At 66.9% G+C, this 55,540-nt stretch carries 54 protein-coding genes (1 of these 54 cut by a window edge); 20 read left to right on the forward strand and 34 right to left on the reverse strand.

The genetic code is table 11. From position 1 onward, the window contains the following. Positions 1-352: 352 nt before the first annotated feature. The 4 genes from ACFPOB_RS30465 (at position 353) to ACFPOB_RS30480 (ending at position 6,423) form a co-directional block, all read left to right on the forward strand. Positions 353-1,354, forward strand: coding sequence for a YcjF family protein (locus ACFPOB_RS30465; protein ID WP_377801889.1), 1,002 nt, complete (start codon positions 353-355; stop codon positions 1,352-1,354). A 188-nt stretch (positions 1,355-1,542) separates the two neighbouring features. Next, positions 1,543-2,961: a flagellar hook protein FlgE gene (locus ACFPOB_RS30470; protein WP_377801890.1), complete on the forward strand. Its 1,419-nt coding sequence runs from the start codon at positions 1,543-1,545 to the stop codon at positions 2,959-2,961. A gap of 67 nt (positions 2,962-3,028) precedes the next feature. Continuing rightward, the gene (gene flgK, locus ACFPOB_RS30475) at positions 3,029-4,894 is read left to right on the forward strand and encodes a flagellar hook-associated protein FlgK (RefSeq protein WP_377801891.1); all 1,866 of its coding nucleotides are present in this window, start codon (positions 3,029-3,031) and stop codon (positions 4,892-4,894) included. A gap of 11 nt (positions 4,895-4,905) precedes the next feature. Continuing rightward, positions 4,906-6,423 carry a flagellar biosynthesis protein FlgL gene (locus tag ACFPOB_RS30480; RefSeq protein WP_377801892.1) on the forward strand — a complete coding sequence of 506 codons (1,518 nt, stop codon included), beginning with the start codon at positions 4,906-4,908 and terminating at the stop codon, positions 6,421-6,423. 85 nt (positions 6,424-6,508) lie between these two features. Here the strand turns inward: ACFPOB_RS30480 and flaF are convergent, their stop codons facing one another. From flaF to ACFPOB_RS30525, 9 genes are all read right to left on the reverse strand, one after another. After that, positions 6,509-6,880: a flagellar biosynthesis regulator FlaF gene (flaF, locus tag ACFPOB_RS30485; protein ID WP_377801893.1), complete on the reverse strand. Its 372-nt coding sequence runs from the start codon at positions 6,878-6,880 to the stop codon at positions 6,509-6,511. Further along, the gene (gene flbT, locus ACFPOB_RS30490) at positions 6,864-7,256 is read right to left on the reverse strand and encodes a flagellar biosynthesis repressor FlbT (RefSeq protein ID WP_377801894.1); all 393 of its coding nucleotides are present in this window, start codon (positions 7,254-7,256) and stop codon (positions 6,864-6,866) included. The genes flaF and flbT overlap by 17 nt, the downstream gene beginning before the upstream one ends. 34 nt (positions 7,257-7,290) lie before the next feature. Then, on the reverse strand, positions 7,291-8,631 hold the full coding sequence (locus ACFPOB_RS30495; RefSeq protein ID WP_377801895.1) for a flagellin N-terminal helical domain-containing protein: 1,341 nt from the start codon (positions 8,629-8,631) through the stop codon (positions 7,291-7,293). 190 nt (positions 8,632-8,821) lie between these two features. After that, complete coding sequence (locus ACFPOB_RS30500; RefSeq protein ID WP_377801896.1) at positions 8,822-10,147, reverse strand: flagellin N-terminal helical domain-containing protein; 1,326 nt, start codon at positions 10,145-10,147, stop codon at positions 8,822-8,824. Positions 10,148-10,434: 287 nt separating this feature from the next. Next, positions 10,435-11,760, reverse strand: coding sequence for a flagellin N-terminal helical domain-containing protein (locus ACFPOB_RS30505; RefSeq protein WP_377801897.1), 1,326 nt, complete (start codon positions 11,758-11,760; stop codon positions 10,435-10,437). Between the two features lie 259 nt (positions 11,761-12,019). Further along, positions 12,020-12,490, reverse strand: coding sequence for a hypothetical protein (locus ACFPOB_RS30510; RefSeq protein ID WP_377801898.1), 471 nt, complete (start codon positions 12,488-12,490; stop codon positions 12,020-12,022). Between the two features lie 244 nt (positions 12,491-12,734). Next, positions 12,735-13,223 carry a hypothetical protein gene (locus ACFPOB_RS30515; RefSeq protein ID WP_377801899.1) on the reverse strand — a complete coding sequence of 163 codons (489 nt, stop codon included), beginning with the start codon at positions 13,221-13,223 and terminating at the stop codon, positions 12,735-12,737. Then, positions 13,216-13,566, reverse strand: a complete 351-nt coding sequence (locus ACFPOB_RS30520; RefSeq protein ID WP_377801900.1) for a rod-binding protein — start codon at positions 13,564-13,566, stop codon at positions 13,216-13,218. The genes ACFPOB_RS30515 and ACFPOB_RS30520 overlap by 8 nt, the downstream gene beginning before the upstream one ends. Continuing rightward, the gene (locus ACFPOB_RS30525; protein ID WP_377801955.1) at positions 13,566-14,747 is read right to left on the reverse strand and encodes a flagellar basal body P-ring protein FlgI; all 1,182 of its coding nucleotides are present in this window, start codon (positions 14,745-14,747) and stop codon (positions 13,566-13,568) included. The genes ACFPOB_RS30520 and ACFPOB_RS30525 overlap by 1 nt, the downstream gene beginning before the upstream one ends. Before the next feature lie 325 nt (positions 14,748-15,072). Between ACFPOB_RS30525 and ACFPOB_RS30530 the strand changes: the two genes are divergently transcribed. Further along, the gene (locus ACFPOB_RS30530) at positions 15,073-15,480 is read left to right on the forward strand and encodes a flagellar assembly protein FliX (protein ID WP_092162407.1); all 408 of its coding nucleotides are present in this window, start codon (positions 15,073-15,075) and stop codon (positions 15,478-15,480) included. Between the two features lie 121 nt (positions 15,481-15,601). Here ACFPOB_RS30530 and ACFPOB_RS30535 read toward each other — a convergent pair whose 3' ends face one another. Then, positions 15,602-16,078 (reverse strand): hypothetical protein, encoded by a 477-nt coding sequence (locus ACFPOB_RS30535; protein ID WP_377801901.1) that lies wholly within the window; start codon positions 16,076-16,078, stop codon positions 15,602-15,604. A gap of 218 nt (positions 16,079-16,296) precedes the next feature. Between ACFPOB_RS30535 and ACFPOB_RS30540 the strand changes: the two genes are divergently transcribed. The 3 genes from ACFPOB_RS30540 to ACFPOB_RS30550 all read left to right on the forward strand — a co-directional run bounded on the left by ACFPOB_RS30540 (position 16,297) and on the right by ACFPOB_RS30550 (position 18,727). Then, complete coding sequence (locus tag ACFPOB_RS30540; RefSeq protein WP_377801902.1) at positions 16,297-17,511, forward strand: NADP-dependent isocitrate dehydrogenase; 1,215 nt, start codon at positions 16,297-16,299, stop codon at positions 17,509-17,511. 241 nt (positions 17,512-17,752) lie between these two features. Next, on the forward strand, positions 17,753-18,229 hold the full coding sequence (locus ACFPOB_RS30545; RefSeq protein ID WP_377801903.1) for a hypothetical protein: 477 nt from the start codon (positions 17,753-17,755) through the stop codon (positions 18,227-18,229). A gap of 36 nt (positions 18,230-18,265) precedes the next feature. Beyond that, complete coding sequence (locus ACFPOB_RS30550) at positions 18,266-18,727, forward strand: GFA family protein (RefSeq protein WP_377801904.1); 462 nt, start codon at positions 18,266-18,268, stop codon at positions 18,725-18,727. A 3-nt stretch (positions 18,728-18,730) separates the two neighbouring features. On the opposite strand, the gene ACFPOB_RS30555 is transcribed toward ACFPOB_RS30550, so the two are convergent. The 4 genes from ACFPOB_RS30555 to recA form a co-directional block, all read right to left on the reverse strand. Next, the gene (locus ACFPOB_RS30555) at positions 18,731-19,360 is read right to left on the reverse strand and encodes a hypothetical protein (protein WP_377801905.1); all 630 of its coding nucleotides are present in this window, start codon (positions 19,358-19,360) and stop codon (positions 18,731-18,733) included. Further along, positions 19,360-20,517, reverse strand: coding sequence for a cyclic nucleotide-gated ion channel (locus ACFPOB_RS30560; protein ID WP_377801906.1), 1,158 nt, complete (start codon positions 20,515-20,517; stop codon positions 19,360-19,362). The genes ACFPOB_RS30555 and ACFPOB_RS30560 overlap by 1 nt, the downstream gene beginning before the upstream one ends. A 6-nt stretch (positions 20,518-20,523) precedes the next feature. Then, positions 20,524-23,175: an alanine--tRNA ligase gene (gene alaS / locus ACFPOB_RS30565; protein ID WP_377801907.1), complete on the reverse strand. Its 2,652-nt coding sequence runs from the start codon at positions 23,173-23,175 to the stop codon at positions 20,524-20,526. Positions 23,176-23,371: 196 nt separating this feature from the next. Further along, positions 23,372-24,457 carry a recombinase RecA gene (gene recA / locus ACFPOB_RS30570; protein WP_092162383.1) on the reverse strand — a complete coding sequence of 362 codons (1,086 nt, stop codon included), beginning with the start codon at positions 24,455-24,457 and terminating at the stop codon, positions 23,372-23,374. A 167-nt stretch (positions 24,458-24,624) separates the two neighbouring features. Here recA and ACFPOB_RS30575 point away from each other — a divergent pair, with 167 nt between their 5' ends. Then, positions 24,625-25,143, forward strand: a complete 519-nt coding sequence (locus tag ACFPOB_RS30575) for a hypothetical protein (protein ID WP_377801908.1) — start codon at positions 24,625-24,627, stop codon at positions 25,141-25,143. 16 nt (positions 25,144-25,159) lie between these two features. Here ACFPOB_RS30575 and ACFPOB_RS30580 read toward each other — a convergent pair whose 3' ends face one another. Both ACFPOB_RS30580 and ACFPOB_RS30585 read right to left on the reverse strand, forming a co-directional pair. Continuing rightward, positions 25,160-25,723 (reverse strand): hypothetical protein, encoded by a 564-nt coding sequence (locus ACFPOB_RS30580; RefSeq protein ID WP_377801959.1) that lies wholly within the window; start codon positions 25,721-25,723, stop codon positions 25,160-25,162. Beyond that, positions 25,656-26,243: a TetR/AcrR family transcriptional regulator gene (locus tag ACFPOB_RS30585; protein WP_377801909.1), complete on the reverse strand. Its 588-nt coding sequence runs from the start codon at positions 26,241-26,243 to the stop codon at positions 25,656-25,658. Before ACFPOB_RS30585 ends, ACFPOB_RS30580 begins: the two co-directional genes overlap by 68 nt. Positions 26,244-26,329: 86 nt before the next feature. Between ACFPOB_RS30585 and ACFPOB_RS30590 the strand changes: the two genes are divergently transcribed. After that, positions 26,330-27,151: a crotonase/enoyl-CoA hydratase family protein gene (locus ACFPOB_RS30590; RefSeq protein ID WP_377801910.1), complete on the forward strand. Its 822-nt coding sequence runs from the start codon at positions 26,330-26,332 to the stop codon at positions 27,149-27,151. A 10-nt stretch (positions 27,152-27,161) separates the two neighbouring features. After that, a complete protein-coding gene (locus ACFPOB_RS30595; protein ID WP_377801911.1) occupies positions 27,162-27,581 on the forward strand; it encodes a DUF1330 domain-containing protein in 420 nt (139 codons plus the stop codon). A gap of 11 nt (positions 27,582-27,592) precedes the next feature. On the opposite strand, the gene ACFPOB_RS30600 is transcribed toward ACFPOB_RS30595, so the two are convergent. From ACFPOB_RS30600 to flgB, 10 genes are all read right to left on the reverse strand, one after another. Beyond that, on the reverse strand, positions 27,593-28,066 hold the full coding sequence (locus ACFPOB_RS30600) for an ester cyclase (protein ID WP_377801912.1): 474 nt from the start codon (positions 28,064-28,066) through the stop codon (positions 27,593-27,595). 309 nt (positions 28,067-28,375) lie between these two features. Next, a complete protein-coding gene (locus tag ACFPOB_RS30605) occupies positions 28,376-31,498 on the reverse strand; it encodes an efflux RND transporter permease subunit (protein WP_377801913.1) in 3,123 nt (1,040 codons plus the stop codon). 9 nt (positions 31,499-31,507) lie between these two features. Then, the gene (locus ACFPOB_RS30610; RefSeq protein ID WP_377801914.1) at positions 31,508-32,653 is read right to left on the reverse strand and encodes an efflux RND transporter periplasmic adaptor subunit; all 1,146 of its coding nucleotides are present in this window, start codon (positions 32,651-32,653) and stop codon (positions 31,508-31,510) included. Between the two features lie 119 nt (positions 32,654-32,772). Continuing rightward, positions 32,773-35,277 (reverse strand): cell cycle histidine kinase CckA, encoded by a 2,505-nt coding sequence (gene cckA / locus ACFPOB_RS30615; protein WP_377801915.1) that lies wholly within the window; start codon positions 35,275-35,277, stop codon positions 32,773-32,775. An 83-nt stretch (positions 35,278-35,360) separates the two neighbouring features. Continuing rightward, positions 35,361-36,428: a flagellar biosynthesis protein FlhB gene (flhB, locus tag ACFPOB_RS30620; RefSeq protein WP_377801916.1), complete on the reverse strand. Its 1,068-nt coding sequence runs from the start codon at positions 36,426-36,428 to the stop codon at positions 35,361-35,363. 12 nt (positions 36,429-36,440) lie between these two features. Further along, positions 36,441-37,199: a flagellar biosynthetic protein FliR gene (fliR, locus tag ACFPOB_RS30625; RefSeq protein ID WP_377801917.1), complete on the reverse strand. Its 759-nt coding sequence runs from the start codon at positions 37,197-37,199 to the stop codon at positions 36,441-36,443. Positions 37,200-37,276: 77 nt separating this feature from the next. Beyond that, positions 37,277-37,543, reverse strand: coding sequence for a flagellar biosynthesis protein FliQ (fliQ, locus tag ACFPOB_RS30630; RefSeq protein WP_092162364.1), 267 nt, complete (start codon positions 37,541-37,543; stop codon positions 37,277-37,279). 40 nt (positions 37,544-37,583) lie between these two features. After that, positions 37,584-37,916, reverse strand: a complete 333-nt coding sequence (locus ACFPOB_RS30635) for a flagellar hook-basal body complex protein FliE (RefSeq protein WP_377801918.1) — start codon at positions 37,914-37,916, stop codon at positions 37,584-37,586. Between the two features lie 29 nt (positions 37,917-37,945). Beyond that, positions 37,946-38,356, reverse strand: coding sequence for a flagellar basal body rod protein FlgC (gene flgC / locus ACFPOB_RS30640; protein WP_377801919.1), 411 nt, complete (start codon positions 38,354-38,356; stop codon positions 37,946-37,948). 11 nt (positions 38,357-38,367) lie between these two features. After that, entirely contained in the window at positions 38,368-38,754 is a 387-nt protein-coding gene (gene flgB / locus ACFPOB_RS30645) for a flagellar basal body rod protein FlgB (RefSeq protein WP_377801920.1), read from the reverse strand. A 219-nt stretch (positions 38,755-38,973) separates the two neighbouring features. On the opposite strand from flgB, the gene ACFPOB_RS30650 reads away from it, so the two are divergent. Together ACFPOB_RS30650 and fliP are read left to right on the forward strand one after the other, a co-directional pair. Continuing rightward, positions 38,974-40,347 carry a hypothetical protein gene (locus tag ACFPOB_RS30650; protein ID WP_377801921.1) on the forward strand — a complete coding sequence of 458 codons (1,374 nt, stop codon included), beginning with the start codon at positions 38,974-38,976 and terminating at the stop codon, positions 40,345-40,347. Positions 40,348-40,465: 118 nt separating this feature from the next. Then, on the forward strand, positions 40,466-41,224 hold the full coding sequence (fliP, locus tag ACFPOB_RS30655; protein WP_377801922.1) for a flagellar type III secretion system pore protein FliP: 759 nt from the start codon (positions 40,466-40,468) through the stop codon (positions 41,222-41,224). A gap of 119 nt (positions 41,225-41,343) precedes the next feature. On the opposite strand, the gene ACFPOB_RS30660 is transcribed toward fliP, so the two are convergent. Together ACFPOB_RS30660 and ACFPOB_RS30665 are read right to left on the reverse strand one after the other, a co-directional pair. After that, complete coding sequence (locus ACFPOB_RS30660; RefSeq protein WP_377801923.1) at positions 41,344-44,745, reverse strand: hypothetical protein; 3,402 nt, start codon at positions 44,743-44,745, stop codon at positions 41,344-41,346. A gap of 105 nt (positions 44,746-44,850) precedes the next feature. After that, complete coding sequence (locus ACFPOB_RS30665) at positions 44,851-45,759, reverse strand: LysR family transcriptional regulator (protein WP_377801924.1); 909 nt, start codon at positions 45,757-45,759, stop codon at positions 44,851-44,853. Positions 45,760-45,988: 229 nt separating this feature from the next. On the opposite strand from ACFPOB_RS30665, the gene ACFPOB_RS30670 reads away from it, so the two are divergent. The 3 genes from ACFPOB_RS30670 (at position 45,989) to ACFPOB_RS30680 (ending at position 47,662) form a co-directional block, all read left to right on the forward strand. After that, complete coding sequence (locus tag ACFPOB_RS30670) at positions 45,989-46,183, forward strand: hypothetical protein (RefSeq protein ID WP_377801925.1); 195 nt, start codon at positions 45,989-45,991, stop codon at positions 46,181-46,183. Beyond that, positions 46,165-46,638 carry a hypothetical protein gene (locus ACFPOB_RS30675; protein ID WP_465248459.1) on the forward strand — a complete coding sequence of 158 codons (474 nt, stop codon included), beginning with the start codon at positions 46,165-46,167 and terminating at the stop codon, positions 46,636-46,638. The genes ACFPOB_RS30670 and ACFPOB_RS30675 overlap by 19 nt, the downstream gene beginning before the upstream one ends. A gap of 61 nt (positions 46,639-46,699) precedes the next feature. Further along, on the forward strand, positions 46,700-47,662 hold the full coding sequence (locus tag ACFPOB_RS30680) for a tripartite tricarboxylate transporter substrate binding protein (RefSeq protein ID WP_377801927.1): 963 nt from the start codon (positions 46,700-46,702) through the stop codon (positions 47,660-47,662). Positions 47,663-47,671: 9 nt separating this feature from the next. Here the strand turns inward: ACFPOB_RS30680 and ACFPOB_RS30685 are convergent, their stop codons facing one another. From ACFPOB_RS30685 to fliL, 4 genes are read right to left on the reverse strand one after another with little or no spacing between them, the layout of a single operon-like run. Further along, positions 47,672-48,478 carry a MotE family protein gene (locus ACFPOB_RS30685; protein ID WP_377801928.1) on the reverse strand — a complete coding sequence of 269 codons (807 nt, stop codon included), beginning with the start codon at positions 48,476-48,478 and terminating at the stop codon, positions 47,672-47,674. Continuing rightward, positions 48,475-48,924, reverse strand: a complete 450-nt coding sequence (locus ACFPOB_RS30690) for a DUF6468 domain-containing protein (protein WP_377801929.1) — start codon at positions 48,922-48,924, stop codon at positions 48,475-48,477. Before ACFPOB_RS30690 ends, ACFPOB_RS30685 begins: the two co-directional genes overlap by 4 nt. A 17-nt stretch (positions 48,925-48,941) precedes the next feature. Next, entirely contained in the window at positions 48,942-50,066 is a 1,125-nt protein-coding gene (fliM, locus tag ACFPOB_RS30695; RefSeq protein WP_377801930.1) for a flagellar motor switch protein FliM, read from the reverse strand. A gap of 30 nt (positions 50,067-50,096) precedes the next feature. Then, positions 50,097-50,609 (reverse strand): flagellar basal body-associated protein FliL, encoded by a 513-nt coding sequence (gene fliL / locus ACFPOB_RS30700; protein WP_377801931.1) that lies wholly within the window; start codon positions 50,607-50,609, stop codon positions 50,097-50,099. A gap of 288 nt (positions 50,610-50,897) precedes the next feature. On the opposite strand from fliL, the gene flgF reads away from it, so the two are divergent. The 4 genes from flgF to flgH are packed head-to-tail and all read left to right on the forward strand — an operon-like array spanning position 50,898 to position 54,273. Then, positions 50,898-51,641 carry a flagellar basal-body rod protein FlgF gene (flgF, locus tag ACFPOB_RS30705; protein ID WP_092162331.1) on the forward strand — a complete coding sequence of 248 codons (744 nt, stop codon included), beginning with the start codon at positions 50,898-50,900 and terminating at the stop codon, positions 51,639-51,641. A gap of 20 nt (positions 51,642-51,661) precedes the next feature. After that, a complete protein-coding gene (flgG, locus tag ACFPOB_RS30710; protein WP_377801932.1) occupies positions 51,662-52,450 on the forward strand; it encodes a flagellar basal-body rod protein FlgG in 789 nt (262 codons plus the stop codon). 15 nt (positions 52,451-52,465) lie between these two features. Next, positions 52,466-53,497 carry a flagellar basal body P-ring formation chaperone FlgA gene (gene flgA, locus ACFPOB_RS30715; RefSeq protein ID WP_377801933.1) on the forward strand — a complete coding sequence of 344 codons (1,032 nt, stop codon included), beginning with the start codon at positions 52,466-52,468 and terminating at the stop codon, positions 53,495-53,497. 11 nt (positions 53,498-53,508) lie between these two features. Beyond that, positions 53,509-54,273 (forward strand): flagellar basal body L-ring protein FlgH, encoded by a 765-nt coding sequence (gene flgH / locus ACFPOB_RS30720; RefSeq protein WP_377801956.1) that lies wholly within the window; start codon positions 53,509-53,511, stop codon positions 54,271-54,273. A 281-nt stretch (positions 54,274-54,554) separates the two neighbouring features. On the opposite strand, the gene ACFPOB_RS30725 is transcribed toward flgH, so the two are convergent. Then, positions 54,555-55,529 carry a hypothetical protein gene (locus tag ACFPOB_RS30725; protein WP_377801934.1) on the reverse strand — a complete coding sequence of 325 codons (975 nt, stop codon included), beginning with the start codon at positions 55,527-55,529 and terminating at the stop codon, positions 54,555-54,557. Then, positions 55,526-55,540, reverse strand: the final stretch of a protein-coding gene (dksA, locus tag ACFPOB_RS30730) for an RNA polymerase-binding protein DksA (RefSeq protein WP_092162318.1). Its footprint extends 408 nt past the window's final position; the window shows 15 of its 423 coding nt (coding positions 409-423); its start codon lies beyond the right edge, outside the window — the gene reads right to left on this strand; its stop codon occupies positions 55,526-55,528. Before dksA ends, ACFPOB_RS30725 begins: the two co-directional genes overlap by 4 nt.

Genomic DNA, 55,540 nt, shown 5'->3' on the forward strand with positions numbered 1-55,540 from the left:
CCAAGCTCACCCACGGGCTTGATGTCCCTCAGGGCTGTCGGTCTTCCGCCTGCCACCGCAACCGCTGGTATAGCAGATGAGGCAAGATGAGAGTTACAAGAGGTATGCAGGCTCTGGCAGCAAGGCGAGGCGCCGACTTACTCCCTCCCCCCCTGTGGGGGAGGGCTGGGGAGGGGGGTATGCCACCCTCCATTCTTCGTCGCTTTGTCAGGCCGGAAAAGCAGGGCGATCAGCCGCACGGCTGGCTACCCCCCTCTCTAACTCTCTCCCACAAGGGGGGAGAGGACCTGTCGCGGCTCCCACAGTTCAGCTTGTCCGGCGGAAACGTCGCATTTCCGGCGAGAGCCCTCTCATGAGCAAGGCACCGCGCGCCATCCGCCTCGATCCCCAGGATGGCTCCTCCGACGACACCATCTTCGGCGGGCGCGGCGATGTCGCGGTCGTGCCCGAGGTCGAGCCGATCGAGCCGGAAGCCGCTCCAGCGCCGCTACCGAGGCGCCGCCGTTTCAGCTGGGGCAGCCTGTTCGTGGCGGCGCTGTCCGGCCTGCTCGCGCTCTCCGTCGCGGTCTGGGCCGAGCAGACGATCCGCTGGCTGCTCGCCCTCAATCCGGCCGTCGGCATTGCGGCGCTGGTCTGCGCCGGCGTCGCCACGTTGGCGTTGCTGATCATGCTGCTGCGGGTGCTGCGCGACATCCTGCGCGAGCGGCGGGTCGAGGCGTTGCGCGAGCGCGCCGTGGCCGCCCTGGCCGAAAGTGATCTCGCCGAGGCACGCAATGTCGCCTCCGATCTCGACAAGCTCTATGCCGGCCGGCCGGAGACCGCGAAGGGCAGGGCGGAGCTGACTGCCCATACGCCGCAATTGCTCGCCGTGCGCGACCTGCTCACCGTTGCCGAGCGCAGCCTGCTGGCGCCGCTCGACGCGCTCGCGCAGGCGCAGGTAGCGCAGGCGGCGCGGCGCGTCTCGCTGGTGACGGCGGTGAGCCCGCGCGCTCTGGTCGACGTGGTCTTCGTGCTCGTAGCCTGCGCCCGGCTGCTGCGGGCGATCGCGACGATCTATGCCGGCCGCCCCGGAACGCTGGGGCTGCTCCGGCTGGCGCGGCAGGTGATCGGCCATCTCGTCGTCACCGGCGGCATCGCGGCAGGCGATGCGGTGATCCAGCAGGTGCTCGGCCAGGGACTGGCGGCGCGGCTGTCGGCCAAGCTCGGCGAGGGCGTGCTCAACGGGTTGTTGACGGCACGGATCGGGCTCGCGGCCATTGCGGTGTGCCGGCCGCTGCCCTTCGTCGAGGAGGCGCCGCCGGGTCTGTCCGATGTCGCCGGCGATCTTTCCGGCTGGGGCGGCAAGGACAGTTGAGCCCGGCAGAATTTGCCGGCAGCGGACGAATCTGCCCGGTCGGAATCGTCAGGAAACCTTTCGAAAACCATCCAAGCTCTTGAAATATCTCAGCCACGGCGCTGGCACAGGCCGTGCAAAACCAGCCTCGGTTCGACATGCCGCCCATGGGGGGCGCTGTCCAGGTCAGCTGACCAGGTGAGGTTGCGATGGGTGTTTTCAGTGCTCTGACGACGGCCGTGACGGGCATGCAGGCCCAGTCCTATGCCCTCGAGAATATCTCCGGCAACATCGCGAACTCGCGCACCGCCGGTTTCAAGCGGGTCGATACCAGCTTCTCGGACCTCGTCCCGGATTCGGCATTGAACCGGCAGATCGCCGGCTCGGTCGCCTCCTATAGCCGCGCCACCAACACCATCCAGGGCGACCTCAACGCAACCCGCATCGACACCAATGCGGCGATCAACGGCGACGGCTTCTTCGTGGTCGACCAGCGCCAGAGCGGTGTCGGCGCCTCGACATTGTTCTCGAACAGCAATCTCTACACCCGCCGCGGCGATTTCGACTTCGACGCCGACGGCTATCTCGTCAACGGCGCCGGCTACTACCTCAAGGGGCAGAAGATCGACCCCGTCACCGGCCAGGTGATCGGCAGTCAGCCTGACGTGCTGCGCATCACCAAGGACCAGTTCCCGGCCAAGGCGACAACGCAGATCGAATACAGCGCCAACATCCCGGCCTATCCGAAGACGAACAGCGCCGTTTCGACGACACCCGGCTCCGAGCTGCTCAACGCCGGCACTGGGTTCACCGGTGCAAATCCTGGTACGACCGCCTCGGGCGGCACCGGCACCGTCGTCGGGAGCGACCTAACCACCTTCCTCAACCGCTCGATCCCCGGCGGCCAGGTCACGGTCTACGACTCCCTCGGCAAGGCGACGAGTGTCGAGCTGCGCTGGGCCAAGGTCTCGAACGCCACAACCACTCCGGCGCCGGGCACCCCCGACACCTGGAACTTGTTCATCGCCGAGAACACCGGTGCGACCGGCGCGGCAGTCGCCTATCGCAACGTCAACGTCGACGTCACCTTCGACAATACCGGCAAGATGACGTTCCCGACCAACGGCAACATTGTGATACCGCCGATGACGATTGGCGGCACTGCGATCTCTCCCGCTGCCGCCCCCATCACCATCGTCACCAACGGCACCAGCCTGACCCAGAACGGCGACACCAGCGGCCAGATCGACGCCCGCAGCATCCGCCAGAACGGCTATACCGCCGGCACGCTCGACCGGGTCTCGATCTCGAACGAAGGCCAGGTGATCGGCACCTTCAGCAACGGCCAGGTCGTGGCGCTGGCGCAGATCGCGGTCGCCCGCTTCAACGCCTCCAACGCGCTGAAACGGCTCGACGGCGGCGCCTTCGAGGAGACGATCGAGTCGGGCGCGCCGATCGTTGGTCTCGGCACCTCGGCGCTGATCGGCGGCAATGTCGAGCAGTCCAACACCGACATCGCCGACGAATTCTCGAAGATGATCGTCACCCAGCAGGCCTATTCGGCCAACACCAAGGTGATCTCGACCGCCCAGGAGATGCTGCGCGACGTCTTCAACATCATCCGCTGAGCCGCTGATCTGACGGCCCAGAAGGGCCAGGCCGAAGGACACGAGCCAAAGACGACAGGAGTTGACGATGGGTCTCAACACCGCGCTCGGCACCGCCATTTCCGGCCTGCACAGCTCGCAGGTCGGCATCGGCGTCGTCTCGCAGAACGTCGCCAATGCCGGCACGCCCGGCTATGTCCGGCGCACGACATCGAGTGTCGATTCGGTCTCCGGCGGCACCGTCGGTGTCAGCAATCCCAACGTCCAGCGGCTGCTCGACCGCATCGTCCAGCACCAGCTGCTGCAAGAGAGCTCCGGCGCCGCCTATACCTCGACCCGCGCCCAGGTCTTCGCCAATCTCGACCAGCTCTATGGCGCGCCGGGCAGCGCGACGGCGCTCGACTCGATGTACAGCAAGTTCACGAGCTCGCTGCAGGCGTTGCAGAACGATCCGTCCTCCTACACCAACCGCACCGCCGTGATCGACGCGGCGAGCCAGCTCGCCAACCGGCTGCGCGGCCTGTCGGACGGCGTCCAGCAGCAGCGCGCCCAGGCCGAGGCCGGCATCGGCACGGCGGTGACGCGCACCAATGAGCTGCTCGAACAGCTCACCGACGTCAATGCGCGCATCGTCAACGCCCAGCAGAGTTCGGGCACGGCGGATCTGCGCGACCAGCGCGACCGGATCATCTCCGAGCTGTCGCAATATGTCGAAATCCGCACCGACGAGCGGCCTAACGGTGCGATCAGCATCACCACCGCAACGGGCACGCAGCTCTTCGACGGCCGCCCGACGGTCAAGTTCGAGTTCGACGCCCGTGCCAATATCGGCCCGCAGTCGAAGTGGAGCAGCGATCCCGCTCAGCGCGGCGTCGGCACGATCATCGCACGCGACCTCTCCGGCAACAGCTCCGACGCCATCGCGAACAACACCTTCCGCTCCGGCGAGATCGGTGCGCTGATCGAGTTGCGCGACAAGACGCTGGTGCAGGCGCAGGCGCAGCTCGACGAGATCGCCGCCCAGCTCTCCAGCGCACTCTCCGACCGCGAGATCGCCGGGACGGCGGTGACCGCCGGCGCCGCGACCGGCTTCGATGTCGACCTTGCCGGCTTGCAGTCCGGCAATTCGGTGACGCTCGACTACAGGGTCACGCCCGGCGGCCAGACGCAGCGCTTCACCTTCGTGCGCGTCGAGTCGGCTGCCTCGCTGCCGCTGCCGGCCTCGGCCCAGGGCGATCCCAACAACCGTGTCATCGGCATCGATTTCTCCGGCGGCCCGGCTTCGGTCGCGGCGCAGATGCAGGCGGCGGTCGGCCCCGGCTTCACCGTCTCCAACACCGGCTCGGTGCTGCGCATCGTCGATGACGGGGCGGGCGGGACGCGCGACGTCGTCGGCCTGACCGCGCGCCCGACCCAGACCTCGCTGACCGGCGGCACGGGCGAACTGCCCTTCTTCGTCGATGGCCGCAACAATGGCGCCTATACCGGCTCCTATGAGGGCGGGGCGCAATCGATCGGCTTCGCCTCGCGCATCGCCGTCAACCCGGACCTGATCGCCGATCGCTCACGGCTCGTCGTCTACAACACCAGCCCGGCGACTCCGCAGGGCGATACGACCCGGCCGAAATTCCTCTATGAGCGGCTGACCTCGAGCCAGCGCAACTTCACCAACTCGACCGGCTTCGACGGTTCGACCGCGACCTCGACCGGCACGGTGTCGAGCCTGGTCCAGCGCGTCGTCGCCGGCCAGGGCCAGGCCAGCGAGCAGGCCAAGCGCCTCGATGAAGGCCAGCAGGTCGCCTTCGCGTCGGTGCAGAGCCGCTTCCTCGAAGACACCAAAGTCAATGTCGACGAGGAAATGTCGAACCTGATCGAGCTCCAGAGCGCCTACGCCGCCAACGCACGCGTCATCTCCACGGTCAAGGAGTTGCTCGACGTGCTGATGAGACTGTGAGGAGATCGTCGATGACCATCACCGCCACCGGTACCGGCGCCTATCGTCTCGCCAATCCACACCAGTTCGTCTCGATGCGCGGCCAGCTCGACGACCTGCAGCGCCAGCTCGCGACGCAGAAGAAGTCGGAGACCTATGCCGGCCTCGGCATGGATCGCGGCGTCAGCCTCGACCTCAACAACAAGCTCTCGACGCTCGACGGCTACCTGACCGGCATCCAGCGCGCCGATGTCAACCTCAAGCTGATGACCAAGGCGGTCGAGAACTTCACCAAGCTCGCCGGGGAGACGCGCGCCGATGCCCGGCCGGACAGCTATGTCGAGACCTCGACCGGCCGCACCTCGCCGCAGGTGCTGGCCGAGGAGAAGTTCAAGCAGACGCTCGACCTGCTGAATTCGCAGGTGAACGGCCGCTATTTGTTCTCCGGCCGCACCTCTGATGTCGAGCCGGTGGTGGATTATTCGCTGATCATGGATGGCGATGCCACGCACGCCGGCCTGAAGCAGTTGATCTCCGAGCGCAAGCAGGCGGATCTCGGCGCCGGCGGCATGGGCCGGCTCGTCACCGGTGGCGCCGGTACGAATGCGACCATCGCTGAAGAGGCCGCCGGCTTGCCCTATGGCTTCAAGCTGACCAGCGCCTCGAGCAGCACGGCAGCGATGACCACGGCCTACAATGCCGGGCCGCCCGCCGATATCGCCGTCAACGTCGCTGCGCAGCCATTGCCGGGAGACACGCTGAAGATCGCACTGGCCCTGCCCGACGGCACGACGGAGGAGATCACCCTGACGGCGCGTGCGGCGGGCACGACCGGCGATCCCGCCGAGGGCTTCGTCATCGGGGTCGACGCCAACGCGACCGCCGCAAACCTGCGCACGGCGATCGGCGCTGCGCTGTCGCGCGAGGCGAAGACGTCATTGTCGGGTGCTTCGGCTCAGGTGGCCGCCAAGGACTTCTTTGCCGGCAGCCCGAGCAACCCGCCCCTCCGGGTGCCTGGGCCGCCTTTCGACACCGCGACCGCCGCGCCCGCGCCCGGGACCGCCGCCAACACCGTCATCTGGTATCAGGGCGACGATGCCGCCGGCTCGGCGCGGGCGACGGCCAGCGTCCAGGTCGACCAGGGCCAGCAGGTGGCAGCCGGGGCCCGCGCGAACGAAGAGGCGTTCCGCACCGGCCTGGCGCAGTTCGCCATCATGGCGGCCGAGACCTTTCCGGCAAGCGATGCGAACTCGAAGCTGCGCTACGAGGCGATGACCGAGCGGGTGCGCAGCAATATCGGTTTCGCGCCCGGTACGCAGAACCCGTCGGAGATCATCGTCGAACTCGGCTCGGCCCAGACCGCGATGGCCCAGGCCAAGGAGCGGCACACCGCGACCAAGGACTATCTGAGCACGACGCTCGCCGGTGTGGAGGACATCACCAAGGAGGAGGTGGCGATGCAGATCCTGGCGCTGCAGACCACTCTGCAGGCGAGCTACCAGACCACCTCGATGCTGTCGCAGCTGCGCCTGACAAACTATCTCCCCTGACATCGCCTGTTGTGGCGGTTCAAACGACAATGGCCCGGAGCGATCCGGGCCATCTTCATGTATCGGGATGTCGTCTGCGTCGCGCTCAGCGGCCGCGCAGGCCGGCGGCAATGTCGCGATTGATGTTGACGAGGATGCCAATCGCAGCCGGTTCCGGCGCTGCCGCGATCTGGAAGGTCCGGTTGAAGATGAAGTTGGCGAGGCCGAGGATGTTGCGCTTGATTTCGACCGGCAGCGGATTGTCCTCGGCGACCACCGCCGACACCAGAAGGGTCCAAAGCTTGCGATTATAGGCCAGGGCTGCGTCGAGATCGCCGGAACGGGTGGCCCAGTCATCGACGATCATCTGCAGACGGGCGCCCGCCTTGAGCAGCAGGCCGGCTTCGAGTTCGCGCGGCGACTGGACGTTCTGTGCCGTCTTCGACGCCGCGGCGTAGGCATTAAACCCGCTTTGCATGCTCGAGCAGTTCCGCCTCGTAGGAGATCAGCTTCTTGGCAGCCTTGAGAGCTTTGTAGAGCTCACCGCTTAAGATGCAGTTATTGATTTCGGACATATGCGGCAGAGCGCTTGGCGCCGCCTGCAGGAAATCGCGCACGAGCTGGAAGTAGACTTCGTGCTGCTCCGTCGGGTCGCCGGCCAGATACATCAGCTGGATCGCGAGGTAGATCTTCTTGGCCGGCGTGTCGGCGCTGGCCGCGGTGAGGATGTCCTTCTCGCGCAGGATCGGCGCCTCGCCCTCGATGAAGAAGCGCGTGCGCTGCTCGTCGTTGCGGATGACGACCGAGCCGATGATGATGCGCTCGTTCGGCTTGAGCTCGACCTTGAGGGCCATGTCTGTCCCGCCTTCTGGCTGGAGGAAAGAAGGGTCAGCCGAACAGGCGCAGCACGCCCTGGTCGGCCTGGTTGGCGAGCGAGAGGGCGGTCTGCGAGAGCTGCTGGCGCGTATTGAGCGCGAGCAGGCTGGCGCCTTCCTCGTTCGGATCGGCCAGGACGAGGTTGCCCGCGCCGGTGGTCAGCACGTTGGCGAGCTCCTTGGTGAAGTCCTGGCGCGTCTGCGCGACCGAGAGGTTCGAGCCGAGCGTCGAGGCCAGGGACTTCAAAGAGCTCAGCGAGCCGGTCAGGGCGGCGGTCGCCTTCTCGAGATCCATGTCGTTCTGGAAATTGATGAAACCCGCCAGCTGCGTGTTGATCGCGCGCGGGATGCCGAGGTTGTCGGCCGTGATGGTCGAGCCCTGAATGTCGAGCTTGGTCTGGTTGCGGCCGGTCTTCTCGTTGAAAATGATCGAGAGGCGATCGCCAGAGAGCAGGTTGATGCCGTTATAGCTCGAATCCTTGGCGAGATCGTCGATCTTGTCGCGCAGATCGTTGAACTGATCGATCAGGTTCGAGCGCACCGCCGAGGTGATGTTCGACGAGGTGATGGTCGAGGTGGCCACATCGGCGTCGGCTGCGGCGAAGTTGATCGCAGTGTTGCTGTTGGTGCCGGCGACCTGGGCCGCCGTGATGGCGGCCGGGCCGGCGTTGCCGACGCCGAAACCGAACTCGACGGTCTGGGAGCCCTTGCCCTTGACATTGAGCTGGCCCTTCTCGTCGACGAATGCCGTCACGAGGCCGGATTTATTGATCTCGTTGACGATGTCGCGAACCGTGGTCGTCGCCGTCAGCGCGAAGCTCGCCTCATAGGTGTCCGAGCCGACTGTGATCGAGAAGGCCGCATTGGTGTTCGTGGTCGTGTTGATGCCGAGATGACCAGGCGAAGTCGCGGTCGCCGCAGCGGGAGCGGCCGCGCCAGGCGCCCCGACAAGCTTGTCGAGCGCGACATCCTTCAGGCTCTTGCTGGTCACCGCGGTTTCGGCGGCGTTCGCGAGGGCGCCACCGGCTTTGGTCGGGCGGTTCTGGGCCGCGTCGGCCTGAGCCTGCTTGATCGTCGATTGCAGCGACTGGACCAGCTTGGTGATGCCGTCGATGCCCTTGGAGGCGGCCTGGATGGTCTGGATGCCGTTCGAGATGCCGTCGAGCAGATTGGTGAGCTGGCTGGAGCGATCGTTGAGCGACACCGAGGTGAAGTAATTCACCGGGTTGTCGATCGCGCTGTTGACCTTGCGGCCGGTCGCCAGGCGGTTCTGGATCACGCCCTGCTGAGCCGTGGTCTGCTGAAGGGTCAGCAGGTTGTTGCGGACGCCGTTCGACAGGATGGTGTTGGCCATTTCAGGTCCCTCAGACAGCGCGATTCGGCGCTCAGCGAGCTTGCTTGGGATCGACAATCCTTTGTTAAGGCTAATAAACGGTTAATTGCGCCGCCGGGCGCCAAAACGAAAAGCGGCGGAGCCTTTCGGCTCCGCCGCTCTTTTGCTTCGTCCCGCGTTCTGCGGGTGATCCGCTCCTGCGGACCGAAGATCAGCCGAGAAGACGCAGGACGCCCTGGTCGGCCTGGTTGGCGAGCGAGAGCGCCTGCTGCGAGAGCTGCTGACGGGTCTGCAGCGCGAGCAGGGAGGCGGCCTCCTGGTTCAGGTCGGCATTGACGAGGCTGTCGGCGCCGGTGGTCAGGACGTTCGCCATGTCCTTGGTGAAGTCCTGGCGGGTCTGGACGACCGAGAGGTTGGCGCCGAAGGTCGAGGAGAGCGACTTCAGCGAGGTCAGCGCGCCGGTGAGCGACTTGGTCGCCGCTTCCAGATCGGAGTCGTTCTGGAAGTTGGTGGTGCCGGCGAGCTGGGTGTTGCCAGCCTTGACGATGCCGAGATTGTCGGAGGTCAGCTGCGTGCCCTGAACGTCGAGCTTGGTCTGGTTCTTGCCGGTCTTCTCGTTGAAGACGACAGAGAGACGATCACCTGCGAGCAGGTTGATGCCGTTGAAGCCGGCATCCTTCGCGAGATCGTCGATCTTGCTGCGCAGGTCGTTGTACTGGTCGATCAGGTTGGAGCGAACAGCGGAGGTGATGCCCGACGAGGCGATGCCGGCGCCGGTGCGATCGGCTGCGGCGAAGCCGACGGCGGTGTTGGCGCCACCGGTCTGAGCGTCGGTGATCGCGGCAGCGCCGCTCGCCGCCGCAGAACCGATACCGACCTGCAGAGCGTCGGAGCCGGTGCCCTTGACGTTGAGCTGGCCCTTCTCGTCGACGAAGGCGGTTGCGATGCCCGACTTGTTGATCTCGTTGACGAGATCGCGGACCGTCGCGTTGCTGCCGTCGAACGAGGCCTCATAGGTCGTCGACCCGGCGACGATCGAGATGCCGATGTTGACGTTGGCGGTGGCGAGGCCGATGTTGCCGGAGCTCGAAGCCGTGGCAGTATTGTTCGCGGCGCTGGCATCGTCATCGAGCAGTTTCTTGTCGAGGGCGATGTCCTTCAGGCTTTTGCTGGTGAGGGCGACTTCAGCCGCGTTGGCCAGAGCCGTGCCGGCCTTGGTCGGCCTGTTCTGGGCCGCGTCGGCCTGGGCCTGTTTCACCGTCGACTGCAGCGAACTGACGAGCTTGGTGATGCCGTCGATGCCCTTGGAGGCGGCCTGAATGGTCTGAATGCCGTTCGAGATGCCGTCGAGCAGGCCGGTGAGCTGGCTCGAGCGATCATTCAGCGAGGCGGCGGTGAAGAAGTTGACCGGGCTGTCGATCGCGGAGTTGACCTTCTTGCCGGTGGCGAGACGGTTCTGGATCAGCGCGGACTGGGCGGCGGTCGACTGCAGCGTCGAGAGATTGTTGCGGACGCCGGCAGAGAGAGAAACGGCCATGATTTGATACCTTCCTGGTATGGTGCCTTCTGGCATCGAGACCATTCTGGGCTCGACCGGGAGACCATGCGGCCGAACTCGTAACGAGCAGTAAATCCGAGCCGGCGAGTTGCTTGGAAATTGTGCGCAGTGGCGACATGGTTAATGGATATGAAATGGCTCAGAGGTCCGCGTGAGCGGCCGATCCCAGACAGTTCGCAAATGAAAAGCGGCGGAGCCTTTCGGCTCCGCCGCTCTTTTGCTTCGTCCCGCGTTCTGCGGGGTGATCCGCTCCTGCGGACCGAAGATCAGCCGAGAAGACGCAGGACGCCTTGGTCGGCCTGGTTGGCCAGGGCGAGCGCCTGCTGCGAGAGCTGCTGACGGGTCTGCAGCGCGAGCAGGGAGGCGGCCTCCTGGTTCAGGTCGGCGTTGACGAGGTTGTCGGCACCGGTGGTCAGGGTATTCGCCATGTCCTTGGTGAAGTCCTGGCGGGTCTGGACGACCGAGAGGTTGGCGCCGAAGGTCGAGGAGAGCGACTTCAGCGAGGTCAGCGCGCCGGTCAGCGACTTGGTCGCGGCTTCCAGATCGGAGTCGTTCTGGAAGTTGGTGGTGCCGGCGAGCTGGGTGTTGCCAGCCTTGACGATGCCGAGGTTGTCGGAGTTCAGCTGCGTGCCCTGAACGTCGAGCTTGGTCTGGTTCTTGCCGGTCTTCTCGTTGAAGACGACAGACAGGCGGTCGCCGCCGAGCAGGTTGATGCCGTTGAAGCCGGCATCCTTGGCGAGGTCGTCGATCTTGCTGCGCAGGTCGTTGTACTGGTCGATCAGGTTGGAGCGAACAGCGGAGGTGATGCCCGACGAGGCGATGCCGGCGCCGGTGCGATCGGCTGCGGCGAAGCCGACGGCGGTGTTGGCGCCACCGGTCTGGGCGTCGGTGATCGCGGCAGCGCCGCTCGCCGCCGCAGAACCGATACCGACCTGCAGAGCGTCGGAGCCGGTGCCCTTGACGTTGAGCTGGCCCTTCTCGTCGACGAAGGCGGTTGCGATGCCCGACTTGTTGATCTCGTTGACGAGATCGCGGACCGTCGCGTTGCTGCCGTCGAACGAGGCCTCATAGGTCGTCGACCCGGCGACGATCGAGATGCCGATGTTGACGTTGGCGGTGGCGAGGCCGATGTTGCCGGAGCTCGAAGCCGTGGCAGCATTGTTCGCGGCGCTGGCATCGTCATCGAGCAGTTTCTTGTCGAGGGCGATGTCCTTCAGGCTCTTGCTGGTGGCGACGACTTCCGCCTGCGTGGCGATCGCCGTGCCGGCCTTGGTCGGCCTGTTCTGGGCCGCGTCGGCCTGGGCCTGCTTGATCGTCGACTGCAGCGAGTTCACCAGCTTGGTGATGCCGTCGATGCCCTTGGAGGCAGCCTGAATGGTCTGGATGCCGTTCGAGATGCCGTCGAGCAGGCCGGTGAGCTGGCTCGAGCGATCATTCAGCGAGGCGGCGGTGAAGAAGTTGACCGGGCTGTCGATCGCGGAGTTGACCTTCTTGCCGGTGGCGAGACGGTTCTGGATCTGCGAGGACTGGGCGGCGGTCGATTGCAGCGTCGCGAGGTTGTTGCGAACGCCGGCAGAGAGAGAAACGGCCATTTTATAATACCTTCCTGGTATGGTGCCTTCTGGCGTCGAGACCGTCCTGGCCGCGACCGAGAGACGATGCGGCCGATTTCGTAACGAGCAGTGAATCCAGGCCGACGAATTGCTCGCAATACGGGTGAAGTTGCGAACTAGTTAACGAGTGTAAAACGTCATTGCGTAGCGACCGGAGCGGTCGAATTCGCTGGGATCAGCAAAGAAAAAGCCGCCGGCGGGTACCAGCGACTTCAGAAATTGAAAGCCGTTGATATTCTCAGGCGAGACGCTCGATCTCATGGCTGCGGGACGCTTCCGCCTCGCGGCTACGCTCGAGGATCTCGCGCGACCAGGTACGCAGTTTCAATAGCGTCTCGTCGGGAAGCTGCTCGACCACTTCGCCGGTGTCGCGATTGGTCTTGCGCAGGATGACGCTGCGCGTCTTCGGGTCGATGTCGAGGCGCCGCTCGATCACATCGCGCAGCTCCTGCTGGCGGCGCTGCTCATCAAAGCGGCGTTGCTGGGCCGTATCGTCCTGGGCGCTCTGCTGGCGCTGCGCGTCGGACCGGCGTTCCTCGGCCCGGGCGCGGATGTCGAGCTGGACGGGCTCGCCGACAGGCACGGAACGGACGGTCTTCTCCGGTGGGAGCTCGACCGGCGTTGCGCCGTTCTGGACAGAAATATCGGTGCGAATCGTCGCCTGGACGGCACCGGTCGCGAACGTCTTGGGTGTCGCGCCGAAATCCATTCTGGACTCCTCTCGCAAGGGCGGACTTCTTCCAAGCCTGAGAAGGTGCGGCAGAGAGTTGAATCCGCCGTTAGAGAAATTGGTAAATTGCAATGCGTTTCGCGCATTTTCTGCGCCTGAACAGCGTTAACGCGGTCTAGGTCGAGCGGCGGCCGAGATTAACCACGCAGTTGTTAGTCCACGGCATGCCTCTGATCTGGGCATGCCGCAAGTGCTTGGACGTCTCTTCTTGAGGTCGAGGGATTCACAGACTCTTCGAAATCACCAGCGGGCCTGCATTGGGCCGCGCGAAGACTCCAGCGCCCACCGTCGCAGTCGGCCCGTAGCCGGGCGCCCTGTTCTGCCTGTTGGTGTCGACGGCCAGGTCACGCATGATCGATTCCGAGATCGCCCGCGCCGTCGCCAGCACGGTCTGGTTGAGATCGATCAGCTCCTGGAAGGCGAGATGGGCGCTCTTCAGGCGCTTGATCTTCTCCGGGGCGAAGCGGGCGAGCGCGACCGCGTTCAGCTTGATCTGCTCGACGCCCTTCATATAGGTGCCGGCGAGCTCGGCCTTGCGCGCCTCGCGCTCCATCGCGTCCTTGAGGCGCCCGGCCTTGACCAGCCCGGTCTCCTCGCCGACGACGTGGGAGAGGGCGCCGAGCGTTTCCATCACGGTCTCGATCAGCTTTTCGGCCTCGACGGCGCTCGAGATGCGCGGGCGCTCGTCGATGACGCGCATCCGGTCAAACATTGCCGGCTCCTGCCGACGCTTTCGCCTGGACCTGGATCAGGTCGCGCAGGATCTGGTCGGAGAGGCCGACGCCGCCGGCCTTTTGGATCTGCTTGGCGTACTCCTGCGTCAGCATGGAGCGCCAGACATCGCCGCCGACGCCGTTCTCGCCGAGGGGTCCTTCGGTCCCGTTCGAGCTCATCACGCTCTGGGTGAAGTTCTCCAGGAAGACGGCTTCGAAATCGTCGGCGGTCTTCTTGGCCTTGCTCTGCGAGGAACTGAGCGCGTCGGCGATGCCGCCGGCGAGGTTGATGGCGGCGCCGATGGCGAGCTTGGCGGCGGGGGCGGCGAGGATGGCACTCATTACATCACCTCGATATCGGCTTGCAGCGCGCCGGCTGCCTTGATGGCTTGCAGGATGGTGAGCATGTCGCGCGGGCCGATCCCGAGGGCGTTCAGCCCGTCGACCAGTTCGCGCAGGGTCACGCTCTCCTTGACGAGGGCGAGCTTGTTGGCGCCCTCGGTGTCGACCTTGACGTTGCTGCGCGGCACGACGACGGTCCGGCCCTGGCCGAATTCGTTTGGCTGGCTGACCTGCGGCTCCTCGGAGATGGTCACGGTCAGGTTGCCCTGGGCGACCGCGACGGTGGAGACCCGTACATCCTTGCCCATGACGATGATGCCGGAGCGCTCGTCGATGACGACGCGGGCGCCCTGGTCAGGCTCGACCCGGAGCTGCTCGATATCGGTGAGCAGGCGGATCATATTGCCCTGGAAGCGCGGCGGTATCTGCAGCAGCACCGTCGACGGGTCGGTCGGCTCGGCCGAGTCGCCGCCGATGAAGTCGTTGATCGCGGCGGCGATGCGGCGGGCGGTGGTGAGGTCGGGATTGCGCAGCGACAGGCGCAGCGTCTTCAGCTTGTTGAGGGCAAAGTCGATCTCGCGCTCGACCAAGCCGCCATTGGCGATGCGCCCGACGGTCGGCACGCCGCGGGTGATCTTGGCGGCGTCGGCTTCAGCCGAGAAGCCGGCGATCGCGACCGGGCCTTGAGAGACCGCATAGACCTCGCCATCGGCGCCGAGCAGTGGCGTGGCGAGCAAGGTGCCGCCCTGCAGCGATTTGGCGTCGCCGAGCGCCGATACTGTGACGTCGAGCCGCGTGCCTTGGACGGCGAAGGGCGGCAGGTTCGCCGTGACCATCACCGCCGCGACATTGGCGGTACGCATGCTGGCGCCGCGGGTGTTGACGCCGAGGCGCTCCAGCATCGCCTGCAGGGACTGCTTGGTGAAGGGGGCGTTGTTGAGCGTGTCGCCGGTGCCGTTGAGGCCGACGACGATGCCGTAGCCGAGGATCTGGTTGCTGCGCACGCCCTCGACCGAGGCGAGGTCCTTGATGCGCGAGAGCGCGGTGCCCATGCCGCCGCTGCCGGCGAAGGCGGTGCGGGAGACGCCGGCCTCGGCGGCGCCACTGCGCGTCGGCGCATGGCTGCTGACGCCGTTGCCGCCGCGGGCCGGCGGGGCCGCCGGGGCGAGATCGGCCGCCATGGCGGCGCCGGCCAGCAGCAGCGCTGCGAGCGGCGTCAGCAGATGGCGGAGGCGGAAGAGGCGAGGCATGGCACACCGGGTGAGTCTGATCTCCCGACCCCGGTGCGAAGAGCGTGCCAGTTTGGGAGAAAGTGAAAACGCTTTTTAATCAGGCTTTTAGAGATCGGTGGCCTGATCGGGCAGGGCGCCGCAACCGGCGCAAAGCTGCCGCCCCCGGCAAATCCTGCCGGGCGATTTACCGCTCGTTAACCACGTTGCCGGCACAACGATATGGGTCGGACAGCGTCCATGCAGCGCCTTTTCAGGCCGACCTTGCGAGAGCGTGATGATCCGCATCGACCAGCGCAGCCCGATCTCATCGACCACCTCGACAAGCCGCAGCGCCTCGACTGGCGGTTCGACGTTCCGTCTGCCGGCGCGCGAGAGCGCGGCGTCGGCGCAGGGCGCAGCCGTCAGCCATGCCGGCTCGCTCGACGGGTTGCTCGCGGTCCAGGCCGAGGAGGACGGGCAGGAGCGCAAGCGGCGCCAGGCCCGGCGCGGCCACGACCTGCTCGACGGGCTTGACCGGCTCAAGGCCGCCCTGCTCGCGGGACGAGTCTCGCCGGCCGAGCTCGAGCGGCTGAAAGCGATGTTGTCGGCCCGGCGCGAGGCGACTGACGATCCGCGCCTCGACGAGGTCCTCGCCCATATCGAGTTGCGCGCCGCCGTCGAGCTGGCCAAGCTCGGGCGCTGAAACCCATATCTTAACACCCCTCATCCTGAGGAGCGGGCGAAGCCCGCGTCTCGAAGGATGCTCCAGTTGTTTCCAGAACCTCCTCGATCATCCTTCGAGACGCGCTCCCATGGATCGCTCCTCAAGATGAGGGCTGTTGGGCGGGTTGCTCCGGCTCGGCGAGCTCGTCCTCGGGGATGACGTTCGGCACGACCAGTTCCAGCGGGGAGTCCTTAGGCTGCGGATGCCGACAGGGAGTCCAGCGCTCTTCGGTGCAGACCTGAACCGGGACCGGGCCGACCTTTTTCATCGCGATTCCCTCCGGTTGTGCTTCTGATTCAGCTGGCTGGACGATCGATTCAGGAAACGCCACCATGTCGTTGATATTTCTAGGTCTTGTCAGGCGGCGAGGTAGCCGCCATCGACGGGCAGGACCGCGCAGGTGACGAAGCGGGCGGCTTCGCAGAGCAGGAACAGGATGGGCGGGCGTCGTCGCGACCTCGTCCTGCGTGAGACTGGTGGCGAGGACTTGCTCGCCGGCTTGGGCGAGCGCCAGCGCCGCGCTCGCGCCGATGCTGCGGTGCTGCCGGTGAGGAGGCCGAGGGGAGGAGGAGGCCATCACCCCTCCAATCGAAATCAGTCAGCAGGCTTGCCAACTGCGTTGGCGGCGGGGCGCCCCGCATCGGCTAGCTGAGACGGCCGATCACGTCCTCGCACGTTGCACGAAAGGCCGGCTTCCCCATGGAAGCGGAACCCGCTAGGAAGCGCGCGGGCGGCTGCGGCAGGTCGTTGCAGCCCGGAAACGTTCCAGACTGACCAGAGCAGGGGTCGCATCACATGAGCAAGATCAAGGTCGCCAACCCGATCGTCGACATGGACGGCGACGAGATGACCCGCATCATCTGGCAGCACATCAAGGACAAGCTGATCTTCCCCTATCTCGACCTCGAGCTCGATTATTTCGATCTCTCGGTCCAGAACCGCGACGCCACCAACGACCAGGTCACGATCGACGCCGCCCACGCCACCAAGAAGCATGGCGTCGCGGTGAAGTGCGCCACTATCACGCCGGATGAGGCCCGCGTGAAGGAGTTCAACCTCAAGGAGATGTGGAAGAGCCCGAACGGCACGATCCGCAACATCCTCGGCGGCGTGATCTTCCGCGAGCCGATCATCTGCAAGAACGTGCCGCGCCTGGTGCCGGGCTGGACCCAGCCGATCGTCGTCGGCCGCCATGCCTTCGGCGACCAGTACCGCGCGACCGACTTCAAGTTCCCCGGCAAGGGCACGCTGACGATCAAGTTCGTCGGCGAGGACGGCCAGGTGATCGAGAAGGAAGTGTTCAAGTCGCCGGGCTCGGGCGTCGCGATGGCGATGTACAATCTCGACGAGTCGATCCGCGACTTCGCCCGCGCCTCGCTGAACTACGGCCTGATCCGCAAGTACCCGGTCTATCTCTCGACCAAGAACACCATCCTCAAGGCCTATGACGGCCGCTTCAAGGACATCTTCCAGGAGATCTACGAAGCCGAGTTCAAGGCGGAGTTCGACAAGCTCGGCATCATCTATGAGCACCGCCTGATCGACGACATGGTCGCCTCGGCGCTGAAGTGGTCGGGCGGCTATGTCTGGGCCTGCAAGAACTATGACGGCGACGTGCAGTCCGACACGGTGGCGCAGGGCTTCGGCTCGCTCGGCCTGATGACCTCGGTGCTGATGACGCCGGACGGCAAGACCGTCGAGGCAGAGGCGGCCCACGGCACCGTGACCCGCCACTATCGCGAGCACCAGAAGGGCAAAGAGACTTCTACCAACTCGATCGCCTCGATCTTCGCCTGGACCCGCGGCCTGTCGCATCGCGCCAAGCTCGACAACAACCAGGCGCTGGCCGACTTCGCCAAGCTGCTGGAGAAGGTCACGGTCGACACCGTTGAGGCCGGCGACATGACCAAGGATCTGGCGCTGCTGGTCGGCCCCGACCAGAAGTTCCTCTCGACCACCGGCTTCCTCGACAAGGTCAGCGACAACCTGCGCAAGGCGATGGCCGCGTAACGGTGCAGATTTCGAACGCAGAACAGAAGCCCGGCCGGTCTGGCCGGGCTTTTTTCGTGGCGTGCAAGGTACGAATGTCTGGGCAAGCAAGTTCAGCTTAGGGTGGGTTGCAGACTGGCAACTTCAGATGCTGTGACTGAGGACCGGGGCTTCTGGTATCGACTGCGAGCGCTTCGGCACGGATTGCTTCGCCTGGAAACTCCGATCACGATCTGAGCGCAATGCGGATCGGGAGTCGACGATGAAGGAGTTCAACTACCGGTTTGATGCGGGCCCACTTGGTTCTGCAGACGAGCTTGCAGGTGAATGGGGCGAGGGCAACTGTCGCCGAGCGGTTCAGTTCTATTTTTTCTCAATGTGGGGAGAATTTCTTGACCCGGATCGTGTGTTGTGCCCTGAGATATACAATCAGACAGGTACCTTCGTTATTGATGTAGATCAGCGATTCGATTTCGAGTTTTTGAGCAATGGTGATGTTATATTTGCCGAACGTGTGAGGGATCGTTTCAATGTGAATATTAACTGTAGAGCAGCCGCCTTTGATTTAATTGATGATTATGTGATTTCGCTTCATACCGCGATATATACGGGGCATAAGGGGCGCGAAATTTGGCATGCTACCGCTGTTGAAGGATCCAGTTGCTACTGGAATACGCAAAGATTCCTCGAATTTTATCGCCCTGTCGCTGCTAAGCGACTGCTTTCAAAGTTGTCGTGACAGCGGCGGAGGGAGCTATATGAGTCGGAAGCAGATATGACAACAAAGCCTCCGACTCTCACCGGCGGCTGCCAGTGCGGCGCGGTGCGCTATCGCCTGCTGAAGCCGCCGCACAAGGTCTCGGTCTGCTTCTGCCGAATGTGCCAGAAGGCGGTGGGCAATTATTTCGGCGCCTTCGCCTCGTCGCGCATCGCCGACGTGGTCTGGACGCGTGGCAGGCCGTCCGTTTTCCGCTCGTCGGAGGTGGCCGAGCGTGGCTTCTGCCGTGAGTGCGGCACGCCGCTGAGCTTCAGCTATCCCGGCATGGGCACGCTCTCGCTCGCGGTCGGCAGTCTCGACGATCCGGCCGCCTTTCCTCCGACCCACGCCTATGGCGTCGAGGGCAGGGCGCCCTGGTTGGACGCGTTCTGCCGGCTGGAAGGCACGCGGACCGAGGACGACATCCCGGCGGATGAGCTGCCGGCCTATCGCTCGCGCCAGCATCCGGATCACGATTGAGCGCTACTCGACCACGACCTCGCGCCGCGCCAGCACGCGCGGGCCGGTGAGTGGGGCGTCCATCACATAACGCAATTCGTAGATGCCGGGCTCGGCCGGCGCCTCCAGCGTGCTCTCGACATTCTCGGCCGGGAAGAAGCTCGGTCCCTGCGCGTCCGGCGGCGCATCCGGCTTGACCAGCACGACGCGGTCGCGATCGCCATTGGGGCCGATGCCGCGCACGGGCAGCGGATTGCCGCGCGCGACGCGGGCGGGGGCGGCGAGTGTGGCGCTCGGCGCCGTCGTCGTCAGCAGCTGGCGCAACAGGATCATCGGCTTGCCGTCGGCCTCGCCGAGCAGGCGCCATTCATAGCTGCCGACCTCGCCCGGCGCCGGCAGCGACAGAACCGTCGCCTGACCGAGCGGCGAGGCCACGATCGCTGCTTCCGGCGGATCGGCCGGCCGGCTGATGGCGAGGCGGGCATTGGCCGGCGCGCGGCTGATGAAGGCCGTCGCCATCGCCCCCGCCATCAATGTGCGCGGTGCGGACAGGCTCAGGCCCTGCGGGGGGCGCTGTTGCGGGCGCGGCTGCTGCGCCAAAGCGGGGCTTCCTGCACTCAACAGCAGGGCGAGGGCGGTGCGGCGGGTCGGCATCATGCTGCTGCGAGTCGGTGGAGATGGGCGGCGAGGTCCGGGTGGCGCAGCATGAGCAGGCGAAAATCGGCAGGATCAAGGACGAGGAGCTTGGTCGCGACCGTGGCGCGGGCCGCGATGCCGCTTTCCGCCGTTGCGAGCTCGGTCAGGCGAAGCTCGCCGAAATAGCAGCCTTCGTCGAGCCGCCGACTGCCGTCGGGCTCGACGAGTTCGACCTCGCCGCTGGCGACGAAATAGAGCGACTGGGCCGGCTCGTGCGGATGCAGCACGACGCCGCCGCCGCGCACGGTCTGGGCGCGCAACGCGTTCATGATCTCCGCGATCTCGGCGGCGCTGAGGCCGCTGAACAGCGGCACGCGCGCCAGCATGCTCCAGGTCACCACGAATTCGCGGCGATGGATTTCCTGGGAGAAAGCGGTGGCGATGATGCCGACCGGCAGCGCCAGCATGACGAGACCCATCACCGCGGTCAGCGACGCCACGACCTTGCCGAACGGGCTGATCGGGAAGGCATCGCCATAGCCGACAGTGGTCAGCGTCACGATCGCCCACCACATCGCGTCGGGGATGGTGCCGAACTTGTCCGGCTGGACATCGTGCTCGACGAAATGCATCGCGGTCGCCGAGAGCAGCATCACGCCGATCAGAATGACGACACAGGCGGCGAGCGCCTTGCGTTCGGCATGCAGCGCGGCGCCGAGCGAGGCCATGCCGGGCGAATAGCGGCCCAGCTTGAAAAAGCGCACCAGCCGGAACAGCAGCAGGATCTTAAGATCGCCGTAGCCGAGCAGCGCCGCGTAGAGCGGAACGGTGGCGAGGAAATCGAGCAGTGCCGGCGGAGACAGCGCATAGGCGCGCCGCGCCGCCCAGTCGCCCATGCCGCGATAGCGCGCATGTTCGGGCGCGGTCCAGAGCCGGACCGCATATTCCAGCGTGAACAGCACGGTCGAGACCAGCTCGATCCCATGGAACAGCCGTTCATGGGCGGTAGCGAGGCGCGGCACCGATTCCAGCACCAGCGCCGTGATATTGACGACGATCAGCGCCACTAGCCCGCCATGGACGAGCCGCGCCGAGAGATCGTCGCCCGCGCCTCGGTCGATGATCAGATGCGCCCGCCGCCGCCAGCTCATGCCAGGCTGCGGGGCGGCGGACATGATCGTTCAGCCCATCGCGGCGGCGACGGCTTCAAGCGCAGCTTCAGCCTGCGCGCCGTCCGGCCCGCCGGCCTGGGCCATATCGCGGCGACCGCCGCCGCCCTTGCCGCCGAGGCGCTCGGAGGCAGCGCGCACCAGCGCGACCGCGTCGAAGCGCTCGGTCAGGTCGGGCGTGACGCCGACGACGACGCCGGCCTTGCCGTCCTCGGCGACGCCGACGATGGCGACGACGCCGGAGCCGACGCGGGCCTTGGCCTCGTCGGCCAGGCTCTTCAGGTCCTTCATCTCGACGCCGGTAACGGCGCGCGCGAGCAGCTTGGCGCCGGCGACCTCGCGGATCGGATCGCTGGCCTCGCCGCCACCGCCCATGGCGAGCTTCTTGCGGGCTTCGCTGAGCTCGCGCTCGAGCTTGCGGCGCTCCTCGACCAGCGCGGTGACGCGCGCCGGCAATTCGGCGATCGGCGCCTTCAGAACTCCGGCCATCTCGTCGAGCGCGACGCTTTCCTCACGCAGATGACGGCGGGCCGCCTCGCCGGTCAGCGCTTCGAGGCGGCGCACGCCGGCCGCGACGCCGGCTTCGGACAGGACGGCAACGAGGCCGATGTCGCCGGTGCGGCTGGCATGGGTGCCGCCGCAGAGCTCGACCGAGAAGGCTTTTGGCGTCTCGGCATCGCGATCGGTGCCCATCGACACCACGCGGACCTCATCGCCGTATTTCTCGCCGAACAGCGCGCGCGCACCCGAGGCGATCGCGTCGTCGACCGACATCAGCTTGGTCGTGATCGGCTCGTTCTGCAGCACGAGCTTGTTCGCCATCTCCTCGACCCTGGCCAACTCCTCGCGCGAGATCGGCTTGGGGTGGCTGAAGTCGAAGCGCAGGCGCTCGGGCGCGACCTGCGATCCCTTCTGCGCGACATGGTCGCCGAGCACGCGGCGCAGCGCCTCGTGCAGCAGATGGGTGGCCGAATGGTTGGCGCGGATGGTGCCGCGGCGGGCATGGTCGACCGTCAGCTCGGCCGGCTTGCCGAGCTCGATCGCGCCGGAGACGACCTTGACCTGATGGGCGAAGACATCGCCGAGTTTCTTCTGGACGTCGGTGACCTCAGCCTTGAAGCCGTTGCCGGCGATCGTCCCGGTGTCGCCGACCTGGCCGCCGGATTCGCCGTAGAACGGCGTCTGGTTGAGGATAACGATGCCGCTCTCGCCTTCCTTCAGCGACGCGACCTCGGCATTGTCCTTGACCAGAGCGGTGACCACGCCCTCGGCGCTCTCGGTGTCGTAGCCGAGGAACTCGGTCGCGCCGACGCGCTCGCGCAGCGGGAACCAGAGCGTCTCGGTCGCCGCTTCGCCGGTGCCGGCCCAGGCGGCACGCGCCTTGGCCTTCTGCTGCGCCATCGCCGCATCGAAGCCCTCGATGTCGACGCCGACGCCGCGAGCGCGCAGCGCGTCCTGGGTCAGGTCGAGCGGGAAGCCATAGGTGTCGTAGAGGGTGAAGGCGACGTCGCCCTTGAGCTTGTCACCGGAACCCAGGCTCTGAGCCTCCTGGTCGAGGATGGAGAGGCCGCGCGCCAGCGTGGTGCGGAAGCGGGTCTCCTCCAGCTTCAGCGTCTCGCTGATCAGCGCCTCGGCCCGGATCAGTTCGGGATAAGCCTGGCCCATCTCGCGCACCAAGGCCGGCACCAGCTTGTGCATCAGCGGGTCCTTGGCGCCGAGCAACTGCGCATGGCGCATGCCGCGACGCATGATCCGGCGCAGCACGTAGCCGCGGCCTTCGTTCGAAGGCAGCACGCCGTCGGCGATCAGGAAGGCGGAGCAGCGCAGATGGTCGGCGATGACGCGGTGGCTCGCGCTCATCGGCCCGTCCGAGGGGACATTGATGAGATCGGCGATGGTGCGGATCAGCGTCGCGAACAGGTCGATCGCATAGTTGTCATGCGTACCCTGGAGCACGGCGGCGATGCGCTCGAGGCCCATGCCGGTATCGATCGAGGGGCGGGGCAGGTTAGTGCGAATGCCACCGGCCGCCTCCTCATACTGCATGAAGACGAGGTTCCAGATCTCGATGAAGCGGTCGCCATCCTCGTCGGGCGAGCCCGGAGGGCCGCCGGGGATGTGGTCGCCATGGTCGTAGAAGATCTCGGAGCAGGGGCCGCAGGGGCCGACATCGCCCATGCGCCAGAAATTGTCGGAGGTCGCGATGCGGATGATGCGCGAATCCGGCAGGCCGGCGATCTTCTTCCAAAGTCCATGCGCCTCGTCGTCCTCGGAGTAGACCGTGACGGTCAGCTTGTCCTTGGGCAGGCCGAACTCGCGGGTGACAAGGGTCCAGGCGTGATGGATCGCCTGCTCCTTGAAATAGTCGCCGAAGGAGAAATTCCCCAGCATCTCGAAGAAGGTGTGGTGGCGGGCGGTGTAGCCGACATTGTCGAGGTCGTTGTGCTTGCCGCCGGCGCGCACGCATTTCTGCGCCGTGGTGGCGCGGGCGTAAGGCCGCTTCTCCTGGCCGGTGAAGACGTTCTTGAACTGCACCATGCCGGAATTGGCGAACATCAAGGTCGGGTCGTTGCGCGGCACGAGCGGGCTCGACGGCACCACCTCGTGGCCGTTCGCCTTGAAGTAATCGAGGAAGGTCGACCTGATCTCGTTGACGCCGCTCATCGCAATCTTGGCTCTGGTTCAAGCAGGGGGCCGGCAAGCGCCGGCAGGGCTGAAAGGGTTCTAGTCAGCGCACTTATGCCTGTCCAGAAAGGGCCTGCATAGTTCGCAGGCGCGGCAAGCTGCTGACCGCAAAACGGAAACGGGCGACCCGAAGGCCGCCCGTCGATCTCATGGCTGAATGCCAGCGTTTGAAGGCTCAGGCTTCGCCCTCGTCGAGGTCATCGGCGGTCGGGTCGGCGTTCTCCAGGATGCGCTCGGCGACGAGGCCGGAGTTCTGGCGGATCGTCGTCTCGATCTTGGCGGCGACGTCGGGATTGGCCTTGAGGAAGCTCTTGGCGTTCTCGCGGCCCTGGCCGAGGCGCTGGCTGTCGAAGGAGAACCAGGCGCCGGACTTCTCGACGATGCCGGCCTTGACGCCGAGATCGACCAGCTCGCCGGCCTTCGAGATGCCCTCGCCGAACATGATGTCGAACTCGACCTGCTTGAAGGGCGGCGCGACCTTGTTCTTGACCACCTTGACGCGGACCTGGTTGCCGGTCGCCTCGTCGCGCTCCTTCAGCGTCGAGACGCGGCGGATGTCGAGGCGGACCGAGGCGTAGAACTTGAGCGCATTGCCGCCGGTGGTCGTCTCGGGCGAGCCGTACATCACGCCGATCTTCATGCGGATCTGGTTGATGAAGATGACCATGCAGTTCGAGCGCGAGATCGAGGCGGTGAGCTTGCGCAGCGCCTGGCTCATCAGGCGGGCCTGCAGGCCGGGCTGGTTGTCGCCCATCTCGCCTTCGATCTCGGCACGCGGCGTCAGCGCCGCGACGGAGTCGACGACGAGCACGTCGATCGCGCCGGAGCGGACCAGCGTGTCGGTGATCTCGAGCGCCTGCTCGCCGGTGTCGGGCTGCGAGATCAGCAGGTCGTCGAGATTGACGCCGAGCTTGCGGGCATAAACCGGATCGAGCGCGTGCTCGGCGTCGACGAAGGCGCAGACGCCACCCTTCTTCTGGGCTTCGGCGATGGTGTGCAGCGCGAGCGTGGTCTTGCCCGAGGATTCGGGGCCGTAGATCTCGACGACGCGGCCGCGCGGCAGGCCGCCGACGCCGAGCGCGATGTCGAGGCCGAGCGAGCCGGTCGAGACCGTCTCGATCTCGATCGCCTGCTGGTTCTTGCCCAGGCGCATGATCGAGCCCTTGCCGAAAGCCCGTTCGATCTGCGAGAGCGCCGCATCGAGCGCCTTGGCCTTGTCCATCGAAGAGCCTTCCACGAGCCTGAGATTTGCCTGATTCACGACGTGCGCTCCTTATGGCAGGGGCGCGACCACATCTCAATCCGCGCCATGGAAACGACTATGGTCACGGTTTGTTCTCTCTCGCAAGTTCTTTTTTTGTTCTTGCTCCAGCGCGCGCCGCTTGTACTCTGGCGGGGTGAGTGCGGCAGGCTCGCGGGGAGTAAGGCGTGATGCGGAAATCGCTGATCAAGCTCCTCCTGATCCCGCTCGACCTTGCCGTCGGGCTCGCCATCCTGCTCGACGAGCTGCTGCGGCCGGTCTACCGGCCGCTGATCGCCTGGTTCGCCTCGCTCAGGCTGGTGGCGCGGCTCGAAGCGGCGATCGGGCGGTTGCCGCCCTATGGCGCGCTGGTCGCGCTGGCGATCCCCTTCGCCATCGTCGAGCCGCTGAAGCTGCTCGGCCTGCTGTTCCTGGCACGCGGCGCGTTCACGGCGGGTATCGTCACCACCGCGATCGGCCATCTCGCCGGCTTCCTGCTGGTCGAGCGCGTCTACCATGCTGGACGGGCGCAGCTCCTCACCATTCCCTGGTTTGCGCGGATCATGGGCTGGATCGAGGCGATCCGGCAGGCGGTGATCGGCCGGATCAAGGCGAGCACCGCCTGGCAAAAGGCTGTCGCGCTAGTGCGGGCGGCGCGGGAGCGCCTGCGTGGCGTAAAGCTCTGGCTGGCGCGCCTGCGCGCCTGACCAGAGCCGGCGGCAGTCATTCCTCCGGCTTGGCTTGCCAGGCCGCGGCGAGGCGTTCGAGCTCGACGGTGTAGCAGTAGATCGCGAAGACGATCGCAAGCAGCAGACTGGAACGCCAGGTCAGGGTGAAGCTGTCCGCGAGCCTGGTCAGCTCGGGCAGATGACGCAGGAAATAGATCGAGGCGAGCGCGCCGCCGACGATCGCACCGAGGCGGGCTGCGAACGCCAGCAGGTGCCCCAGGACCGGGCTGTGGAAGCCATGCGGCACCGGCAGCCGGTAGAGGCGGGTCCAATAGCAAAGCTGGCCGAGCAGCGCCGCACCACAGACCTGCGCCAGAACTTCGGTCGGCAGCGTCTGCTGCTGGCCGATCCGCTCGATCAGGATGCGAAAGGCGGTGTGGATGTGGAAGAGGATCACCAGCGCGCAGACCGTCTGCACGATCAGCAGCAGCGTGTAGACGAGAACCGGCCTTTGCGTCATCGGCGCAGGATAGAAGGCGGCGATACGCTGATCAAACGTGGGGGCTCGGGCGCGCTCCGGCGGCCAGCGCAGCGGCGGCGCGGCCGGCGGCCTCGACATAGGCCGGGTCGCGATGGACGAGCATGACCGAGAAGGCGCCGTCCATGAGCAGCACGACCTGGCGGGCAAGTTCCTCGGGCGCGGCGGCGCCATGCTCGGCGCAGGCGCCGGCGAGCCAGCGCTCGAAGCCGGCCTTGTGGCGCGCGCCGATTTTGATTGCGGGGTGGCCGGGCAGGTTGGCGAGCTCGGCGGCGGTGCGCAGGAAGCCGCAGCCCTTCCAGCGCGGGTGGCGGGCGGAGCGCGCGAGGTTCTGGAAGATCGCCTCGATCTTCTGCGGCAGGCCGCCCTGCGCCTTGTCGAACCAGCCGGCCATCAGCTTGAGGTTGGGCTGGTCGCGCGCCTCGAGATAGGCAGCGACGAGCTCGTCCTTGCTCTCGAAATGGTAGTAGAGCGTGCGCTTGGTGACGCCGGCCTTCTCAGCCACCGCATCGACGCTGACGGCGCGAATGCCCTCGCCGTAGAAGAGCTTGCTGGCGGCCTCGATGATGCGGATGCGCGTCGGCTTGTCGGGTTCGGTCATGCCTCGATGTATACCGTACAGGTAGTATATATCGTCAAGTCGGGAGTGCAGCTTCGATCGGTCGAAACCGGAAGAAGGCCAAAGCCATGCCCGATAATGATCCCATCCTGATTCAACAGCGCGAGGCGATTGCGACGCTGACGTTGAACCGGCCCGAGAAGCTGAATGCGCTGAGCTACGGACTGATCGACCGCCTGCTCGACGTCCTCGATGCGATCGAGGTCGATCCTTCGATCCGCGCCGTGATCCTGACCGGCGCCGGCGAGCGCGCCTTTTCGGCCGGCGGCGACATCCATGAGTTCTCGCGGAGCGTCGCGGCCGGGCCGGAGCAGGCGGTGCGCGAATTCGTCCGCCGCGGGCAGAAGCTGACGGCGCGGCTGGAGGCCTTCGGCAAGCCGGTGATCGCCGCGGTGAACGGGCTCGCCTATGGCGGCGGCTGCGAGGTCACCGAGGCGGTGCCGCTCGCCATCGCCAGCGAGCGGGCGATGTTCGCCAAGCCGGAGATCAATCTCGGCATGCCGCCGACCTTCGGCGGGACACAGCGCCTGCCGCGCCTCGCCGGCCGCAAGCGCGCCATGGAGCTGCTGCTGACCGGCGATCCGTTCACGCCGCAGCGGGCGCTGGAGATGGGCCTGATCAACGCGGTGGTGCCGCATGACGAGTTGCTGCCGGCGGCGAACGCGCTGGCGGCGCGTATCCTGCGGCATTCCTCATTGGCGGCGGCGACCATCCTCACGGCGGTGACGCGCGGCATCAACGCCAGCATCGCCGAAGGGCTGCTGATCGAGAGCGAGCAGTTCGCCCGCATCGTGCCGACGGCCGATCTGCGCGAGGGGCTCGACGCCTGGATGGCGCGGCGCCAGCCGGTCTATTCCGGCGACTGGTCGCTGGTCGCCAAGGCCGGTTGAGGGGGCGGGGATGAGCGATCATGCGAGCTTCAGCCGCGAGGCTTTCGCCGCCTTCCGTGCCGACGACCGGCCGGGCCCGGTGCAGATGTTGAACCTGATCCGGCTCAATGGCGAGGCGCAGTATCCGGACGGGCCGCATGGCGGCGGCCGCGAGGCCTTCGCGAACTATGGCCGGATCAGCGCGCCGGTGCTGACGCGGCTCGGCGGGCGGATCATCTGGCGCGGCGGCTTCGAGCAGATGCTGATCGGCCCGCGGGGCGAGCGCTGGGACATCTGCTTCATCGCCGAATATCCCAGTGTCGAGGCCTTTGCGGCAATGTTCCGCGATCCGATCTATCGCGAGGCGATGATGCATCGACAGGCGGCGGTGAAGGATTGCCGCCTGATCCGGTTGGCGGCGCGGGAGGCGGGAGTGACCTTCGCCGGATAGGGCAGGGTCGTTCAGCCCTGCTTCAGGCGCCCGATCAGGCCGTGGATGTCGCCGAGCACGAAGAGGTCGCGCACGAGCCCGTCCTCGAAGGTGAAGGCCGGCGCGCCATGCCACCAGACATGGCGGCCGCTCGGCGGCACTCCGAACATCTCGCGGCGATGGAAGCCGTGGAAGCGAAGGCGCCCGAAGACGCGGTCACCTTCCTCGACCAGCGCCAGGATGTCCGAGGTGTACGCGCCGAGCGCCCCGGTGACCCAGTCGACATAACCCGCGAATTCGCGATGGCCGCGCAGGACCGGGCCGAGCGAGCCGCGAAAGGTGAAGTCCTCGTGGAAAATTCGTGGGATCAAAGACTTGTCGGCGTGGTCCCACATCTCCTTGTAGAAGATCCGGACGAGCTCCTTCTGCGGCGAGAGCGTGACGCCGGCGAAGTCGAGGGCAGGCTCGTCGGGCGGCGCCTCGCGTCCCTGCGGCATCTCAGTCATGCTCGTCTCCCATGCCGCCGCAGGCCATCGCAGCCAGATTTGCGCAGGCTCTGCCGAAGATGCGCCGAAGGGCACAGCAAATCTCGCACAGCGCCGTTGGCAAACTGCCCATGCCGAGCGGGCTTCGGAGCACGATTTGAACGTCTGCGAGCCCTCATCCTGAGGAGCCATTCCCGGAGGAATGGCGTCTCGAAGGATGCTTCAGGAGGCTCCCGAATCATCTGAAGCATCCTTCGAGACGCCGCTGCGCGGCTCCTCAGGATGAGGGCTGAGTGTGAGACAGATCAGTTCGCTGGCGGTACCGCGTGCTCACCCCGCCGCGTGGGGCGTTTCCGCGGTGGCGGCCACGGCCGGTCTCTTGCCGCCGAGCCTGCGCGACAGCCCTTCCATGTAGAGGAAGATCACCGGGGTGATGAACAGCGTCAGCACCTGCGAGACGATCAGCCCGCCGACGACGGCAAGGCCGAGCGGCTGGCGCAGTTCGGCGCTGGCGCCGGCGCCGATCGCGATCGGCAGGGCGCCGAGGATCGCCGCCAGCGTCGTCATCATGATCGGCCGGAAGCGGCGGAGGCACGCCTCGCGGATCGCAGTGTCCGGCGGCTCGCCGGCGCGCTGCAGTTCGAGCGCGACGTCGATCATCATGATCGCGTTCTTCTTGACGATGCCGATCAGCATCAGGAGCCCGATCACGGCGATGACCGAGAGATCGAGGCCGAAGAGCTTCAGCGTCACGAGCGCGCCGAGTGCCGCGGCCGGCAGGCCGGTCAGGATGGTCAGCGGGTGGATGAAGCTCTCGTAGAGGATGCCGAGCACGATATAGATCGTCAGCACCGCGCCGGCGATCAGCAGGCCCTGATTGCCCAGCGACTGCTCGAAGGTCTTGGCGACGCCGGCGAAGCTGGTGCCGATCTGGGCGGGCAGGCCGAGTTCGGCCTTGATCGCGTCGATGCGTTGCACGGCTTCGCCGAGCGCGCGGCCGGCGGGCAAGTTGAAGGACAGCGTGACGGCCGGGAGCTGGCCGAGCTGGTTGACGGTGAGCGGACCGGCCTTGCGCTCGATCCGGGCGAAAGTCCCCAGCGGGACGAGCGCGCCGGAGGAGGAGCGGAAGCGAACCTGGTCGAGCCGGTCGTTCGACCACTCGATGTCGGGATCGAACTCGATGATGACCTGGTAGCTGTCGCTGGTGGTGTAGATCGTCGAGATCTGGCGCACGCCGAAGCCGGAATAGAGGCTGGAGCGCAGCACGTCGGCGCTGATGCCGAGCGACTGCGCCTTGGCCCGGTCGACGACGAGGTTGGCGAGCAGGGCCTTGTTCTGCAGGTCGGTGGTGACGTCGACGAAGAGCGGGTCGTGCTGCAGCGCCTCCAGCATCTTGCCCGACCAGTCGGACAGAGCGGCCTGGTCGATCGACTGCATCACGAACTGGTACTGGCTCTTGGAGGAGCGCGCGCCGATGTTGAGGTTCTGTACCGGCGACATATAGGTCGCGATGCCGGGGATGGCGGCGAGCTGTCGACGCAGCTCCGCCAGCATCTGCTGCAGCGGCGGGCGCTGGTCTTTCGGTTTCAACTCGACGAAGAGCCGCCCAGCATTGAGGCTGCTCGACTGGCCGCTGGAGCCAATGGTCGAGGCGACATGGGCGACATAGGGGGAGCTTCGGAAGACCTCCTCGACCTTGTGTTGTAGCGCCGACATGGCGTCGAAGGAGATGTCCTGGCGCGCCTCGGTCGCGACCTGGAGCTGGCCGATATCCTCCTGCGGGAAAAAGCCCTTGGGGATGGTCACGACCAGCCAGGCGCTGGCGGCGACGCTGGCGAGAAAGATCATCAGCACCGTGCGCCGGTATGTCAGGCTGAGATCGAGCCCGGCGCGATAGGCACCGAGCACGGCGTCGAAGCCGCGTTCCAGGAAGGCGAGCCGATCCTTCTTTCCAGGCTCCGCATGGCCGGCTGCGCTGGCGCTGAGGCGGGCACACATCATCGGCATCAGCGTCAGCGAGACGAAGGCCGAGGCGAGGATAGCGACCGTGACGACGACCGCGAACTCGTTGAAGACGCGCCCGATCACGCCGCCCATCAGCAGCACCGGGATGAAGACCGCGACCAGCGAGAGCGAGATCGAGATGATGGTGAAGCCAATCTCGCTCGAGCCCTTGAGGGCCGCCTCGAAAGCGGAGAGCCCGTCCTCCTCCATGTGGCGGACGATGTTCTCCAGCATCACGATTGCATCGTCTACGACGAGGCCGACCGCCAGCGTCAGGCCGAGCAGCGAGATGTTATCGATCGAGAAATCGAGCAGGTACATCGCCCCCAGCGTGGCGATCAGCGAAATCGGCACCGCCACCGCCGGGATCAGCGTCGCAGTGAAGCGGCGCAGGAACAGGAAGATCACCGCGACGACCAGAACGATCGTCAGCCCCAGCGTGAACTGCACGTCCTCGACCGCCTGGCGGATCGAGGCGGAGCGGTCGTTGAGCAAGCCGAGCGTCGTCGCCGGTGGCAGCAGCGACTGCATCTGGCCGATCGCCGTCTTGACCTTGTCGACGACATCGACCGTGTTGGCGTCAGGCTGGCGGAAGACGGCGACGACGAGGGCGCGTGAGCCGTCATACCAGCTGGCGAACTGCAGGTTCTCGACCGAGTCGATCACCTTGGCGACGTCGCCGAGCCGGACCGGGCGGCCATCGCGGGTGGCGATGATGATGTCGGCGAAATGGCCGGCATCGGCGAGCTGGGTCTGCGCCTCCAGCGTCAATTGCTGCGGGCCGGACTGCATGGTGCCGACCGGGGTGTTGACGTTGGCGGCGGTGATCGCCGCCTGCAATTCGTTGATGCCGATGCCGCGGGCGGCAAGGGCGGTCGGATCGACCTGGATGCGCACCGCGTATTTCTGGCTGCCGAAGATCTGGACCTGCGCCACGCCCTCGACCGTGGAGAGGGTGGGGGAGAGCACCTGCTGGACGAAGGCGTCGATCTTGGAGAGCGGGGTGACGTCGCTCTTCAGCGCCAGCAGCAGGATCGGGGCGTCGGCGGGATTGAACTTGCGGTAGCTCGGCGGCGTCGTCATGTCGACCGGGAGCTGGCGCTGGGTGCGGGCGATCGCCGCCTGGACGTCGGCCGCCGCCGCGTCGATGTCGCGGTCGAGCGCGAACTGGATCGCGATCGAGGTATTGCCGAGCGCGTTGGTGGTCGCGATCGAATCGATGCCGGCGATGGTGGCGAACTGCTTGATCAATGGCGTCGCCACCGAGGTCGCCATGATCTCGGGCGAGGCGCCGGGCAATTGCGCGGAGACGTTGACGACCGGGAACTCGGCACGCGGCAGCGCCGCGACGGGCAATGAGCGCCAGGCGAACAGGCCGCCGAGGATGAGCGCGCACGACATCAGGATCGTCGCGACGGGATGGCGGATGCAGAAGGCAGAGACCGACATGGCGCGCCCTCAGGGCTTGGCGGTTTGCGGGGCGGTCAGCCTGATCCTGGCGCCGGGAGAAAGCCGCGACTGGCCTTCGGTCACGACCTTCTCGTCCTGCGACAGGCCCGAGGCGATCGCGACGACGCCGTTCTCGTTGGAGGCGACCTTGACGGGACGCGCCTCGACCGTGTCGTCGGCTTTGGCGACGTAGACGAACGGGCCCTTCTGCCCCTCCTGCAGCGCGACCGAGGGCACGGTGACGGAGCCCGGCAGCATGCCGAGCTGGACGACGACATCGACATATTGCCCCGGCCAGAGCCGATGCGGATCGTTCGCGAAAAGCGCCTTGACGCTGACGGTGCCCGACGGGATGTCGACGGCGGAATCGATGAAAGAGAGGTCGCCGGTGGCGAGCTTCTCCCGCGTGCCGGAAGCATAGGCTGTGACCTTCGCCGGCATCTGCGCCTTGGCCGCTTCCTGCAGCAGGGTGAGGTCGCGTTCCGGCAAAGTGAAGGTGACGCGGATCGGGGCGAGCTGCGTCACCGTCACGAGATTGCTGCTGGCATCGTTGGCGCGCACCGCATTGCCGGGCGTCGCGGCGATGGCGCCGAGCCGGCCGGAGATCGGAGCGGTGATCGTGGTGTAGCCGAGCCGGACGCGGTCGAGCGCGAGCGTCGCTTCGTCCGCCTTGACGGCGGCGGTGGCGACGGCCTCGTCGGCGGTCGCCTGGTCGAGCGCCTGCTGCGTGCCGGCGCCCTTGTCGACCAGGCTTTTCTGGCGGGCGAGGTCGGCACGCTTCTGCGCCACCGTCGCCCTGTCGCACTCGACATTGGCCTCGTCGCGGGCGACCTGCGCCTTGAGCTCGCGATCGTCGAGGGTGAAGAGCAGGTCGCCCTGCCTGACCTCCTGACCTTCCTTGACGTGCATATCGGCAATAATGCCGTCGAGGCGGGACTTGACCGCGACGATGGCGACAGGCTCGGCGAAGCCGATCGAGCGGCGTGTCACGGGGATGTCGGCGCGGCCGGCGAGCACGGTCGTGACCGGGCTCGCGATAGGGTCGGCGCGGCGCTCGGCATGGGCTTGCTGCGCGCCATCCTGCGGCCTGACCAGGCGCCAGGCGGCGAAGACTGCGACAGCCACCATAAGGGCCAGGATCGCGTAACGTTTCATTGGTCACCACGGCGCAGCGCTGTCGACGTGGTGTCACCTTACAACCGGCGTACGCCTGCCGCCTGTCCGCCGCATGAATTCTTGGTAATGCCAGGCGGCCGCCGGGGTGTCCGATGCGCTCAGGCCATCGCCGCCTTCACCGTCTCAACGAGCTGCTTCATCGTGAACGGCTTGGGCAGGAAATGGAAATCCTCGCCTTCAGGCAGGTTCTTTCGGAATGCCTCTTCGGCATAGCCGGAAACGAAGACGACCTTGGTGGCGGCGTTGCGCTTGCGCAGCTCGCCGAGCAGGGTCGGCCCGTCCATCTCGGGCATGACAACGTCGGAGATGACGAGGTCGATCTTGCCCTCGTGCTGCTTGAACAGCTCGAGCGCCTCGACGCCGGAGGCGGCCTCGTGGACGGTGTAGCCGCGCGAGACCAGCATGCGGGCGTTGAGGGCGCGGACCGCGTCCTCGTCCTCGACCAGGAGGATGACGCCGGCGCCAGTATGGTCGGCGGCTGTCTTCTTCGGCGCCTCCTTCGCGGCGGCCTCGGCAGCGATGTCCTCTTCGGTTGGGATGTAGCGCGGCAGGAAGATGCGGAAATTGGTGCCGCGCCCAACGACCGAGTCGCAGAAGACGAAGCCACCGGTCTGCTTGACGATGCCGTAGACCATGGACAGGCCGAGGCCCGTGCCCTTGCCGACCTCCTTGGTGGTGAAGAAGGGCTCGAAGATTTTCTCCAGATGCTCCTGCGGGATGCCGGTGCCGCTATCCTCGACCTCAAGCAGGACATAGTCGGCAGCGGGCAGGCCGTCATGGCCGAGCTCGCCGACCTCGGCCGCGGCCACGTTGCGGGTGCGGACCTGCAGCTTGCCGCCGCTCTGCATGGCGTCGCGGGCATTGACGGCGAGGTTGACCACGACCTGCTCGAGCTGGCCGAGGTCGGCCTTGACCGGCCAGAGGTCGCGGCCCTGGCGGACGTCGAGCGCGATCTTGTCGGCGACGACGCGCTTCAGCATCAGCGAGAGGTCGGAGAGCACGTCGCCGAGCGCCAGCACCTGCGGGCGCAATGTCTGCCGGCGCGAGAAGGCAAGCAATTGCCGGACCAGCGAGGCCGCCCGATAGGCGTTCTGCTTGATCTGCATGATGTCCGGGAAGGACGGGTCGGTCGGCTTGTGGCTGGCGAGCAGGAATTCCGAGGCGTTGATGATGACCTGCAGCACGTTGTTGAAGTCGTGCGCGATGCCGCCGGCGAGCTGACCGACCGCCTGCATCTTGCCGGCTTGGTCCATATTGTCCTTGAGCTTGCGCTCGGCGGTGGTCTCCAGCGCATAGACGATGGCGCGCTCGCCATCGGCATCCTCGCTGGCCGGAACCGGCGAGAGATAGAGCCGCGCCGAGCGGCCGTCCTCGCCGGTGAGCGCAACGTCGAGCGGGGCGATCTCGCCCTTGCCGGCGAGCGCCGCCTCGAAGGCCTGGGCGAGGGCGCCGTTGCCGTTGACGAACTCATGGATCGTCGCCGGCTGGGCACCGCCCTGCATCAGGCGGGTGAAGGAGGCGTTCGAGCGCAGGATCGCGCCATGGCGGTCGACGGTCGCGATCGCCATCGGCGTCGCATGGAAGAAGCGGGCGAAACGCGCCTCGGCGTCGGTGTGGCGGTCAGCGCCCGCCTCGCCGGCGGCGCGGTTGAGCACGAGGGTGCGCGAAGCGCCGGCGCGCCCGTCCTGGCCGAAGGCGACCTGGTGATGCAGCCGCACGGGCAGCGACTGGCCGTTGCGGCGGCGCAGGTCGACGTCGAGCACCTCGATGCGGACATCGCCGGGCTGGCCGCGAATGGCCTGGATCAGCGCGGCGGCATTCGGCGAGGCGATGTCCTCGAGCTGCAGGCCACCGGAGCCGAAGCGGGCGAGGTCGTAGTCGAGCCAGCCGGCCAGCGTGGCGTTGAGATAGGGCACCTCGCTGTCGGCATCGATCGAGAGGAAGCCGGCCGGCGCATGATCGAGATAGTCGATCGCGTGCTGCAGTTCCTGGAAGGCGTTCTCCTGGCGCTCACGCTCCGGGGTGACGTCGGTGACGCTCCAGAGAGAGGCCGGGCGGCCGGCGCGGGTGATCGGCGAGACGCGCACCCGGTACCAGCCGACGGCGCCGCGCTCGTTCAGCGCGGGCTCCAGCCTGATCTCCTCGGAGAGGCGGCGGCCGGCGCGGGCGGCGGTGGCGAGGCGGTAGATCGCTTCGGACACCTCGGCGCGGCCCTTGAACAGGCGCTCGACAGGAGCGATCTCGCTGGCGTTGCGGGCGCCGGCGAAGGCGAGATAGGCCTCGTTGGCGTAGACGATGCGGTTCTCGCCCTCGGTGACGACGATGCCGTCCTCGGCGCTGTCGACGATCGCCTTGGTCAGGTCGTTGCGGGCGGAGCGCCCGGCGAACTGGATCAACCCGATGGCGAAGGCGAACAGGCAAAAGACGCCGACGACCGAGAGCAGCGCGAGCAGGCCGAGGATCAGCGGCTGCGCCCATTCATTGGCGATGAAGCCGAGCGCGATGGCGGCGCCGACCAGGAGGCCGGCGACCAAAAGGATGATGCCGACATGGCCGGGCCGGTCGGAACGGTCGATCGCGCTCGGTGCCGTGCTTGCGCTCATTGCAGCGGGTCCGTTTCCTTCAGTCGCCCGTCAGCGGTGGGCCCGGGCCGGCATATAGCAGAGATGGTTGCCCAGTCAGCGAGTTAGGCGCGCCGGCGCTTCAGGCGCAAGACGTATCCGATGACTTCCGCCACCGCCTGATAGTGTTCGACAGGAATTTCATCGTCGATGTCGACAGTGGCGTAGAGCGCGCGCGCCAGAGGTGGGTTCTCGACGATCGGAATGCTATGCTCGCCGGCGACCTCGCGGATCTTCAGCGCGATCGCGTCGACGCCCTTGGCGAGGCAGAGCGGCGCGCCCTGACCCGACTCATATTGCAGGGCGACGGCGTAGTGGGTCGGGTTGGTGATGATCACCGTCGCCTTGGGTACCTGCGCCATCATGCGCGAGCGGGCGCGCTGGGCGCGCAATTGCCGCAGCTTGGCTTTCACCTCGGGATTGCCCTCGGTGTTCTTGTACTCGTCCTTCAATTCCTGCTTGGTCATGCGCTGGCGCTGATACCAGGTGAAGCGCTGGTAGCCGAAATCGCCGATAGCGATAACGGCGAAGATCGCGAGCACGCCGGCCATCAGCTTGATCGTCAGCACGAGCACGGCCGGCAGCAGAGCGTGCACGTCCATCTGGGCGAAGCCTTGCAAGCGGTCGCGCTCGCCCCAGAGCACGATCCAGACGCCGACGCCGACCACCAGGATCTTGGCGAGGCCCTTGGCGAAATTGACCCAGGCCTCCTTGCCGAAGATGCGCTTGGCACCGGCCATCGGCGAGATCCGGTCGAATTTCGGCATCATCGGCTCGGTGGTCCAGAGCGGCTTGTGCTGGATCAGGGCGCCGACGAAGGCGGCTATGAGGATGAAGCCGAGCGGCAGGGCCATGATGGCGAAGCCCGTCATCACACCCTTGCTGGTGACGTGGAAGAGGGCGCTGGCGTCGTCCGAGACCTGATGGGCGTTCATCAGGAAGGCGCGCAGCGAGAGCGCGGCGTCGCGGGCCGAGCTGCCGGCGGCGACCAGCAGCGCCAGGGTGAAGCCGCAGAGCACGAAGAATGTGCCGATCTCCTGTGACCGCGCGACGTCGCCCTTTTCGATCGCCTCATCGAGCTTTCGCTGGGTCGGTTCTTCTGTGCGATCTTCGTTCTCGACGTCTCCCGCCATCGTCCTGTCTCCTTACAGGCCGATGAACTGGCGCAGGAAGGCGCCGAGATCGTCGAGGAAGACGCCCATCATCACGCCCACGGCAGCGAGGAGCACCAGCATGCCGCCGAGGATCGAGGCGGGGATCGCCAGGAAGAAGACCTGGAGCTGCGGCATCAATCGCGCCAGCACGCCGAGGCCGAGATTGAACAGCAGGCCGAAGACGATGAAGGGCGCCGAGATCTGGACCGCCAGCGAGAAGCCCTGGGTCATTGCCTTGACGGCGAGGGTCATCACGTCGCCGATCTCGGGGAAGCCGCCGGGGGGCAGCAGCCGGTAGCTCTCATGAATGGCGGCAAGCGCCAGGTGATGCAGGTCGGCCGCCAGGATCAGGGTGATGCCGAGCATCGAGAGGAAGTTGGCGATCGACGGGTTCTGCAGGCCGCCGGTGGGATCGACCGTGACCGCGAAGCCCAATCCCATGGTCTGGGCAACGATGAAGCCGGCGGTCTGCAGCGCCCCCATCAGCAGGCGCACGCTGGCGCCGATGACAAGCCCGACGAGGATCTCGCTGATCAAGAGCCCGCCCAGCGCCGCCGGGGTCTGCGGGATCGTGATCGCGCCGCGCGCCATCGGCAGGATCAAGAGCGCAAGGAAAAAGGCGAGGGAAAGCCGGCCGCGTGCAAGGATAAGACGTTCGCCGATGCCCGGCATCAGCATCACCAGCGTGCCGACGCGCGCAAAGACCAGCACGAACAGCGCACTGATCTCGGGCAGGACGGCGATCTGCATCGGGTGGACCCGGCTCCCGCGCCAGAAAGGCGCGCCGGCCGGACTCCGCAGCAAGGAGGCGCTGGCTGGCGCGAAGCTCATTCGCCCGTGGCGATTCGGACGGCGACCCTGCCCATATAACCCGCCAGGGCGTCGCCCATGAACGGCAAAAACAGCAGCATGGCGGCGAAGACCGCGATGATCTTCGGGACGTAGACCAGGGTCTGTTCCTGGATCTGCGTCAGCGCCTGGATCAGCGAGACGACGAGGCCGACGACGAGCGCGATCAGCATCAGCGGCGCGCCGGCCTTGAGGAAGACGACGATGCCGTCGCGGGCGACGTCGAGAATGGCTGCGGAGGTCATCGGGTTCTGATCCGGTCGGTGATGGGCGGCAGGAGGGTCGTCAGACCGGCATCCGCATGATTTCCTCATAGGCGGCGATGACGCGGTCGCGCACCGCGACCAGCGTCTCGATCGCGGCTTCGCTCTCGGCGACGGCCGTGACCACATCGACGACATCGGAGCGGCCGGCGGCGACCTTGCCGACCTGAGTATCGGCCTGGCGGGCGCTCTGCGCCGTCGATTCCAGCGCTTTGCTGACGAGCGAGGAGAAATCGGGCAGGCCGGCGCCGGCACCGTCGAGGCCGCCGACCGGGGCCGGCTTCTTCAGGAGGGCGCTCGTGCCCATCCCCTGCATCGAGGCATAGGCGCCGGCGGCGAAACTCGAGGTTGTCATGGGTCTGGCTCCGCTTCAGCCGTGAGAGGTCAGGCGCGCAGAATGTCGATGGTGCGCTGGATCATCCGGCGCGTGGACGAGATGACGTTGAGGTTGGCCTCGTAGCTGCGCTGGGCCTCGCGCATATCCATCGTCTCGATCAACGAATTGACGTTGGGCATCCTAACCTGCCCGCTGGCGTCGGCAGCCGGGTGGCCCGGATCGTATTTCGTCTTGAAGTCGCTGCGGTCGCGGCTGACGCGGCCGAGCTCGACGACTTTCGCGTCGAGCTCGCGATCGAGCTTGCCCTGGAAGGTCACGATCTTGCGGCGATAGGGATCGACGCCGGCGCGATCCGGCGAGGAATCGGCGTTGGCGAGATTCTCGGCGATGACGCGCATGCGCCCAGCCTGGCCCTTCAGGCCGGAGGCGGCGACGGCGAGGCTCTTGAGCAGATCCATGATGCGGCTCCTTACCGGCCTTTGCCGATCGCGATCTTCATCAGCCCGAGGCTCTTGCTGTAGAGCGAGGCGGCGAGCTGGTAGTCGGACTGGTTCTGCGCGACCTTCATCATCTCGTCCTCGAGATTGACGCTGTTGCTGCTCGGCGTGGTTTCGAAGCGCTTGGCATCGCGCGAATCGAAGCCGCCTTGCTGGCCGGAAAGGCCGAGATGCATCGGCGAGGTCTGTGCCAGCGTCACACCGCCATTGCCGGCCGGGGACGGGGCACGCAGGTCATGCGGCTTGAAGCGCGGCGTATCGGCATTGGAGACGTTCTCGGCGAGCAGCTTCTGGCGCGCCTGATGCCAGTGCATCCGCGTCTTCAGCGCTCCCATCAGGCCAAGGCCGTTGTTCGCCATGCCGCAATCTCCCGTCGGCTCCTGCCGAAGTGGGAAATTATTGCCGGGTGCATGGTTAATATCGGGTTAATTCACAGGGATCTGCAGGATGGTGTTAACCATCCGCTAACCATGTTTCTCGAACTGGCGGGGCTTATGGTATAGCCAACTCCGTCTATCCGCCTGATCGCCCTTACAAAGAGCGGTCGGCGGCTGTCGCGTCGCTTCATGAGGCAGACCTTGCAGACTCTGTTTGGCTTCGAACTTTCCTCCGGCCTGCGTTGGATCATCGCCTTCGCAGTGGTGCTGCTCCTGGTCGCGCTGCTCGGCTTCTTCCTGCGGCGGATGAGCGGCGGCCGGCTGAAGTTCAAGGGGCAGGGCGGAGGACGCACCCGCCAGCCGCGCCTCGGCGTGGTCGACGTCTACGATCTCGACCGGCAGCGCCAGCTGATCCTGGTGCGGCGAGACAATGTCGAGCATCTCGTCATGATCGGCGGTGCCTCCGACGTCGTGGTCGAGACAAACATCGTGCGCAGTGGCGGGCGCGTCGCTGTGCCCCTGCCGAGCGAGGCCTTGGGGGATCGTCCGCTGGCGCTCGAGCCGGAGCCGCGCCCACAGACGTTCGAGGAGCCGCGCCCGTTGCCGCCTTCGCCGGTGCCGGCCCCGGCTGTGCCGGTCGAGCCTGTGCCGCCGCCACGGCCGCTGACGCCGCCGGCCCCGCCGCCGCGAGCGGCCGCCCAACCTCCGATTCCGACCCCACCTTCGCGCCCGACGCCGCAGCCGGCTTCGATTCCACCGGCTGTCGCTGCGAGCGCCGTCGGCATCGGCGCCACCCTGGCCCGCGATCCGGCTCCGGCCGCCAGCGCCAGCGAGCTCGGCGACATGGCCCGCCAGCTCGAAGAGGCGCTGAAGCGTCCGTTCTCGGCCGTGCGGCCCGGCGCGGCCGGCCCACGCGCCGAGCCGGAAGCTCCGCCCGTACCCCGGCCGGTCACGCCGCCATCGGCCCCTGCCATGCCGCCGGCTTCGCCTGCGGCCACCAAGCCGCCGGCTCCGACACCGACGCCCACACGCCCCGCTCTCGACATGGAGGCCGAGCTCGAAATGGCGCTGGGGCTGAAGCCGGCGCCGGCTCGGCCGGCGGCGTCCGAGGCGCCTCTGGTCGCGCCGCCGGTTTTTGCTCCTCCGAAGCCGCCTGTATCCGCGCCGACGAAGGCCGAGGAGAAGAAGCCCGAGCCGGCGAAGGAGCAGGCTCCGCCGGCTCCGGGGCCGAGCAAGTCCGCCAAGTTCGCGCCGGTCTTCGACGAGGTCGAGACGGCCGCCAAGGCCGAAGCCCCGGCCAAGAACGAGTTCAAGCCGAGCGAGCCCAAGCCGAGCGAGCCAAAGCCTGCTGAGGCAAAGCCCCAGGTCGCCAAGCCGGCTGATGTCAAGCCCGCCGAGTCGAAGCCTGCGGACACCAAGCCCGTCGAGGTCAAGACGGCCGACACAAAGCCGGCCGAAATCAAGCCGGACGAGCCGAAGCCGGCTCCCAAGCCGCCGGAGGACGACCCGTTCTCGGTCGACGCGATCGAGGCCGAATTCGCCCGCCTGCTCGGGCGCGATCCCAAGAAGGGTTGAACTGCGCTCGCTCGGCGTGAAGGCGCCGGGGGATAGCCGCCGAAAGCCTCTTCGCCCGCCACCGAGCCTTGCTCTAGCGTTCCCGCAAGCCCGCGGCTGATTCGGGCGGGGACGAGCGATGGGTACGCTGAGACCGACCGGATGGAGATTGCGCGGGCTAGCGGGATTCGCCGCCGGGCTCGGCGTGGTCGGGATTGCCGCCGTCGCGCAGGCGCAGACGCTCTCGCTCGATCTCGGCCAGGGCGGCGTCACCGAGCGGGCGCTGCAGGTGATCGCCGCGATCACGGTGCTCTCGCTGGCGCCGTCGATCCTGATCATGGTGACCTCGTTCACCCGCATCGCGGTGGTGCTGTCGCTGCTGCGCTCGGCGATCGGCACGCAGACCGCGCCGCCCAATGCGGTGATCATCGGGCTCTCGCTGTTCCTGACGGGCTTCGTGATGGCGCCGACGTTGAAGGAGGCCTATCGCGTCGCCGGAGCGCCGTTGATCGCCGGGCAGATGCAGCCCCAGGAGGCGTTCGAGCGCGGCATCGTGCCGTTCCGCGAATTCATGCTGAAGCATGTGCGCGAGAAGGATCTGGCGCTGTTCATGGAGATGTCGCGCGAGCCGAGGCCGGAGCGGCCGGAGGACATCCAGATCCAGGTGCTGGTGCCGGCCTTCATGATCTCGGAACTCCGGCGCGCCTTCGAGATCGGCTTCCTGCTGTTCGTGCCGTTCCTGATCATCGACCTGGTGGTCGCCTCGATCCTGATGTCGGTCGGCATGATGATGCTGCCGCCGGTGACGGTGGCGCTGCCGTTCAAGCTGATCTTCTTCGTGCTGGTCGACGGCTGGGGGCTGGTCGCCGGCTCGCTGGTGAAGAGCTACGGAAGTTGATGGACCAAGATTGGCTCCAACCGCCAGCCCTCATCCTGAGGAGCGATCTATAGGATCGCGTCATCCTTCGAGACGCCGCCAACGCGGCTCCTCGGGATGAAGGCTATGAGGGGGCCGGCTCAGCCCTGGCCCGGCTTCGCTCCGGCATTGGCGGCGTCTGTCTCGGCCGGCTTGCGCCGCTCGCGCACGGCGCTGGAGTAGGCCGGATAGCGCTTGCGGTATTCCTTTAGGAAATCGGTCATCGTGTCTGAGCCGGCGGCAGCGCGGGCGGCCTCGCGGATGTCGGCGGCGCTGGCACGGCTCGCCCCGGTGACGAAGCCGAACAGCCGGGCATCGGCGCCCTGTGCCATCTTGGCGGCGAATTTGGTTCGCAGCCGGTCGAGCGAGAGCGCCTCGTCCGACATCACATAGCCGATCGCGGCGCGCATCACATCGGCGCGCTCGCCGTCGCTGAGCGGCGCCTGGCCGCGCCAGCTCTCGCCGAGGATGCGTTCCAGTGCTTCGCCGGCCTCGCGCCAGCGCCGGCCGCTCCAGAGGATGTCGGCGTTGAGACGGTCGACCTCCGGGCCGCTCTCGCCCTCCAGCAGGTCCAGCCCCTGATCGGTGCGCGACAGGTCGGACAACGCCTTGGCCTCCAGGAGCAGGCGGGCGCGCTTGACGTCGGCCGGCAGCTCGGCGAGCCGGGTCGAGACGAGCGCCTGCAGCGCCTCCGCCGGCTTGCCGTTCATCAGCCGGATCATGGCGAGCCGCGTCGCGACGGTGGAGCGCGCAGCGCCGGTCAGACGCCGGTCCATCTGGTATTGCAGAATCTCGCTGGCCTGATCGAGCAGGTCGAGCTCGACCAGCCGGTCGGCAAGCAGGCGAGTGATCTCGTCGCCGCGCCGGCCGATCGGCAGGAACTCCTTGAAATCGTAGAACAGCGCCAAGGCGTCGAGCCGCGGCAGCTTGTCGAGGTCGGGATCGCTGAACAGCGCCTCGAAGCGTTGGGCGGTCTCGTCGTGCAGCAGGCGCGTCGCCGGGTTCTCCGGGAAGACCTCATTGGCCCGCCGCGCCGTCTGGAAGGCATCGCGCCAGCGCTGCTGCTCGACATAAAGTCGGCCGAGCTCGGCCAGGGCCTCGATCTCGATCTCGCCGCCCCGCCAAATCGCCGAGACGGTCTCGAGCCGGGCGATCGCCTCGTCGGCCGAGAAGTCCGCGCGCTTCTCGGCGCGTGCGAGCTTGACCGCGCGCAATTGCGCCTCGGCAGCCACCGGCCGGGTCTTCGCCTCGAACAAGGGCTTGTAGCCGTTGATCGCTGCTTCCGGCCGGCCGCCGACATCGTCGAGCCGGGCGCGCAGCAGCGCCAGTTCCTCGGGATTGACCAGCTCTTCCGGCATCTCGGCGAGCCGCGCGATCTGCTTTTCCGCCACGCTCGTCTCGCCGGTGGCGAGCGCCGCGCGCACCATTGCCGGGCGGAACTCGGCCTGGAGATCCGCGGGATAGCGATCGAGGATGCTCTCGGCCCGGCGGAAGCCGGCGAGCGCCTGGGCGTCGCGGCCGAGCCGCTGCTCGGAGAGAGCGCGCCAGAGCCCGGTCTCGGCCTCGTCGCGGATCGGGGCGGCGTCGAAGGCCTTCAACGCCTCGGCACTGTGCTGCATGCGGGTGGCGATCACGCCGCGCAGGAAGAGCGCGTCGCGGTTGCCACGCATCGCGGCGTCGTCGGCAAGCAGCGCGTTCAGCGGCCCGGCCGCTTCCGGCATCATGCCGTTGGCGGCGAGGAAGCGGGCCAGCGCCAGCCTGGCTTGAGATTTGCGGCCACGCGAGGCGCCGGTGACCTCGCGCAGCAGGGCCGCGGCGCGGTCGCGGATCTCGTTGGTACGCAGCGCGGTCCAGGCTTCGCTGTCGAGCAGCGGCCGGGCGGCCGCGATCGTGTCCTTCTTTTCGGTGTCGTCCGATTTCTCGGCGTCGAGGCTGACGATCAGGCCGTTCTGGCGGCCGATCCGGACCGCATCGGTGTCGGCGCGCACGGCCAGATCATCCGCCACGGCGCTGACGACAACGCCATGGGCGCTCTGCGGCAGGCCGAACTCGACAAAGCGATAGGGCTTGGAGACGGCGCGCGTCGGTCCCAGCGCGGTCGCAACGCCAAGGTTCGGGCCGCCTTCGGTGTTCTCGAGCCAATGCACGCCGGTCAGGCCCGGCACCGGAACGGTGACGATGGTCTGGCCGCGCTCGTCGGCCTCGCGGCTGGGCGTAAGCGCGCCGGCCGGCTTGCCAGCCTTGTCGCCGAAACTCAGCGACCATCTCGGGCCGTCATCGGAGAGCCGCACGATCTGCTGGCGGCGGGTTTTCAGCCTGACGAGCGTGACCTTGGCCTCGCGGGTGACGGTGACGCCCTCGACCAGCGCCGGCAGCACGCCCTTGAGCTTGTCCGGGTCGAGCGTGTCACGCGTGTCGAAGACGAGTGTGACCCGGCCCGGTTCGGTGAAGGCGGCGGCGCCGGTCGGGCGCGAGAAGCGGAAATCGATGCGCCCGCCATCGCCGTCGGCGGCGGAGGCGATCTCGACATCCCGGGGCGGCGTGTCGGCGGCGACCGTGGCAACCGGCTTGGGCAGTGTCTGCGGTGTCTCGGCTTTCGGGGCAGGGGACGGGGGTTCGGCGACCGGCTTCTGCTCGGGCGCCTTGGCTTCCGCCGGCTTCGGCTCGGCGGGCGCGGCCGCCTGCAGATCGGCGAGCGAGAGCGCGGCGGCGGCACCGGAATGCGCGAGGTCGACGGTCCACCCACCCTCGTCACGGAAGCTGCGAAGCTGGCGCTCCTTCGGCACGGTGAATACGAGCTGGGTCGCATCGCTCCGGTTCGTCGCCTGCTCCAGCGTGAAATCGGCCGGCAGCAGGCTACGGATCTGCGACGGCGTCACTGCCAGCGCCTGATCGAAGTTCAGCGTCAGCTTGCCGTCGTCCAGGCTGGGGGTGAGCAGGGCCTCAGGCGGCGTTGAGAACATCAGCCGGTCGAGCGTCGGCAGGCGGGCGGCACGGAAGCCGAGCGGCTTGGGGGCTGTCGCCGGCGCGCGGGCGATCTCGCGAGCGCGCGCCTCGGCGAGGCGCAGGCGCTGGGTCAGCTCGGCAAGGACTTCGGGCGGCAGGCCGGGCAATTGGCCGGTCCAGTTCTCCGGCAGAAGGTCGACGAAAGCCTTGTCGCCCGCTTCGAGCAGATTGGCGCGATAGGGCCGGGCGAGCGCGAGGCGCAGGCCGCGACCATCGGGATCGATCCTGATCACCGAGACATAGTTCGGCAATTCGGCCACGAGCCGGCTCGGATCGAGCTGCACCGGCTGGCTGAAACCGATCACGACGACGCCGTTGGCGACACGCACCCGCGTGGTCACCGGCTCGTCGAAGGTAAAGGCGAGGCGGCCGAAGCCGGCACGCATGGCTTCGCCGCGCAAGGTCGCGGTGGCCGCCATTGCCGGCACGGCAAAGCCTGCAGCGAGGCTCAGCGCCGCCAGGCCGATGCCGAAGCTCAGGGACCGCAGGATACGCACGACCGCTACTCAACTCGACGCGATGGCGGAGCCGCGACAGGCCGCTCCAACCTGCGTGGAGGCTAGCCCGTCAAGGATAACGGCGGGTTAAGAACATCCTCGCTGCTACACATGCCCGGCGGCGTATTTCCGTGCGCTTCGCGCGAGATGCCGCGACAGCGCCCGGGCCGCCGGGGACAGGGTCCGCCCGTTGCGCAGGCAGATCTTCAGGCAGGCCTTACGCAGGTTGCGGCCCTGGAGCGGCACCGTGACCAGCCGCCCTTCAGCGACGTCCCGCTGCGTCGCGCAACGCGTCAGGACGCTGACGCCGAGGCCGGCCCGCGCGAAGGAGCGCAGCGACTGGATCGAATTGGTGATCAGAGCCGGTTTGAGCTCGATGCCGGTCGCCGCGACCATGTCGTCGACGAGGCGGCGCAGCCCGAAGGTCCGGTCGGGGAGGGCGAGGCGCATCTCGCCGATCTCGGCAATCCTGACCGATTGCCGCCCGGCGACCGCATCGCCGGGATGGGCGGCGAGGACCAGCGCGTCGGCGATCTCGGCGAGCGAGAGCACGCTGCGGTGCAGGATCGGATTGAAGGCGACGATTACGTCGGCCTCGTCGTCGAGCAGGCGCTGCACGAGCTGGTCTGAGCTCGCCACCATGATGTCGAAGCTCACGGACGGATGGGCGGCCGAAAATTCGGTGAGCGCCGGATAGACGAAATCGTCCATCGCGCCCTCGACCGTCCAGACACGGACATGCCCGCGTTTCATGCCCTGGAGCTCGTCGATGGCGGCGCGCGCGTTCTGGACGCTGTCGAGGATGGTGCGGGCGGTCTCCAGCACGGCCGCTCCCGCCGTCGTCAGCCGCATGCCGCGGGCGCGGCGCTCGAACAGGGCGGTGCCGTACTCCTCCTCGAGGCTGGCGATCTGGCGGCTGATCGCCGAGGGCGCGACGCGCAGCGTATCGGCCGCCGCGCGGACCGAGCCGTGATCGGCGACGAGGGCGAAATAGCGGTAGCGGGTCAGCGACATGACAGCTGGGACAGTAGGAGAGTGTTGCCGGATCGGCAACGAACTCTCCGCGAATCCAGGCTGGCTGAGTGGCCCGCCCGCCTTCTACGACTAGGAAAGCCAGCGAGGAAGCGATCCGATGTACTCCACCCGTACCAGCTAGGACGGCAGCTACCGATTCATCCCGGCAGTCTACCAATATTCCGGCGGGGTCGCGGCAGAGCCGGGCTTCCGGATCGAGCGCGCGCAATTGGCGGTGCCCGTGGCGCTGGATCGCGGTTTGGCGTCGATCGAAGCGCATCTGAAGCAGCTGGGCAGGCCGCTGACCGCGTTCTGCGCCTGCGAACTGCGCTCGCCGGAGCCCTTCTCGGAAGGGGGATTCGACGCTTCAACCGGCTCTATGCGTCGCGGCTCGATCGATGGGGCATCCTCCAAGGGCAGGTGAACCCCGTCGCGCGCACCAATATCTGCCCCGAGATCGGCAAGCCGGACAGCGTCTCGCTGCACGCTTTCGGCTACACGGTTCCGGATGCCTCGGCTCGGGCGAGCTTCGTGGTGGCGGGCAGCGGCGAGGCGCCCGAAGGCGGCGCGAGCTATGCGCAGGGAACGATCCGGCCCGGCGATGCCTCGCCCGAGGGCGTGCGCGCCAAGGCGCAATGGGTAATGGGCGAGATGGAGCGCCGGCTCTCCGGGCTTGGCTATGGTTGGCGGGAGGCCACGGTTGCCAATGTCTACACGGTCCGCGACATCCACCCACTGCTGATCGATGTCCTCGCCCCGATCACCGGCCTCGGCCGCGCCGTCACCTGGCATTTCTCGCGGCCGCCAGTGGCAGTGCTCGACTACGAGATGGATGTGCGCGGCCTGCCGCGGGAGATACTGATCGACGCGTCGGCCTGATCCCGGCGGACGCTCCGTGCGTTGCCGGAAATCGAACAATGCGGTGGTGGAGGATCCAATGGTGCTCGATCGACGTGCGCTTCTCCTGGCGGGGCTCGCCTTGCCGACGCTGGCCCGGGCGCAATCCGCCTGGAAACCCGAGCGGCCGGTGCGGCTGATCCTGCCGTTCACGCCGGGCACCTCGATGGATCCGGCGGCGCGGCTTGCGCAGGAGAGCCTCAAGGATGCGCTCGGCCAGAGTGTCGTGGTCGAGAACATCGCCGGCGCGGCAACCGTCGTCGCCGGGGCCGAGATGCTGAAGGCGCCACCGGACGGGCACACCACGCTGATGATTGCAAACAGTTTCGCGGCGAATATCACGCTGCGGACGCGGACGGCGGACTGGCAGCGTGCTTTCGTCCCGGTGGTGCAGGCGACGGTGGTGCCTCACGTCCTCGTGGCTGCGCCGGCGCTGAGGACTGACTGGACAGGCTTCCTCAAGCGCCTGCGCGAGGGCGGCGGCTCGATGACCTATGGCTCGCCGGGCATCGGCACCTCGCCGCATCTGGGCGCGGAGCATTTCCTGCGCCTCGCCGGCGGCAAGGCCGTGCATGCGCCATACAATGGCAACGCACAGCTCTTCGTCGATCTCTATGCCGGCCGGATCGATTTCGCGCTCAGCACCCTGCCGGACGTCGTCCAGCCGATCGAGGAGGGCAAGCTCACCGCGCTCGCGGTGACGGCCGAGCGGCGGGTGCGCGAGCTACTCAATGTCCCGACCTTCGCGGAGCTCGGCCTGCCCGACCTTCTCTCCGATAGCTGGTTCGGCATCATGGTGCGGCGCGACACGCCCGCGGCGGCCCGCGATGCGCTGGAGCGGGCCTGGCTCACCGCCCTGGCCCGGCAGGATGTTCGCGAGCGCCTGCAGGCCCTGAGCTTCACGGTGCTGGCGCGGCCGGGCGCCGAGTTCGAGAAGGTGATCGACCGCTATGTCGCGACCTATGCGATGATCATCAAGGAGAACGGCATCGCCGTTCAGCATTGACCGCGAGCCTCAGCGCTTCGGGGTGGGCTCGATCGCCGGCAGTTCGGTCCCGGCCGGCGTCGGCGCCGGGGCGCGCTCGGCGGCGACGGCAGGGCGGCCGCGCAGCGAGAGCGCGACGGTGAGCCGCTCCGCCGCCTCGGGCGACATGGCGGCGAGCACGTCCGACATCTTGCGCGGGCTCATCTGCTGGACGACGGGAACCAGGATGTCGAGCGCCAGCCGGTCGAAGACGCGGGCGGCGTCCTTCGGCTTCATCGTCTCGTACATGATCACCAGGTTCTTGACCGCCTGATTGGCGTCCGCCTCTTGCTTGCGGGGGGCATCGACCTTCTCTTCGAGCGCCTTCAGGTCGTCGACCCGGCCGCCGAGCTTTTTCTCAGCCGAATCGAGCAGCTTCTCGCGCATGTCGAGCTCGCGCATGCGCGCCTCGATCTCCTCGCGGCGCTGCCCGAGACGCTCTAGCAGAGCCTTCTCAGCCGGCGAGACGGGCTGGGCGGTACCGTTCATCAAGCCGGCCTTGTTATTGGGGGCGGCGTCGCGCTTGGCCTGCTCTTCGGGCGGTAGCTTCGGCTTCGGCGGATCGATCGTCCCGGTGGTCTCCGGGTCCCAGAAGGCGTCGGGCTGATGGGCCTTGGCGGTGATCTTGGCGAGGCCCCAGGCCTCTTTCTGCTCCGCTGCGGGCTTTGCGGCGAAGACCGGCGCATAGGCGGGCACCTTGCCCGGAGTGGGCTCCGCCGACCAGGACAGCAGCTTCAGCGCCAGGAGACCCATGGCGCCGAGGATGACTGCCGGAATGAGGCGGGGCGTTTGGATCACGCAGCCTGGCCTTCGAGCCTGCGGGCGGCGCGGGCACGGATCGCGGCGGCGGCATCGGCGGCGCTCGCCATGCGCGAGAGCGCGGGCTTCTCCGGCGCGGGCTCGGCGGCCTTGGGCGCGACCATGCTGGCGGCGCTGACGATCTGGCTTATGCGCTCCATCACGACCTGGCCGGCCTCGATCTGCTGGGCGAGATCGGCGGCATAGCGCTCGGCGGTCTGCAGGCGTTCGGCGAGGGTGCGATCGCAATCGCCGAGCGTCAGCTTGAGGCCGGCGATGGCGCGCTCGGCCGTATCGGTGGCGGAAATCAGCGCGCCGATGGTCTGGCGCATCGCGCTCTCGTCGGCCTTCAGCCGCTCGATGCGCTTGGACAGCACGAAGCAGGTGATGATGGTGGCGACCAGCAGGCAGGCGACCAGCGCGTCGGCGATCAGGGTGATGGTCATGGGGCAGGTCTCCCTGGTCAGGACGCCGGGTTGAGATGGCTGGTGTCGAAGGCGGCCATGGTCGTCTTCGAGCGCCGCAGCGGGCTGACGACCTGGACGGCGATCTTGTCGTCGACGCGGCCGATCCGGCCCTCGCTAACGATGAACTCGCCGCACCGCAGCGAGGCGACCGAGTCGGGGCGGGCGTCGAACATCAGGGTGTCGCCGATCTCGAGCTTCATCACCCGTTTCAGCGGCATGGTGCATTCGTGCAGCACGCATTTCACGGCGACCTCCGCTTGCCAGACTTCGGTGGCGAGGTGGTTCTCCCAGATCGGATCGCGCCCGAGCTTCTCGCCCATGAAGCTTTCGAGCAGCAGTTCGCGGATCGGCTCGATGGTCGCGTAGGGCAGGAGCAGGTGGAGCGAGCCGCCGCGCCCTTCCATGTCGAAGCGCAATTCGACCCGGATGGCAGCATTGGCCGGGCGCGAGATGGAGACGAAGCGCGGATTGGACTCGATCCGGTCGACCCTGAAGTTCACCGGCGAGAGCGGCTTGAAGGCGGCCTCCGCATCGCCGAGCACGACGCCGATCACGCGGCGCAGCAAGCTCATCTCGATCGAGGTGAAGGGCCGACCGTCGACGCGCGCCGCCGCCTGGCCGCGCTTGCCGCCGAGCATGGTGTCGAGCACCGAATAGGTGAGGGCGGACTCGATGGTGACGAGCCCGAAATTGTCCCATTCCTCGGCCTTGAACACGGCCAGCATCGCCGGCAGCGAGATCGAGTTGATGTAGTCGCCGAAACGGACCGAGCGGATGCCCTCCAGCGTGACCTCGACATTGTCGCTGAACAGGTTACGCAGGCTGGTTGAGAGAAGCCGGACCAGGCGCTCGAAGATGATCTCGAGCATCGGCAGGCGTTCATAGGTGACCGAGCCGGAATCGACGATCGCCTGGATGCCGTTGCGGCCGCCCTTGCCGTCATCTCCGATGGAGAAGCCGAGCATGGTATCGATCTCTTCCTGATTCATCAGGCGATCGATATTGGCTTCGGTCTCCCCGCTCTCGTCCGAGATGACGTCGGACATGGTGGCCCATTCCGCTGCCATGCCCTCCGGCGTCAGCGGGGTCTTGTCCTTGTCTTCAAGCTCGTCGTTGGCCATGGCAGTCTGCTTTGCGCGATCGGGCTGCCGCTATTGCAGCAGCAATTCCTTGAACAGGACGGCGTCGACCTTGGCCGGGTAAACGGTGACGTTGACCCGGCGCAGCAGCTCTTCCTTCAGCCGGTACATGCCGGCCGAGCCGTCGAGGTCGGAAGGACGCAGTTCGCGCATGAAGACCTGGAAGGCGTCCTCGACGCGCGGCAGCAGCGGCTTGACCTGGTCGGCGGTCTTGGGGTCGGCGATCTCGAGCGCGACCTTGATCTTGAGAAGCGGCTGGCGGTCCTGCTGCGGGCCGGCGGTGATGCCGATCATCATGTCCTTCATCTCGACGAAGGTGATCAGTTTCTTGGCGGCTGCGGCAGCCTGCTCGGCGCTCACCGCCTCGGCCGGCTTCTTCGCCATGAAAAAGAACCAGCCTCCGCCGCCGAGCGCGGCGACGAGCGCGAGGGCGCCGCCGATCATGACGAGCTTCTTCTTGCCGGACTTCGGCGCCGCTTCGGCGCCCTCGGCGGCTTCCTCGTCCTTGTTCGCCTTCTTCGCCATCTGGCCAACCTGCCTAGAACGGGCGCCGCCCCGGCCCGTCTCTCTGTCGTTAACCCTTGCCCAATTACGGTTAACGGCTCGTTAAGGAGGGCAATTTTTGCCGGGTCGTTTCTGCCGCGCAGGCGGGTTCGATCCAGCGATGGTGAAGGCGGTCTTCCGATCTATATTCAATGATATCAATAATTTGTCTGGATTAACCATGTTGGCATGTCGCTTGCCACCTGTTTGCCGTGGCCACCGCGCTGGGGAGCGTCGGGGCGGCCACGGGACAGATCGGGAGCAGGAGCCGTGGAAAACGCGCTTCTCGTCAGCCTGTCGCGCCAGATGGCTCTGGCGCGCGAGCTCGACGTCATCGCCAACAACGTCGCCAATGTCGGCACGAACGGCTTCAAGGCCCGTTCGGCCCGCTTTGCCGAATACGTCTCGCCAACTGCGCGGGCCGACACGTTCCAGACACAGGATCGCCGGCTCTCCTATGTCATCGACAAGGGCACGCCGATCGACCTGTCGCTCGGCATGATCGAGCGCACCGGCAACCCGCTCGACGTCGCGGTGCAGGGCGACAACTACCTCGTCGTCCAGACCGCACAGGGCGAGCGCTACACCCGCGCCGGCTCGCTCGAGATCAACGGGCAGGGCCAGCTCGTGACCCAGGCCGGCCAGCCGGTGATGGGCGATGGCGGGCCCATCGTGTTCGGCTCGACCGAGAGCAACCCCCGCATCGCCACCGACGGCACCGTCACCTCCGACCAGGGCCAGCGCGGCAAGCTCCGGATCGTGCGCTTCGACAATCCCCGGGCGCTGGCCAGCGACGGCACCAACCTGTTCTCCTCGACCGCCGCCGCCCAGCCGGCAGGTCCGCTGGCGCGGCTGGAAACCGGGGCCATCGAGCGCTCCAACGTCAAGGCCGTGGTCGAGATGACCCGCCTCGTCGAGGTCCAGCGCGCCTACCAGACCCTGTCGGCGATGATGGGCAAGACCGACGAACTGCGCGCCAAGGCGATCACCCGCCTGGCCGACCAGCAAGCCTGAACCGGAAAGGAGCCAGATCCATGCGCGCGCTCTACACCGCCGCCACCGGCATGATGGCCCAGGAACTCAACGTCCAGGTCATCTCGAACAACATCGCGAACGTCCGCACCACCGGCTACAAGCGCCAGCGCGTGCATTTCCAGGACCTGCTTTACGAGCATTTCCGCCGCGCTGGCACGCAGACCTCGGACCAGAACACGCAGGTTCCGGCCGGCACCTTCGTCGGCTCGGGCGTCAAGACCTCCTCGACCGGCCGGGTGATGAGCCAGGGTAACCTGACGCCGACCGAGAAGCAGTACGATGTCGCGATCCGCGGCGAGGGCTTCTTCCGCATCCAGATGCCGGACGGGCGCACCGCCTATTCGCGCGACGGCTCCTTCGACCTCGACAGCCAGGGCCGGCTGGTGACCCGCGACGGCTATGTCGTCCAGCCCGGCATCACCGTCCCGAACAATGCGACGGGCGTCTCGATCAACGCGCAGGGCACGGTCGAGGTGACGCTGCCCGGCCAGACCGCGCCGCAGCAACTCGGCCAGATCCAGCTCTCGCGCTTCATCAACAAGGTCGGCCTGGAATCGATCGGCGACAACCTGTTCGTCGAGACGGCCGGCTCCGGCCCGGCGATCGACGGGCTTGGCGGTGAGGAAGGCTTCGGCACGCTGCAGCAGAACTATCTGGAAGAAGGCAACGTCCAGGCCGTCACCGAATTGTCCTCGCTGATCGCGGCACAGCGCGCTTACGAGATGAACTCGAAAGTGATCTCGGCTGCCGACCAGATGATGCAGTCAACCTCGCAGATCATGCGCTGAGGAAGGATGAGCCAGATGATCCGCTCCGTTTTTCTCATCGCCGCCCTGACCGCGATCCCGGCCATGGCCCCGGCACAGACAGCCGCCCCGGCCGGCGAACGCGCTCCGGCCGCGACGCCGGCGACCGCAACCAGGCTCAAGCTCAAGACCGACCTGACGCTGTCACGCGACATCGTCGGCTTCGGCGACCTGATCGCCGGCCTGTCGCCGCAGGATGGGGCGCTGCCCGCCTTCCGCGCGCCGGCGCTCGGCGAGACCGGCACCATCCAGGTCAGCCGCATCGTCGAGGCTGCGATGAAGCAGGGCCTTCTGCGCGACGCGCTCGATCTCGACAGCCAGGGCGTCGCCCAGGTGGTGGTGACGCGGGCGGCGCGCCGGATCACCGGGCTCGATGTCGAGGCTGCGGTGAAATCGGCGCTGCTCGAACGTTTCGGCTTCGACGGGCGCGCCTTCTCGCTGCTGCTCGACGGCGGCGCACCGTCGGTGGTGGTCGAGCCGGAGCTGACCGGCGACCTCACCGCGCTCGACCTGAACTACGATGCGCGCTCGCGTCGCGTTACCGGCCGGCTGAGCATGCCGGGCAGCGCCGCGACGCGGCTGAAGCCGGTGCGTGTCTCGGGCCAACTGGTCGAGACCGCCGAAGTCGTGGTGCCGCTACGCACGATCGCCCGCGGCGAGACCCTGACCGCAGCCGACATCACGGTCGAGCGCCGGCCGCGCGATGCGCAGTTCAACGACGTGCTCGGCGAGATGAAGGCGGCGGTCGGCAAGGTCGCCAAGCGGATGCTGGTGGCCGGATCGGTGCTGCGCAACAGCGATGTCCAGCGCGAGGAGGTCGTCGGCCGCGGCGAGATCGTCACGATCGTCTACGAATCGCGCGGCGTCGCCATCAGCCTGCGCGGCCGGGCCAACGAGGCCGGCGCGGTGGGCGACGTCATCTCGATCACCAATCCCCAGTCGAAGCGCGTGCTGCAGGGAACCGTCACCGGTCCCGGACGCGTCAATGTCAGCCCGCAGGGCGGCGGCCAGATCGCGGCTGCGCGCTGATGGCGATCCTTTTGCTCCAGTTGCGGACCGTTCCCATGACCCGGACCAACCCTTTCGCCATCCCCGCCGCGCTCAGCCTCAGCCTGCTGCTCGGCGCCTGCGGCGCCGCCGATCGGCTCGCCAATGTCGGCCAGGCGCCGGCGCTGTCGCCGATCGAGGATCCCACCGCGACCAAGGGCTACAAGCCCGTCCAGATGCCGATGCCGGCCGTGGAGCACGCTTCCTACGCGCCCAACTCGCTCTGGCGCACCGGCTCGCGCGCCTTCTTCAAGGATCAGCGCGCCCGCCTCGTCGGCGACCTCGTCACCGTCAAGGTCAAGGTCACCGACCGGGCGCAGCTCGACAACACCACCAAGCGCAGCCGCAAGAACGGCGAGGAGTTCGGCGCCGAGAACGTCTTCGGCCTCGAGACCAAGTGGAAGCCGAAGGCCGATCCGAGCTCGCTGCTGAAGCTCGATTCCGATGCGTCCAGCGAAGGCTCCGGTTCGGTGCGCCGGGCCGAGCAGCTCGCGACCAATGTCGCGGCCGTCGTCACCCAGACCCTGCCGAACGGGAATCTGGTGATCGAGGGCAAGCAGGAGATCAGGGTCAATTTCGAGGTGCGCGAGCTGATCGTCGCCGGCGTGATCCGGCCGGAGGACATCGAGTCCGACAACACGATCGAGTCGACCAAGATCGCCCAGGCCCGCATCGCCTATGGCGGCCGCGGCCAGATCACCGATGTGCAGCAGCCGCGCTACGGCCAGCAGGTGATGGACATCCTGCTGCCGTTCTGAGGCATGTCCCGGAAAAGTGGAAGCCGGTTTTCCGAGACAGGACATGCCTGAAAGATAGATCCCCATCCCGAGTTTCCGGCGCGACGGCAACGCTCCCCACGTTCCAAGCTTTCGCGCCGGACCGGCGGTCTCTCCCGAGCCGCCATTCCTCCCGGCCGCCCGCCACGCTCCCCAGCCATCCAAGGCTGGCGGCCAGAAGCCCCGCGCCCTCCCGCGCGGGGCTTTTTGCTGTCTCACCGAAATGTTACGGAGTGGGCACGACCGAAGCGAAAGGGAGTGGTCTAGTTGAGGCGGCCGAGCAGGCGGTCTCCGACCGAGTCCGTATAGGTGCGGTCGAAGCCGACATAGTAGAGAAGCGGCTCATACTGGGAAAATTCGGACTGGAAGCACCAGAAAACCAGCGAGACGTATTCGTTCCTCGCCGAGATCCAGTCGCCGCCACGGTTCAGGACGGGCATCTGCTCGGAACGCAGGGCGAGCTCGGCCCGGTTCACGCAGGCTTCCCGGTTCGGAAAGCGGGCTTTGGACCGGTAATGGGTCAGGCTCGCCCGCAGCGTCGAACCAAACTGTCGCTTGAAATCGAAGCCAGGATTCAGCTTCTGCAACTCGGCATTGATGACGGTCATGCGCGCTTCGATCTGGCTGTCGTTCAAGCCGGATACGGAGACGAACATCAGGAAGGCCCCATTCAGGTCGATGCAGCGTATCGCCGACTGAATCATCGACTTCGCGTCAGCACGCACATTGCCATAGATCGAGCTGTCGGAGGATGGATAGACCTGCTCGAAACTCGCGCTACGCAGCGCCGCCATCGCGTCGTTGACGCAGTCAACGATATGCGTTCGCTTCGACGTGGCGTAGGTCTGCCAGATGATTGGGCGCAATTCGGTGCCCGACGCAGATGCCGATGCCTGCGCTCCCGCCGGCCGGTTGGGGGTCAGTTCCAGGCCGAATGCCTTGAAGCCGTCGCCGGCGCTCACACGGTAGCCGATGAGACCGAGAACCAGGATCATCGCCGCCGCGACGCCCGCAATGGCCCATGGCAGGACGCGCAAAATCTGCGGGACGATCTTGCCGTCCTTGTCGGCGTCGAGGAGATCGCGAAGCAAGCCCATGTCCAGCCCCTGCGACGCGCGCCGGAGGCGGCCCGGGGGGCGGCGATGCCCGATCGTCCGGCCTTCGGCGTTCAAATAAAGAACGGACGGGCGATGCCGCCCGTCCGTCGCGATTACGGCACAACTGCGGCGATCGTTCAATCGTCCCTGAA

This window comes from Allobosea eneae (assembly GCF_042657265.1).
Lineage (GTDB): Bacteria > Pseudomonadota > Alphaproteobacteria > Rhizobiales > Beijerinckiaceae > Allobosea > Allobosea eneae.

Excerpts from the sequence above, each read along its gene's own strand:
- ACFPOB_RS30465 (WP_377801889.1), top strand. The coding sequence starts at position 353 with ATGAGCAAGGCACCGCGCGCCATCCGCCTCGATCCCCAGGATGGCTCC.
- ACFPOB_RS30470 (WP_377801890.1), top strand. The coding sequence starts at position 1,543 with ATGGGTGTTTTCAGTGCTCTGACGACGGCCGTGACGGGCATGCAGGCC.
- flgK (WP_377801891.1), top strand. The coding sequence starts at position 3,029 with ATGGGTCTCAACACCGCGCTCGGCACCGCCATTTCCGGCCTGCACAGC.
- ACFPOB_RS30480 (WP_377801892.1), top strand. The coding sequence starts at position 4,906 with ATGACCATCACCGCCACCGGTACCGGCGCCTATCGTCTCGCCAATCCA.
- flaF (WP_377801893.1), bottom strand. The coding sequence starts at position 6,880 with ATGCAAAGCGGGTTTAATGCCTACGCCGCGGCGTCGAAGACGGCACAG.
- flbT (WP_377801894.1), bottom strand. The coding sequence starts at position 7,256 with ATGGCCCTCAAGGTCGAGCTCAAGCCGAACGAGCGCATCATCATCGGC.
- ACFPOB_RS30495 (WP_377801895.1), bottom strand. The coding sequence starts at position 8,631 with ATGGCCAACACCATCCTGTCGAACGGCGTCCGCAACAACCTGCTGACC.
- ACFPOB_RS30500 (WP_377801896.1), bottom strand. The coding sequence starts at position 10,147 with ATGGCCGTTTCTCTCTCTGCCGGCGTCCGCAACAATCTCTCGACGCTG.
- ACFPOB_RS30505 (WP_377801897.1), bottom strand. The coding sequence starts at position 11,760 with ATGGCCGTTTCTCTCTCTGCCGGCGTTCGCAACAACCTCGCGACGCTG.
- ACFPOB_RS30510 (WP_377801898.1), bottom strand. The coding sequence starts at position 12,490 with ATGGATTTCGGCGCGACACCCAAGACGTTCGCGACCGGTGCCGTCCAG.
- ACFPOB_RS30515 (WP_377801899.1), bottom strand. The coding sequence starts at position 13,223 with ATGTTTGACCGGATGCGCGTCATCGACGAGCGCCCGCGCATCTCGAGC.
- ACFPOB_RS30520 (WP_377801900.1), bottom strand. The coding sequence starts at position 13,566 with ATGAGTGCCATCCTCGCCGCCCCCGCCGCCAAGCTCGCCATCGGCGCC.
- ACFPOB_RS30525 (WP_377801955.1), bottom strand. The coding sequence starts at position 14,747 with ATGGCGGCCGATCTCGCCCCGGCGGCCCCGCCGGCCCGCGGCGGCAAC.
- ACFPOB_RS30530 (WP_092162407.1), top strand. The coding sequence starts at position 15,073 with ATGATCCGCATCGACCAGCGCAGCCCGATCTCATCGACCACCTCGACA.
- ACFPOB_RS30535 (WP_377801901.1), bottom strand. The coding sequence starts at position 16,078 with ATGGCCTCCTCCTCCCCTCGGCCTCCTCACCGGCAGCACCGCAGCATC.
- ACFPOB_RS30540 (WP_377801902.1), top strand. The coding sequence starts at position 16,297 with ATGAGCAAGATCAAGGTCGCCAACCCGATCGTCGACATGGACGGCGAC.
- ACFPOB_RS30545 (WP_377801903.1), top strand. The coding sequence starts at position 17,753 with ATGAAGGAGTTCAACTACCGGTTTGATGCGGGCCCACTTGGTTCTGCA.
- ACFPOB_RS30550 (WP_377801904.1), top strand. The coding sequence starts at position 18,266 with ATGACAACAAAGCCTCCGACTCTCACCGGCGGCTGCCAGTGCGGCGCG.
- ACFPOB_RS30555 (WP_377801905.1), bottom strand. The coding sequence starts at position 19,360 with ATGCCGACCCGCCGCACCGCCCTCGCCCTGCTGTTGAGTGCAGGAAGC.
- ACFPOB_RS30560 (WP_377801906.1), bottom strand. The coding sequence starts at position 20,517 with ATGTCCGCCGCCCCGCAGCCTGGCATGAGCTGGCGGCGGCGGGCGCAT.
- alaS (WP_377801907.1), bottom strand. The coding sequence starts at position 23,175 with ATGAGCGGCGTCAACGAGATCAGGTCGACCTTCCTCGATTACTTCAAG.
- ACFPOB_RS30580 (WP_377801959.1), bottom strand. The coding sequence starts at position 25,723 with ATGTCGAGGCCGCCGGCCGCGCCGCCGCTGCGCTGGCCGCCGGAGCGC.
- ACFPOB_RS30585 (WP_377801909.1), bottom strand. The coding sequence starts at position 26,243 with ATGACCGAACCCGACAAGCCGACGCGCATCCGCATCATCGAGGCCGCC.
- ACFPOB_RS30590 (WP_377801910.1), top strand. The coding sequence starts at position 26,330 with ATGCCCGATAATGATCCCATCCTGATTCAACAGCGCGAGGCGATTGCG.
- ACFPOB_RS30595 (WP_377801911.1), top strand. The coding sequence starts at position 27,162 with ATGAGCGATCATGCGAGCTTCAGCCGCGAGGCTTTCGCCGCCTTCCGT.
- ACFPOB_RS30600 (WP_377801912.1), bottom strand. The coding sequence starts at position 28,066 with ATGACTGAGATGCCGCAGGGACGCGAGGCGCCGCCCGACGAGCCTGCC.
- ACFPOB_RS30605 (WP_377801913.1), bottom strand. The coding sequence starts at position 31,498 with ATGTCGGTCTCTGCCTTCTGCATCCGCCATCCCGTCGCGACGATCCTG.
- ACFPOB_RS30610 (WP_377801914.1), bottom strand. The coding sequence starts at position 32,653 with ATGAAACGTTACGCGATCCTGGCCCTTATGGTGGCTGTCGCAGTCTTC.
- cckA (WP_377801915.1), bottom strand. The coding sequence starts at position 35,277 with ATGAGCGCAAGCACGGCACCGAGCGCGATCGACCGTTCCGACCGGCCC.
- flhB (WP_377801916.1), bottom strand. The coding sequence starts at position 36,428 with ATGGCGGGAGACGTCGAGAACGAAGATCGCACAGAAGAACCGACCCAG.
- fliR (WP_377801917.1), bottom strand. The coding sequence starts at position 37,199 with ATGCAGATCGCCGTCCTGCCCGAGATCAGTGCGCTGTTCGTGCTGGTC.
- fliQ (WP_092162364.1), bottom strand. The coding sequence starts at position 37,543 with ATGACCTCCGCAGCCATTCTCGACGTCGCCCGCGACGGCATCGTCGTC.
- ACFPOB_RS30635 (WP_377801918.1), bottom strand. The coding sequence starts at position 37,916 with ATGACAACCTCGAGTTTCGCCGCCGGCGCCTATGCCTCGATGCAGGGG.
- flgC (WP_377801919.1), bottom strand. The coding sequence starts at position 38,356 with ATGGATCTGCTCAAGAGCCTCGCCGTCGCCGCCTCCGGCCTGAAGGGC.
- flgB (WP_377801920.1), bottom strand. The coding sequence starts at position 38,754 with ATGGCGAACAACGGCCTTGGCCTGATGGGAGCGCTGAAGACGCGGATG.
- fliP (WP_377801922.1), top strand. The coding sequence starts at position 40,466 with ATGGGTACGCTGAGACCGACCGGATGGAGATTGCGCGGGCTAGCGGGA.
- ACFPOB_RS30665 (WP_377801924.1), bottom strand. The coding sequence starts at position 45,759 with ATGTCGCTGACCCGCTACCGCTATTTCGCCCTCGTCGCCGATCACGGC.
- ACFPOB_RS30690 (WP_377801929.1), bottom strand. The coding sequence starts at position 48,924 with ATGACCATCACCCTGATCGCCGACGCGCTGGTCGCCTGCCTGCTGGTC.
- fliM (WP_377801930.1), bottom strand. The coding sequence starts at position 50,066 with ATGGCCAACGACGAGCTTGAAGACAAGGACAAGACCCCGCTGACGCCG.
- fliL (WP_377801931.1), bottom strand. The coding sequence starts at position 50,609 with ATGGCGAAGAAGGCGAACAAGGACGAGGAAGCCGCCGAGGGCGCCGAA.
- flgG (WP_377801932.1), top strand. The coding sequence starts at position 51,662 with ATGCGCGCGCTCTACACCGCCGCCACCGGCATGATGGCCCAGGAACTC.
- flgA (WP_377801933.1), top strand. The coding sequence starts at position 52,466 with ATGATCCGCTCCGTTTTTCTCATCGCCGCCCTGACCGCGATCCCGGCC.